General features: G+C 72.0%; 41 protein-coding genes and 1 tRNA gene. 30 read left to right on the top strand and 12 right to left on the bottom strand.

Annotated features, from left to right (window positions below):
- The coding region (locus B9S57_RS23325; protein WP_103514727.1) for an IS110 family transposase at window positions 1-1174 on the bottom strand (1174 nt) is incomplete at its 3' end.
- Window positions 1175-1416: 242 nt separating this feature from the next.
- Here B9S57_RS23325 and B9S57_RS23320 point away from each other — a divergent pair.
- The 4 genes from B9S57_RS23320 (at window position 1417) to B9S57_RS23305 (ending at window position 4025) form a co-directional block, all read left to right on the top strand.
- Complete coding sequence (locus tag B9S57_RS23320; RefSeq protein ID WP_103517553.1) at window positions 1417-1941, top strand: molybdenum cofactor biosynthesis protein B; 525 nt, start codon at window positions 1417-1419, stop codon at window positions 1939-1941.
- Window positions 1942-1958: 17 nt separating this feature from the next.
- Window positions 1959-2588: a GNAT family N-acetyltransferase gene (locus B9S57_RS23315; protein WP_103517552.1), complete on the top strand. Its 630-nt coding sequence runs from the start codon at window positions 1959-1961 to the stop codon at window positions 2586-2588.
- A 124-nt stretch (window positions 2589-2712) separates the two neighbouring features.
- Entirely contained in the window at window positions 2713-3864 is a 1152-nt protein-coding gene (glpR, locus tag B9S57_RS23310) for a gephyrin-like molybdotransferase receptor GlpR (RefSeq protein ID WP_103517551.1), read from the top strand.
- Between the two features lie 87 nt (window positions 3865-3951).
- Window positions 3952-4025: transfer RNA gene (locus B9S57_RS23305), tRNA-Ala, on the top strand.
- A 177-nt stretch (window positions 4026-4202) separates the two neighbouring features.
- Here B9S57_RS23305 and B9S57_RS23300 read toward each other — a convergent pair.
- The gene (locus B9S57_RS23300) at window positions 4203-5567 is read right to left on the bottom strand and encodes a BTAD domain-containing putative transcriptional regulator (RefSeq protein WP_103517550.1); all 1365 of its coding nucleotides are present in this window, start codon (window positions 5565-5567) and stop codon (window positions 4203-4205) included.
- A 145-nt stretch (window positions 5568-5712) separates the two neighbouring features.
- Here B9S57_RS23300 and B9S57_RS23295 point away from each other — a divergent pair, with 145 nt between their 5' ends.
- Both B9S57_RS23295 and B9S57_RS23290 read left to right on the top strand, forming a co-directional pair.
- Window positions 5713-6228 carry a hypothetical protein gene (locus B9S57_RS23295; protein WP_103517549.1) on the top strand — a complete coding sequence of 172 codons (516 nt, stop codon included), beginning with the start codon at window positions 5713-5715 and terminating at the stop codon, window positions 6226-6228.
- A gap of 542 nt (window positions 6229-6770) precedes the next feature.
- Complete coding sequence (locus B9S57_RS23290; protein WP_103517548.1) at window positions 6771-7760, top strand: MarR family transcriptional regulator; 990 nt, start codon at window positions 6771-6773, stop codon at window positions 7758-7760.
- Between the two features lie 10 nt (window positions 7761-7770).
- Here B9S57_RS23290 and B9S57_RS23285 read toward each other — a convergent pair whose 3' ends face one another.
- Window positions 7771-7959 (bottom strand): DUF397 domain-containing protein, encoded by a 189-nt coding sequence (locus B9S57_RS23285; protein ID WP_365911121.1) that lies wholly within the window; start codon window positions 7957-7959, stop codon window positions 7771-7773.
- Between the two features lie 43 nt (window positions 7960-8002).
- On the opposite strand from B9S57_RS23285, the gene B9S57_RS23280 reads away from it, so the two are divergent.
- From B9S57_RS23280 to B9S57_RS23270, 3 genes are all read left to right on the top strand, one after another.
- Window positions 8003-8182, top strand: a complete 180-nt coding sequence (locus B9S57_RS23280) for a hypothetical protein (protein WP_374935978.1) — start codon at window positions 8003-8005, stop codon at window positions 8180-8182.
- A gap of 105 nt (window positions 8183-8287) precedes the next feature.
- A complete protein-coding gene (locus B9S57_RS23275) occupies window positions 8288-9073 on the top strand; it encodes an SAM-dependent methyltransferase (RefSeq protein ID WP_103517546.1) in 786 nt (261 codons plus the stop codon).
- A gap of 186 nt (window positions 9074-9259) precedes the next feature.
- Window positions 9260-10033 (top strand): potassium channel family protein, encoded by a 774-nt coding sequence (locus B9S57_RS23270; RefSeq protein WP_103517555.1) that lies wholly within the window; start codon window positions 9260-9262, stop codon window positions 10031-10033.
- 25 nt (window positions 10034-10058) lie between these two features.
- On the opposite strand, the gene B9S57_RS23265 is transcribed toward B9S57_RS23270, so the two are convergent.
- Entirely contained in the window at window positions 10059-10538 is a 480-nt protein-coding gene (locus tag B9S57_RS23265) for a GNAT family N-acetyltransferase (protein WP_103517545.1), read from the bottom strand.
- Window positions 10539-10588: 50 nt separating this feature from the next.
- Here B9S57_RS23265 and B9S57_RS23260 point away from each other — a divergent pair, with 50 nt between their 5' ends.
- On the top strand, window positions 10589-11404 hold the full coding sequence (locus tag B9S57_RS23260; RefSeq protein ID WP_103517544.1) for an exodeoxyribonuclease III: 816 nt from the start codon (window positions 10589-10591) through the stop codon (window positions 11402-11404).
- Here B9S57_RS23260 and B9S57_RS23255 read toward each other — a convergent pair.
- A complete protein-coding gene (locus B9S57_RS23255; RefSeq protein ID WP_103517554.1) occupies window positions 11401-12036 on the bottom strand; it encodes a MerR family transcriptional regulator in 636 nt (211 codons plus the stop codon). The genes B9S57_RS23260 and B9S57_RS23255 overlap by 4 nt on opposite strands.
- Before the next feature lie 169 nt (window positions 12037-12205).
- Here B9S57_RS23255 and B9S57_RS23250 point away from each other — a divergent pair, with 169 nt between their 5' ends.
- The 4 genes from B9S57_RS23250 (at window position 12206) to B9S57_RS23235 (ending at window position 15901) form a co-directional block, all read left to right on the top strand.
- Entirely contained in the window at window positions 12206-13726 is a 1521-nt protein-coding gene (locus tag B9S57_RS23250) for an NAD(P)/FAD-dependent oxidoreductase (protein WP_103517543.1), read from the top strand.
- On the top strand, window positions 13723-14673 hold the full coding sequence (locus B9S57_RS23245; RefSeq protein ID WP_103517542.1) for an alpha/beta fold hydrolase: 951 nt from the start codon (window positions 13723-13725) through the stop codon (window positions 14671-14673). The genes B9S57_RS23250 and B9S57_RS23245 overlap by 4 nt, the downstream gene beginning before the upstream one ends.
- On the top strand, window positions 14670-15554 hold the full coding sequence (locus B9S57_RS23240) for an SDR family oxidoreductase (RefSeq protein WP_103517541.1): 885 nt from the start codon (window positions 14670-14672) through the stop codon (window positions 15552-15554). Before B9S57_RS23245 ends, B9S57_RS23240 begins: the two co-directional genes overlap by 4 nt.
- 86 nt (window positions 15555-15640) lie before the next feature.
- A complete protein-coding gene (locus tag B9S57_RS23235; RefSeq protein WP_103517540.1) occupies window positions 15641-15901 on the top strand; it encodes a hypothetical protein in 261 nt (86 codons plus the stop codon).
- A gap of 130 nt (window positions 15902-16031) precedes the next feature.
- Here B9S57_RS23235 and B9S57_RS23230 read toward each other — a convergent pair whose 3' ends face one another.
- The gene (locus B9S57_RS23230; RefSeq protein ID WP_103517539.1) at window positions 16032-19472 is read right to left on the bottom strand and encodes a S41 family peptidase; all 3441 of its coding nucleotides are present in this window, start codon (window positions 19470-19472) and stop codon (window positions 16032-16034) included.
- Window positions 19473-19648: 176 nt separating this feature from the next.
- Between B9S57_RS23230 and B9S57_RS23225 the strand changes: the two genes are divergently transcribed.
- On the top strand, window positions 19649-20221 hold the full coding sequence (locus B9S57_RS23225) for a TetR/AcrR family transcriptional regulator (protein ID WP_103517538.1): 573 nt from the start codon (window positions 19649-19651) through the stop codon (window positions 20219-20221).
- 129 nt (window positions 20222-20350) lie between these two features.
- The gene (locus tag B9S57_RS23220; protein ID WP_103517537.1) at window positions 20351-22570 is read left to right on the top strand and encodes an MMPL family transporter; all 2220 of its coding nucleotides are present in this window, start codon (window positions 20351-20353) and stop codon (window positions 22568-22570) included.
- 125 nt (window positions 22571-22695) lie between these two features.
- Here B9S57_RS23220 and B9S57_RS23215 read toward each other — a convergent pair whose 3' ends face one another.
- Window positions 22696-23064 (bottom strand): SsgA family sporulation/cell division regulator, encoded by a 369-nt coding sequence (locus tag B9S57_RS23215; RefSeq protein ID WP_103517536.1) that lies wholly within the window; start codon window positions 23062-23064, stop codon window positions 22696-22698.
- Between the two features lie 177 nt (window positions 23065-23241).
- On the opposite strand from B9S57_RS23215, the gene B9S57_RS23210 reads away from it, so the two are divergent.
- The 5 genes from B9S57_RS23210 (at window position 23242) to B9S57_RS23190 (ending at window position 27856) form a co-directional block, all read left to right on the top strand.
- The gene (locus B9S57_RS23210) at window positions 23242-24303 is read left to right on the top strand and encodes an energy-coupling factor ABC transporter permease (RefSeq protein ID WP_103517535.1); all 1062 of its coding nucleotides are present in this window, start codon (window positions 23242-23244) and stop codon (window positions 24301-24303) included.
- Window position 24304: 1 nt separating this feature from the next.
- Window positions 24305-25066: a cobalt ECF transporter T component CbiQ gene (gene cbiQ, locus B9S57_RS23205; protein WP_103517534.1), complete on the top strand. Its 762-nt coding sequence runs from the start codon at window positions 24305-24307 to the stop codon at window positions 25064-25066.
- The gene (locus B9S57_RS23200; RefSeq protein ID WP_103517533.1) at window positions 25063-25833 is read left to right on the top strand and encodes an ABC transporter ATP-binding protein; all 771 of its coding nucleotides are present in this window, start codon (window positions 25063-25065) and stop codon (window positions 25831-25833) included. Before cbiQ ends, B9S57_RS23200 begins: the two co-directional genes overlap by 4 nt.
- A gap of 77 nt (window positions 25834-25910) precedes the next feature.
- Window positions 25911-27071 carry a serine hydrolase domain-containing protein gene (locus B9S57_RS23195; RefSeq protein WP_103517532.1) on the top strand — a complete coding sequence of 387 codons (1161 nt, stop codon included), beginning with the start codon at window positions 25911-25913 and terminating at the stop codon, window positions 27069-27071.
- Complete coding sequence (locus tag B9S57_RS23190; RefSeq protein WP_103517531.1) at window positions 27068-27856, top strand: SDR family NAD(P)-dependent oxidoreductase; 789 nt, start codon at window positions 27068-27070, stop codon at window positions 27854-27856. The genes B9S57_RS23195 and B9S57_RS23190 overlap by 4 nt, the downstream gene beginning before the upstream one ends.
- A 79-nt stretch (window positions 27857-27935) precedes the next feature.
- Here B9S57_RS23190 and B9S57_RS23185 read toward each other — a convergent pair whose 3' ends face one another.
- The 4 genes from B9S57_RS23185 to B9S57_RS23170 form a co-directional block, all read right to left on the bottom strand.
- Window positions 27936-28787, bottom strand: a complete 852-nt coding sequence (locus tag B9S57_RS23185; RefSeq protein WP_103517530.1) for an EamA family transporter — start codon at window positions 28785-28787, stop codon at window positions 27936-27938.
- The gene (locus B9S57_RS23180; protein WP_103517529.1) at window positions 28784-29293 is read right to left on the bottom strand and encodes a YbaK/EbsC family protein; all 510 of its coding nucleotides are present in this window, start codon (window positions 29291-29293) and stop codon (window positions 28784-28786) included. The genes B9S57_RS23185 and B9S57_RS23180 overlap by 4 nt, the downstream gene beginning before the upstream one ends.
- A 149-nt stretch (window positions 29294-29442) precedes the next feature.
- Complete coding sequence (locus tag B9S57_RS23175) at window positions 29443-31077, bottom strand: penicillin-binding transpeptidase domain-containing protein (RefSeq protein WP_103517528.1); 1635 nt, start codon at window positions 31075-31077, stop codon at window positions 29443-29445.
- Window positions 31078-31309: 232 nt separating this feature from the next.
- A complete protein-coding gene (locus tag B9S57_RS23170; RefSeq protein WP_103517527.1) occupies window positions 31310-33076 on the bottom strand; it encodes a dolichyl-phosphate-mannose--protein mannosyltransferase in 1767 nt (588 codons plus the stop codon).
- Window positions 33077-33129: 53 nt separating this feature from the next.
- Between B9S57_RS23170 and rsmI the strand changes: the two genes are divergently transcribed.
- From rsmI to B9S57_RS23140, 6 genes are all read left to right on the top strand, one after another.
- Window positions 33130-34023, top strand: coding sequence for a 16S rRNA (cytidine(1402)-2'-O)-methyltransferase (rsmI, locus tag B9S57_RS23165; protein ID WP_103517526.1), 894 nt, complete (start codon window positions 33130-33132; stop codon window positions 34021-34023).
- A 172-nt stretch (window positions 34024-34195) separates the two neighbouring features.
- Window positions 34196-34573, top strand: coding sequence for a hypothetical protein (locus tag B9S57_RS23160; RefSeq protein ID WP_103517525.1), 378 nt, complete (start codon window positions 34196-34198; stop codon window positions 34571-34573).
- 51 nt (window positions 34574-34624) lie between these two features.
- Complete coding sequence (locus B9S57_RS23155; RefSeq protein ID WP_103517524.1) at window positions 34625-35491, top strand: TatD family hydrolase; 867 nt, start codon at window positions 34625-34627, stop codon at window positions 35489-35491.
- A 177-nt stretch (window positions 35492-35668) separates the two neighbouring features.
- Window positions 35669-36166, top strand: a complete 498-nt coding sequence (locus tag B9S57_RS36480) for a ubiquitin-like domain-containing protein (RefSeq protein WP_374935977.1) — start codon at window positions 35669-35671, stop codon at window positions 36164-36166.
- 9 nt (window positions 36167-36175) lie between these two features.
- Window positions 36176-37048 carry a 16S rRNA (adenine(1518)-N(6)/adenine(1519)-N(6))-dimethyltransferase RsmA gene (gene rsmA / locus B9S57_RS23145; RefSeq protein ID WP_103517523.1) on the top strand — a complete coding sequence of 291 codons (873 nt, stop codon included), beginning with the start codon at window positions 36176-36178 and terminating at the stop codon, window positions 37046-37048.
- Window positions 37045-37944, top strand: a complete 900-nt coding sequence (locus tag B9S57_RS23140; protein WP_103517522.1) for a 4-(cytidine 5'-diphospho)-2-C-methyl-D-erythritol kinase — start codon at window positions 37045-37047, stop codon at window positions 37942-37944. Before rsmA ends, B9S57_RS23140 begins: the two co-directional genes overlap by 4 nt.
- 62 nt (window positions 37945-38006) lie before the next feature.
- On the opposite strand, the gene B9S57_RS23135 is transcribed toward B9S57_RS23140, so the two are convergent.
- Window positions 38007-38651 (bottom strand): lipoprotein, encoded by a 645-nt coding sequence (locus tag B9S57_RS23135; RefSeq protein ID WP_103517521.1) that lies wholly within the window; start codon window positions 38649-38651, stop codon window positions 38007-38009.
- Between the two features lie 147 nt (window positions 38652-38798).
- Between B9S57_RS23135 and B9S57_RS23130 the strand changes: the two genes are divergently transcribed.
- The 3 genes from B9S57_RS23130 (at window position 38799) to B9S57_RS23120 (ending at window position 44850) form a co-directional block, all read left to right on the top strand.
- Window positions 38799-40616, top strand: coding sequence for an ABC-F family ATP-binding cassette domain-containing protein (locus B9S57_RS23130; RefSeq protein ID WP_103517520.1), 1818 nt, complete (start codon window positions 38799-38801; stop codon window positions 40614-40616).
- Between the two features lie 87 nt (window positions 40617-40703).
- Window positions 40704-42359: a PQQ-binding-like beta-propeller repeat protein gene (locus B9S57_RS23125; protein WP_103517519.1), complete on the top strand. Its 1656-nt coding sequence runs from the start codon at window positions 40704-40706 to the stop codon at window positions 42357-42359.
- 619 nt (window positions 42360-42978) lie between these two features.
- Window positions 42979-44850 carry a PQQ-binding-like beta-propeller repeat protein gene (locus tag B9S57_RS23120; protein ID WP_181011442.1) on the top strand — a complete coding sequence of 624 codons (1872 nt, stop codon included), beginning with the start codon at window positions 42979-42981 and terminating at the stop codon, window positions 44848-44850.
- Window positions 44851-45040 lie beyond the last annotated feature (190 nt).

Genomic DNA, 45040 nt, shown 5'->3' with positions numbered 1-45040 from the left:
CCTGGTGGATGGCGGGGTCGTAGCAGGTGCCGTCGCGCCAGCAGGCCCACATCACGCGAAGCCAGGCGCGGGCCAGGATGCGGATGGCGTGGGGGTGTCGTTTCTGGCGGGCTCGGGCGTCGTTGTAGATTTTCGCGGCCCAGTCGCTGCCGTGCCGGCTGTTGTCGGCGAAGGCGGTCAGGGCGACGCGGGCTCTGCGGTTGGTCGCGAAGCGGAAGGCGACGGTGCGGGACTTGCCCGACGCTCGGGTCACGGGGACGACCCCGGCCTCGGCGATGAGCTGCTCGCTGGTGCGGGCGCGTTCCAGGAGCGGGCCGATCTCACCGATGATCTGGCCGAGGCTGACCCTGCCGATGCGCGGCATCGTCGCGAACAGCGGCGCGTAGGTGTGGGTTTCGACCGCCTCGGCGATGGTCTTGTCCAGCGTGCGGATGGTCGTGCGGATGCCCTTCACCAGCTGGACCTGGACCTGGACCAGCTGCTCGACGACTGCCTCGCTGAGGCGGGAGGCCGCCTTCGGGGCCGTCCGCAGGCGTTCGATCAGGACACCTCCGGGCTTCCTGCCGGAGTAGCCGTGGCGCTTGCACCAGGCTTCGAGGCGTCCGGCGGTAAGCCTCGCGGCGGAGGCCGGGGTGGGGTAGCGCTCCAGGAAGGCCATGGCGATGTCGCTGTCGAGGTTGGCGAACACGGCCTTGCCTCCGGGCCAGTGCATGTCCAGCAGCGCGGCAAGCTGGTTGACCGCCGCGATGCGGGCCTCGACGTGGTCGGCGCGGGTCCGGGTGAGGGCCTGCAGATCGAGGGTGGCCTGCTCGGTGGGCTCCAGCCGGGGCAGCAAGTGGCCGTCGGTGCGCAGGTAGTCGGCGAGTTTCATGCTGTCGCCCGCGTCGGTCTTGGCCTTGCTGGCGCCCCAGCGCGGGCGCATGGCGTGGAAGGCGTTGGGATGCACGGGCACCACCGGGTGGCCGGCAACCAGCAGCCGGTCCACGGCCAGGCCGCGGCTGGTCTCGATCATCACGGGCAGATCCGCCGGGGCTCCGTGCTTCCCCAGCCGGGCCAGGGTCCTGGCGAATCCCTCTTCGGTGTGGGCGAACTCCCACCGGTCCACGCGTTTTCCGGCGTCGTCCATGACGGTGACGTCATGGGTCTCGGTCGCCCAGTCCCATCCGATGAACACGAAAGAAGTACTCCTGTGACGTCGACGGAGCACCTGCCCGGTGGTGGTGAGGTCGTCTGCCGGGAGCTCATTAATCGGCCCTCTGCGGGGCGTGTCCCTGAAGCCGATCAGACGGCCTCGGCCCGGCGGGGCTGGCGGAACTCATGCTGGCCGTCGAACGGCTCGCACTACTGGCCATGCACCCACCGGGACCGAGAGGTCACAACCCTACCGAAGAGGGCTGCAGAAGGGATGGTCCTCTAATGAGCACGCCCGGCAGCGAGACCGCGACCGGCGGATACCGGGCCCTCGTCGTGACCGCCTCCAATCGCGCTTCCGCCGGGGTGTACGCCGACAAGGGCGGCCCGCTGATCGCCGAGGCCCTCACCGGTCTCGGGTTCGCGGTCGAGGGCCCTCAGATCGTGCCCGACGGCGACCCGGTGGAAGCCGCCCTGCGGGCGGGCGTGGCAGCGGGCTACGACGTGATCGTGACCACCGGCGGCACGGGCATCTCGCCCACCGACGGCACCCCCGAGGCCACCCGCCGCGTCCTGGACCGGGAGATCCCGGGTATCGCCGAGGCGATCCGTGCCGAGGGCAGGGACAAGGTCCCCACCGCCGCGCTCTCCCGCGGCCTCGCGGGCACCGCGGCGGGCACTCTCCTCGTGAATCTGCCGGGCTCGACCGGCGGCGTACGCGACGGACTCGCGGTCCTGAGCAGGCTTCTGGTGCACGCCGTCGACCAGCTGCGCGGTGGAGACCACCCCCGACCGGGGAGCCCGAGCTGAACGTCCGGACCTGGCCGGTGATCCTGACCGACGGCGCCGTCACCCTCCGCCCGATAAAGCTGCGCGACCAGACCATGTGGCGCGAGGTCAACCGGCGTAACCGCGACTGGCTGCGCCCCTGGGAGGCGACCGTCCCGCCACCCGCGCCGGGTGGCGGAGCGGCCCGGCGCCCGACCTACCGTCAGATGATCCGGCACCTGCGCGCGGAGGCGAACGCCGGCCGGATGCTGCCCTTCGCCATCGAGTACGAGGGCCGCCTGGTCGGGCAGTTGACGGTGGCCGGCATCACCTGGGGGTCGATGTGCTCGGGCCATGTCGGCTACTGGGTCGACCAGAGCGTGGCGGGCCGCGGCGTGATGCCGACCGCCGTGGCGCTGGCCGCCGACCACTGTTTCCGCAACGTCGGTCTGCACCGGATCGAGGTGTGCATTCGGCCCGAGAACGGCCCCAGCCGAAGGGTCGTGGAGAAACTCGGATTCCGTGCGGAAGGGCTCCGCCCGCGTTATCTGCACATCGACGGTGCGTGGCGGGACCACCTGATCTTCGCGCTCACCGCCGAGGAGGTGCCCGACGGGCTGCTGCGACGTTGGCGCAGGGTGCGGCCGGGTACCCCGGGTACGTCGAGCACGTCCGGGGAAATGAAATAGGTGTTCGAATTTGATCGCTCCCCGGCGGTAATCCACCTCACTTTCGTCGACTGTTGACCCGAACAATCGCAACAAAAGTCCGTCGTATGAGCCGGATCGTGCGACACGCCGGGCCAATTGGCGGATGCTGCCGTGCAAACCCCTCTACGGTGTGAGAGTGAGCAGCAGCGGCCTCATCTACGCAGTCATCGTCGGGGCCTGGGCCGCCTACTTGGTGCCGATGTGGCTCCGCAGGCAGGACGAGCTCAATGAAGCCCGTCCGACGGAACGCTTCAGCACCGCCATCCGGCTGCTGTCCGGGCGGGCGGCCATGGAGCGCCGTTACGCCAAGGAGTTGCGGGAGCGGGATGCCGAGGAGGCGCCTGGCGACGTGGACCCGGATGCCGTCACGGACCGAATCGAGTCCGTCGACGTCCGGGCCTTTTCCGCGCCCCCGGACCATACGGAAGTGCGGTTGCGCGACCCCGCGCCCGCCCGTCCCGGCCAGGAGCACCCGCGCGAGCGGGAGGCCCCGGTCCGCCGGGAGCGTCGACGGCCCTCCGGGGCGGAGTCCGAGCGCGAGCGGCGGCAGCGGTCGCAGGTCCTGGCGCGCCGCCGGCGTACCACCACGGTCCTCTTCATGGCGTTCACGCTCGGCGCGGTCGTCGCGGCGGTCGGCGGGCTCAGCTTCCTGTGGGCGCCGGCCGTCCCGGCCGTGCTGCTGAGCACGTACATCGTGCATCTGCGCGCGCAGGAACGCCGGCGGTTCGTCTTCACCATGGACCGGCGCCGGGCCGAGGTGGCCGCGCAGCGGCTGCGCGAGAACCGGCCCCGCAGGCACCAGGCCGCCTCCTCGGCTCCCGCCGAGCCCGACGAGGAGCCCGAAGGGCCCGCGCCGGTGCCCACGGTCTCCCCGCAGGAGGCCGGCCGTCGCGCTCTCGTCGAGCAGACGGACCACGCGGAGTGGGTCGACCAGCAGCGCGAGCGCGGACCGGCCCAGGGCGACAGCTGGGAGCCGGTCCCGGTCCCGCTGCCGACCTACGTCACCGCCCCCGTCGCCCCCCGCGCCACGGGCGGGGTCGAGGTCGGCGACCCGGAGACCTGGAGCGCGGCCCGCTCCAGCCCCGCCGAGCCGACCCGCACGGGCACTCGCGACGCCCCGGACACGGCCGCACCCGACGCCGACCAGGCCCCGCGCCGCCGCGGGAACCCGCCCAGGCGCACCCGGGACCGCGGCCGGACGCCCCTCTTCGACCAGTACGACGACGAGGACCGGCCGCGCGCGGCCAACGAGTGAGACCGGCGGCGGACCCGACTCGGTGACCTGCCGGGATACGGATTTCCGAGCACCCCGATGAGGGTGCTAGAGTTTCACTCGTTGCAAGGGCCTGTGGCGCAGTCTGGTAGCGCACCTCGTTCGCATCGAGGGGGTCTGGGGTTCAAATCCCCACAGGTCCACCGCAGCTTAGAGCCCCTACCGGGGAGATTCGGTAGGGGCTCTTCGGCGTCGTACAGCAACGGAGTACAGAACTACTTCCGGTGTGGTGCGCTCGGCGCTCCCAGGCGCTCCCCGGGCAGAGCGGGCGGCGAACGAGCGACTGCAGTTGCGGGCGGACCGCGCGAACCGAGGGCGCCTCAGGCGGGGTCGACGGGCGCGCACCGGCTACCCGTCGGCTTTCTGCTGCCGCAAGTCGCCAGGCTGCACCATCTACGTCGCCCGCGCTGGTCGAGGAAGAGCCAGCCGCAGTCCTCGCTGGGGCACGTGCGGATCGTGAAACGTCGCGGATCCGCGAGCAGTTCCGAGGCGCTGCGGGCGGCAGCGCAGACGGGCAACCGCAGACCGGCGGCGCGGGACGGAAGCCAGCGCCCCAGGCCGTCCTCGCCGCGGGTGAACACGGAAACCCTGCCGGTGTCCTCCACGACACGGGCCACCGCCTTGAAGGCCCGAGCGTCGTCGGGATCGGTCAGGCAGGCGTACAGGTCTCCGCGGAATTCCCGGGCCTCGTCCAGGGCGGCGGCGGCCTTCTCGGGGTGCTGCCGCGCCTGTTCGAGCAGCCAGGAGACGAGGCGGTCGTCCGCCAGGTCCATATGGCCGGCCCACACGGCGAGCGTGGCGTAGCTGCGCAGCCACTCCGAGCCGGGTGGATGAGTGCCGCCCCAGCCCGCGTAGGTGTTGCAGAACTCCAGGGCCGGATGTCCACCGGCGTTCCACGGCAGCCACTCCTCTCCGACCCGCACCGCGTAGACGGGCGCGGGTGGCCGGTCCAGCCGGGGATCGCCCCGCAGGATGCGGTCGTGCAGCGTCCGTAGCTCGGCGCCCGGCTCGATGCCGAACTCGGTCACCAGCAATCGGCGCGTCCTGCGGTACAGCTGGAGGGCATCGGCCTGGCGTCCGCTCCGGTACAGCGCGGTCATCCGGCCGGTGACCAGTCGTTCCCGCTCCGGATGTTTCTGGGCCGGCACCGTCAGATCCGCCGCGACCTGCTCATGCCGTCCCATGGTGAGCTGAGACTCGGCCCACTGCTCCAGGGCGGACAGGCGCAGCTCCCCGATGTGGGCGCCGAGCCGGTCACGAAGCCGGTCGTCGGCCACATCGGCGAGCAGCGGGCCCCTCCACAGCCTGAGGGCCTGGTCGTAGAGGCGCACCCGCTCCGCAGGATCGCCCGTGGCTGCCGCCTGCTGGGCAAGGAGGACGAACTCCTGCACGTCGATCACATGCGGGCCGGGCTCGACGGCATAGCCGCCGTGCGTGGTGCCGATGTGCAGTCCGTGCGGCTTGAGGCCGACGCGCAGCCTGCCGACGTAGGTGTGGACGGTGCTGCGGGCCGAGGCCGGCGCATCGCCGTCCCACAGCAGGTCGATGAGGCGTGTGGTCGTCACGGCACGGCCCGCCTGCAGCAGCAGAATCGACAACAGGCACCGCTCCTGGCGGCGGCTGCCCACCAGCACCCGCTGTCCCTCGTGACAGGCGTGGAACGGACCGAGCAGCTGGAACTCCATGGTGCGGGGCAGCCTAGTCAGCGGACGCGCTTCCTGCCCGGGAGAACGGGGGAAAGCGGTGAGGATTTGGTCAGAGCCAGGGGCGAGGCTGGTATCGGGATCACCCGAACGCCCCTCCCGGACCAGTCTCACCAAGGAGAGACCCATGCGACGAACCGTGCTTGCCCTGCTGACTCTTGCCGCCGTGCTTGCGGGCGCGGTGCCTGCCGCCGCCGCGCCCGGAAGCACGACCAAGGGCTGGGAACCGGCTCCCTCCGCGCCATGGGACGTGGCCGCAGGTGTCCGGTGCGACTTCCCCGTCCACGGCGAGCCCGTTGTCGATGACGTGGTGCAGCGTGTACTGGACACCCACCCCGACGGCTCCGCGAAGCGGGTCGTGTACACGGGTGACCTGGTCGTGCGGGTCACCAACACCGGGACCGGCTCCTTCTACGACGCGGACGCGGGCGGCACGGCCGTCGTCGACTACCGCACCGACGGCTCCCAGCACTGGTCCGTGCTCGGCCCCGTGCTGGTCGGCGTCGGTGAGAGCGGTGGCAACCTGCCGCGCAGCCTGTACATCGTCGACGGCGGGTACACCTTGGACATCAGCTCCACCGGATACAAGACCGTGAACATGGTGTACGGGACGCAGGACGACCTCTGCGCGCGCATCGACTGACCACTCTGCGCCTTGTCCGGCCATGACGCCGGAAACATGCGTGAACGGCCCACCGGACACACGGCCTCGGACCTCGGGGACGGGATCGCCGACGGGGCCAAGAAGGTCGGCAGCGCCCGGATCACGGCGCTCCTGCCGGATCCGGGCGAACTCCGGCAGCCGGCAGGGCGGTCGGGCGCGGCTTGGCCTCCACCGCTGGACCGGGTCCGGCGCTCGGGTCTCGGGGGCCGAGCGCCGGGACCGGTGGTTCGCTCGTTCGGGGGATGCGCAGACCGCTCCCGCCCGGCGCTTGAGCTTCGGGATCCGGGCGCCGGGATCCGAGGTCCGGGATTCGAGCGGTGCTGTACATCCGGGTAAAAAAGGAAAGGTGGGGAGAACCCTCCCGCCCTCCCTGCCCCGTCACGGCCAGCAAGTATGACTAATCGTGACCAACTTGCGGCGCAGAGTCGTGGCTGCTTACGGTGCCCTCAACGAATCGACCCCGACGCGGTGTTAGAGCACCGGCCGGGGTCTCACCGCAAGATCAGAGATAGGCCGATCCCTTGGCTGCTCAGCACCCTAACTCCGTCCCGAGCGCGCCCGCATCCTCGCGGCCCTACCGCAAGGCCCGCAGCGGCTACGGCAAGCGGTCGGCGCCGGACCGGCGTCCCGCCGCGGCTGCCGACTTCGTCCTCCTTCCCGAGCGGGAACGCTACGTCGCCGGGTACGTCGACCATCTGCCCGACGGTGCCGCCATGGACATCAAGTCCCTCGCCAAGGACCTGCCCCTGTACGGCCAGATGGCCATCGGCTCCGCCCTGAGGGCGCTCGCCGTGGCCGGGCATCTGCGCCGGGTGCGCTGCCGCGTCGAAGGTCTCGGTCAGAGCCGCTGGGTGACCCTCACCTTCTGGTCCCGCACCGCCCGTGACAACGAGTGGTGGGCACTCCAACTCGCGGACGCGGAAGGCGAAGTGGCGGATACGGGGCCCGAGGAGCAGAGGGTGCCCGCCACCCCTGTCGTGCCGCGGCAGCGGACCCCCGAGTCATCCGCCCCCGACCCGGCTCCCGTCGACGCCCCGGAAGCCGAACCCGCCCCCGCCGGTCCGTCCCCCGCCTATCTGGCGCTCGCCCGGCTGGGCCGCCTGGAGCCGCGTCTCGCCCTCTCCGCCGCCGACTGTGCCGCCCTGGAGGGCCTGGCCGCCGCATGGTTCGCCCGAGGCGTGGACGCCGACTACCTCACCCGGGCCCTGGCGTCCGGGCTTCCCGAGCAGGTCGGGTCGCCCGTCGGTCTGGTCCGTCGGCGTCTCACCGACAAGATTCCGGCGCGGCTGCCGGACGCCGCCGCGCCGGGCGCGGCACCACCCGCACGCGTCCTCCTCGTCGAATGCGCCGAGTGCGGGCGCCCCGGGCCGGCCGGAGCCCTTCCCGACGGCCTCTGCCGCTCCTGCCGCCAGGCGCCTCCGGTCGACCCCGCCGCGACGGGCGAACCGCCCGCCGAGCGCGACATCGAGGCCCACATGCGCCTCCTGCGGGACAAGCTGCGGATGCCCTGAGCGGCTGGGCTCAGCCCTGCGCGGACATCCGTACGAACGCGGCCCACTGGCCGGGGCCGACCGAGAGGACCGGCCCGCCCGGCCGCTTGGAGTCGCGGACCCGGACGGCGGTGGGGGTGGTGGCCACCTCGACGCACTGCCCGCCGTCTCCGGCGCTGTGGCTGCTCTTGACCCACGTCGGGTCGTCGTCTCGCGACACTGCTCCTGTACTCATTGCTCTCCCAACAGCCTCGCGGTGGCCCGTGGCCACCTCCGGCCTGCCCGCCGACGAGGAGGCCGGGCGTGGGCTGTTGCTGGTCGGCGCGCTGGCCGAGGAGTGGGGTGTCCTGCCGCGGGACGGGGCGCCGGACAAGACCGTATGGGCGGAGATCGAGGGACCGGCGTGTGAACGCGCTGCTCCGGTCCGGGCGACCAGCCGGTAACCTGGGCCTTCCTCGCTCACCCGCCTTGCTGGTGACCGCTGTTGAGGGGGTGCGCGGGCCAGGCGCGGGGTGCGCCTGTTCGTGGTTCCGTATGGAGGGCGTCCTGTGACAGCCGGTATACCCAGCTCCCGTATCGACACCAGCAAGCCGCACCCGGCGCGGGTCTACGACTGGCTGCTCGGCGGGAAGGACAACTACCCGGTCGATCAGGAGGTCGCGGAGAAGCTGCCCGCCGAGGCACGGGCCAACGCGGCGCGGAACCGGGCGTTCATGCACCGGGCCTCCGCCTGGCTCGCGGGGCAGGGCGTCGATCAGTTCCTGGACATCGGCACCGGCATTCCCACCGCGCCGAATCTCCACCAGATCGTCCAGGCGGTGACTCCGGGCGCCAGGGTCGTCTACGCGGACAACGACCCCATCGTCCTGCGGCACGCGGAAGCGCTGCTCGTGAGCCGTCCCGAGGGGGCGACCGACTACATCCACGCGGATGTGCGGCAGCCGGACGCGATCCTCGAGAGCGCGGCGGAGCTGCTGGACTTCGGCAGGCCGGTCGCGCTGTCCCTCATCGCGCTGATGCACTTCCTGCCCGACGAGCAGGACCCGTACGGGATCACCCGCACCCTGGTCGAGGCGCTCCCGTCGGGGAGCCATCTGGTCCTCTCGCACGGGACCGCCGACCAGCACCCGGAGCTGAGGCGGGAGACGGAGTCGGCCTACAGGAAGGGCGCGATCTCTCTGCGGATGCGTACCCGCGCGGAGGTCGAGCCCTTCTTCGAGGGGCTGGAGCTCGTCGCGCCGGGGCTCGTGACGGCGCCCGAGTGGTACCGCGAGGAGCCGGCACCGGTGTACGAGCGGAGCGGCTTCTACGTGGGCGTGGCGCGGGTGCCGTAGGGCGGGAGCCCTGGAAGGGGCGCGGGTCAGGGGTGATGCCGTGCCCGGGAGGCACCGGGGGAGCCTGTTCCCCGGGCGCATCCGGTACGCCTGCTCCGGCCCACCCGCTCGGAGGGGGCCCGCTGGGTCCCGGCCGGCCAGGGGCGGGGGGCGTTTCCTCCGGTGGTGGTCTCCTACGATGCCTGGATGAAGCCTCGAACCCCGCTGAGCCGATGGGAACGGCGCATGCGGACCCCTCTTCTCGTGCTGGCCGTCTTCTTCGCCGTCGCCTATGCCGCGCCCGTCCTCACCCCGGACGCACCGGCCTGGGTGCCCGCGACGTGCCAGGTGGTCGAGTGGGGCGTATGGGCGGCCTTCGCCGCCGACTACGCGGTCCGCCTGGTGCTGGCCCCCGGCAAGTGGGTGTTCGTCCGGAGCCATCCGCTGGACCTGCTGGCCGTCGTCCTGCCGCTGGTCCAGCCGCTGCGCCTGCTGCGGCTGGTGTCCACACTGCTGCTGGTGGGCCGACGGGCCAGGCACGCGCCGCAGATCACGATGACCCTCTACGTCGCCGGCTCCGTCGTCGGACTGATGATGTTCGGTTCGCTCGCGGTGCTCCAGGTGGAGCGGGCCGCACCGAGCGGCAACATCCGCACGCTGGGAGACGCGGTGTGGTGGTCCTTCACCACCATGACGACGGTGGGGTACGGGGACCTGGCACCCACCACCGGGCTCGGCCGGCTGCTCGCGGTGGGGCTGATGATCTCCGGCATCGCGCTGCTCGGTGTCGTGACGGCGAACATCGCGGCCTGGTTCATCTCGCGATTCGAGCGGGACGACGCCGAGGAACGCAAGCAGACGGCCCTCCTGGAGGCGCTCACGGTGGAAGTCGCGGCGCTGCGGGCCGAGGTGGCCCACCTCACGGTCGCGTCGGGCCCCGAGGAACCGAAGGTGCCGGCCCCGTCCTCCGCCACGCCGTAGACGCCGGTCAGCCGGCTCCGGAAGGTCAGCCCAGCGGCTTGGCCATGCAGATGCTGCTGTCGTACGTCCGGTAGTGGCCGAACTTCTCGCAGGGCGTGTAGCCGCTCGACGTGTAGAGCGCGATCGCCTCGGGCTGCTGGTCGCCGGTCTCCAGGACCATGCGCGTGCGGCCGGCGGCGCGGGCGTCGGCCTCCAGTGCGGCGAGGAGACGGCGGGCGAGGCCCCGGCCCCGGCCTTCGGCGACGACGAACATCCGCTTGATCTCGGCGTCGCCGTCGGAGTAGCCCTCCTCGTTCTTCTCCTGGCTGCGCCAGCCGCCGGTGGCCACCGGGCGGTCCTGCTCGTCGTAGGCGAGCAGATACAGGCCACGGGGCGGGTCGAACATCGTGGCGTCCAGGGGTGTGACATCGCCCCCATCGCCGTAGCGCTCGGCGTATTCGAGCTGCACCAGGTCGTTGAGCTTGACGGCATCGGCGTGGTCGAAGGGCCGGGAGCGGATATTCATGCGACATATGGTACAGGTATGCACCATGAGCGTGTAGGTACTGTACCGGGATGCTGACTGTTACCACCGTGAACGTGAACGGGCTCCGTGCCGCCGCGAAGAAGGGCTTCGTCGAGTGGCTGGGGCAGACCGAGGCCGATGTGATCTGCCTCCAGGAAGTCCGCGCCGAGGTGCGGCAACTCCCGGAAGAGCTGCGTGAGCCCGAGGGCTGGCACGTCGTGTACGCGCCGGCCGCGGCCAAGGGGCGTGCGGGTGTGGCCGTCTACACGCGGCGCGCGCCCGAGCGCGTCCAGATCGGCTTCGGCGGGTTCGAGGTCCCGGGGAGTGAGGAATTCGACACCTCCGGGCGGTACGCCGAGGTCGACCTGCCGGGCGTGACGGTCGCCAGCCTCTATCTGCCCTCAGGTGAGGTCGGCACCGAGAGGCAGGAGGAGAAGGAGCGCTTCATGGCGGCCTTCCTCCCCTACCTCCAGGGGCTGAGGGCGCGTGCCGCCGCCGCGGGGCGCGAGGTCGTCGTGTGCGGCGACTGGAACATCGCCCACCAGGAGGCCGACCTCAAGAACTGGAAGGCCAACAAGAAGAACTCCGGCTTCCTCCCGGAGGAGCGCGAGTGGCTGACCCGGGTGTTCGACGAGGCGGCGTACGTCGATGTGGTCCGGTCCGTGCATCCGGAGGAGGAGGGCCCCTACTCCTGGTGGTCCTACCGCGGGCGCGCCTTCGACAACGACGCCGGCTGGCGCATCGACTACCAGGTGGCGACCCCCGGTCTCGCCGCGCGCACCGTGAAGGCCTGGGTGGAGCGTGCCGCCACCCACGGAGAGCGGTGGAGCGACCACGCGCCGGTGACGGCGACGTACGAGCGCTAGTCGCTGTCCGCGGCCCTGTCCTCCCGCAGCCGCCGGTCCAGGGCCATCGACAGCTCCGCGTCCACCACCGCCTGTGCGAGCGTGCGCAGTTGGTCCGGCTCGGTCTGCGCGGTGTGGGTGCGCAGGACGCGTACGAAGAGGTCGGCGAGGGCGTCCGCGTGGGCGCGGACCTCGCGGCCGGAGGTGAGCACGGCGTCGAGGGGGACCCCTGCCCGCACCAGTTCGGACGAGGCGTCCAGGAGGCGGCGGCTGATGTGGACGATCTCGTCGCCGTCGATGCCGAGGTAGCCCAGCTCCATGGATGCGGCGAGGTTCTCCGCCGTGGCCTGGTCCTGGAAGTAGTCGGCGAGCTGCTCGGGGGTGAGCCGGACCGGGGTCTCCTCGGTCGGTTCGCCCAGGCCGAGCACCTCGGCGACGTCGCGGCCGCTGTCGAAGGTCGAGGCGAGGTCGGCGATGCCGTTGAGGGTGTGGCCCCGTTCCAGCAGGCCCGTGATCGTGCGCAGCCGGGCCAGGTGGTGGTCGTCGTACCAGGCGATGCGGCCCTCGCGGCGGGGTGGCTGGATGAGGCCGCGTTCCCGGTAGAAGCGCAGGGTGCGCACGGTGATGCCGGCCTCCTTGGCCAGCTCCTCCATGCGGTACTCACGGTGCTCGCGTCCTTCAGCCACACCCGCACCCTATGTTGTACCGCCGGTAACTTTCCTCGTCCCGACCCCTACCCATCGGTACGGAGCTGCTCTACCCTCCCAACCATGCCAGTGATTGCTGGCAGAGTCCGTTCAGGTACCGCGGGGAGGCGGCAGCATGGCCCAGCACGAGCACGTACGAGTGGCGGTGATCGGATCCGGATTCGGGGGTCTCGGAGCCGCGGTCCGGCTCCGCCGTGAAGGCATCACCGACTTCGTGGTCCTGGAGCGCGCCAGTGCGGTCGGCGGCACCTGGCGGGACAACAGCTACCCGGGCTGCGCCTGCGACGTACCGTCCCACCTGTACTCGTTCTCGTTCGCGCCCAACCCCGACTGGCCGCGCACCTTCTCCGGGCAGCAGCACATACGCGCCTACCTGGAGCATGTCGCCGACACCTTCGGGCTGCGCCCGCACATCAGGCTCGACCACGAAGTCACGGTCATGCGCTGGGACAACGACGCGCTGCACTGGGTGATCGAGGCGGCCGACGGCTCCACGCTCACCGCCGACGCCGTCGTCTCCGCCACCGGCCCGCTCTCCGACCCGAAGCTGCCCGACATCCCCGGGCTCGCCGCCTTCCCCGGCAAGGTCTTCCACTCCGCGCAGTGGGACCACGACTACGACCTGACCGGCAAGCGTGTCGCCGTGATCGGCACCGGCGCCTCCGCGATCCAGATCGTCCCGGAGATCCAGCCCAAGGCCGGCCGGCTCACCCTCTTCCAGCGCACCCCGCCCTGGGTGATGCCGCGTATGGACCGCGCCATCAGCGGCGCCGAGAAGTGGCTGCACCGCGCGCTCCCCTTCACGGCCACCGCGCGCCGCGGACTCCTGTGGGGCATCCGGGAGCTGCAGGTCGGTGCCTTCACCAAGCACCCCAACCAGCTCGGGCTCGTCGAGTCGATAGCCAAGTCCAACATGGCGCGGGCCATCAAGGACCCCGCGCTGCGGGCCAAGCTGACCCCCTCGTACCGCATCGGATGCAAGCGCATCCTGCTCTCCAACGCCTACTACCCGGCGCTCGCCCAGCCGAATGTCGACGTGGTCGACTCGGGCCTGTCCGAGGTGCGGGGCTCCACCCTGGTCGGCTCGGACGGCACGGAGACCGAGGCCGACGTGATCATCCTCGGCACCGGCTTCCACGTGACGGACATGCCGATCGCCGAACGGGTCGTCGGCGCCGACGGCATCACGCTCGCCGAGTCCTGGAAGGACGAGATGCAGGCGCTGCGGGGCGCGACCGCGGCCGGCTTCCCCAACTGGATGACGATCATCGGGCCCAACACCGGCCTCGGGAACTCCTCCATGATCCTCATGATCGAGTCCCAGCTGAACTACATGGCCGACTACATGCGCCAGCTGGACGTCCTGGGCGGGCGGGCGGCGCTCGACGCGCGGCCCGCCGCCGTCGGCGCGTGGAACCGGCGGGTCCAGGAGCGCATGAAGCGGACCGTCTGGAACACCGGCGGCTGCACCAGCTGGTACCTCGACGCCAACGGGCGCAACACCACGGTCTGGCCGGGCACGACGGCCGAGTTCCGGCGCGCCACCCGCTCGGTCGACCTCGGTGAGTACGACGTCCTCCGTCCCCCCGTCACCCACTCCGCGGCGCAGGCCGTGACCGAGGAGGCCGCACGATGAGCCGACCGACGCAGAAGGCGGACACCCCGCCCGTGCCCGTACGTGAACTGAGTGTCGTCTCCGCCGACGGCGCGCGCGTCCACGTCGAACTGCACGGCCCCGAGGGTGCCCCCGCCGTGGTCCTGTCGCACGGCTGGACCTGCAACACCCGTTTCTGGGACGCCCAGGTGCGTGACCTGGCGGTGGACCACCGGGTCGTCGTCTACGACCAGCGGGGACACGGCGGCTCTCCCGCGGCGGGCCCCGGCGGATACAGCACCCGGGCGCTGGCCGACGATCTCGAAGCGGTCCTGAAGGTCACGCTGGAGCCGGGACGGAAAGCGGTGCTCGGCGGGCACTCCATGGGCGGGATGACGATCATGGCGGCCGCCGGACGCGACGCGGTCCGGGAGCACGGGGCGGCCGTGCTGCTGTGCAGCACCGGCAGCTCGCGCCTGACGGCCGAGTCGCTGGTGATCCCGCTGAGGGCCGGCGCCCTCCGCACACGGATGACCGCCGCGGTCCTCGGCGCGCGTGCCCCGCTCGGACCGGTCAACGCGGTGTCCAGGTCGATCCTCAAGTACGCCACGATGGGCCGCGGTTCGGCCCCGGAACGGGTGGAGGCCTGTGCCAGGATCGTCCACGCGTGTCCTCGCGGGGCGCGTGTCGCCTGGGGGCACGTGCTCGCGGAGCTCGACCTGGAGGCGCGCGTGCGGGAGCTGAGGCTGCCCACCGCGGTGATCGCCGGCACGGAGGACCGCCTGACGCCGCCCCTGCACGCGAGGGCCGTCGAAGCGGCGCTGCCGCACAGCCTCGGGCTCACCGAACTGGAGGGCATGGGGCACATGACACCGGTGGAGGCGCCCGAAGCGGTCACGGCGAAGCTCCGCGAACTGGTGGTCACGTACGTCACTGTGGAAGGTGCGGGCAGCACGGCGGCAGCCGTGAGCGAGGAGGAGGTCGCATGAGCGGCAGGCGGAGTCTCGAAGGGCAGGTCGTCGTCGTCACCGGCGCGGCACGGGGAGTGGGTGAGCTGCTGGCGCGCAAGCTGTCGGCGCGCGGCGCCACGCTGGCGCTGGTCGGCCTGGAGCCGGACGAGCTGAAGAAGGTCTCGGAGCGGCTGCACGGCGAGAGCGACCACTGGTACGCGGACGTCACCGACCACGTGGCGATGGGCCGGATCGCCCAGGAGGTGAAGCAGCGCTTCGGGAAGATCGACATCGTCGTCGCCAACGCGGGCGTCGCCACCGGCGGTCCGCTCGTGGACTCCGACCCGGAGGCATGGCGACGGGTCGTCGAGGTCAACCTGATAGGCGGGGCGGTGACCGCGCGGGCGTTCCTGCCGGTGCTCATCGAGAGCCGCGGCTACTTCCTCCAGATAGCGTCCCTGGCCGCGATCACCCCGGCGCCGATGATGAGCGCGTACTGCGCGTCCAAGTCGGGCGTGGAGGCGTTCGCGCACTGCCTGCGCGGCGAGGTCGGCCACCGGGGCGTGAAGGTCGGCGTCGGCTATCTGTCCTGGACCGACACGGACATGGTGCGCGGCGCCGACGAGGACGATGTCATGCGGGAGTTGCGGCAGCGGCTGCCGTGGCCGACGAACCGCACCTACCCCCTGGGCCCGGCGGTCGACCGGATCGTGGCCGGGATCGAACGGCGTTCCGCGCACGTGTACGCGCAGTGGTGGCTGCGGGGGATGCAGTCGATCCGGGGGTACCTGCCGATGGTGATCGGGACCGTCGGGCAGCGTGAGATGAAGCGGTTCGGGACCCGTCTCGACGGTGTGGGCAAGGGGCTGGTGGGCGCCGGCGGTGAGGCGGACCGGGAGGCGCGTACACAGCGTCATTGATCGAAATGCGATGAATGTCCGGGTGTGTAAGTCTGAGCGAGGCCCCACCGGGGCCAACCCCACGCACCCACATAGGAGTGAACAGCATGGGCATCGCAGACCAGTTCAAGGACAAGGCGCAGGAGCTTGCCGACCAGGCCAAGCAGGCGAAGGCCGGCGGCAAGCAGGGCGAGGCGCGCGAGCGTTCCGCCGACCCCCAGCGTCGGCCCGCGGGCCAGGGCCAGGCTCAGGGCCAGGGCCAGGGCCAGGGCCAGGGCCGTCGGCCCGAGGCGCGGGACCGTGCGCAGGGTGGCCAGGACCGCCCGCAGGGCGGCCAGGACCGTCCGCGTGAGCGTTCCGAGCGCTGACGGCTGACGCCTCTGAGCGTCTGCGGTTGGTTGGTTGGGGCGTACCCGGGTTCCCGGGTACGCCCCAACTCGTGCGCTCGGCGTCCCGCGGAGCGTGCGGGGCCCGGGGCTCTGCCCCGGGCCCCGCACCTCAAGACCTCGGGGGCAGTGGGGGCCTGCGGAGGTTCGGGGCCGTGGCGTAGGTGGGGGGCGTGGAGGCCGGGTGGGCGCCCAGGAGGTCCAGGGCGACCCTGACGGCGTCGTCCAGGACCGCGTGACGGCCCTCCGCCCAGTCCAGCGGGGTGCGCAGCGCCTCCAGGTCGGGTTCGACGCCGTGGTTCTCGACGGACCAGCCGTACGTGTCGAACCAGGCCGCGTTCATCGGCACCGTGATCACCGTGCCGTCGCCCAGCCGGTGCCGGCCGGTCATGCCGACCACTCCGCCCCAGGTGCGCTGGCCGACCACCGGCCCCAGCTTCAGCAGCCGGAACGCCGCCGTGATCATGTCCCCGTCGGAGGACGTCGCCTCGTCGGCGAGGGCCACGACCGGCCCCCGGGGCGCGTTGGAGGCGTACGAGACCGCCTGGGCGTTGCGGGTCAGGTCCCAGCCGAGGATCGTGCGGGTGAGCTTCTCGACGACCAGCTCGCTGATGTGGCCGCCCGCGTTCCCCCGCACGTCCACGATCAGCGCCGGGCGCGACACCTCGAGCCGCAGGTCGCGGTTGAACTGCGCCCAGCCGGAACCGCCCATGTCGGGGATGTGCAGATACCCGCACTTGCCGTGGCTCAACTCGCGTACGACCTCGCGGCGTTTGGCGACCCAGTCCTGGTAGCGCAGCGGCCGTTCGTCGACCAGGGGGACGATCGCGATACGGCGCGAGCGGCCACCGCACTCGCCCCCGGCCGGGCGGAACGTCAGGTCCACCGTGGTGCCGCCCGCCGCCGTCAGCAGCGGGTACGGTCCCGCCACCGGGTCGACCGGGCGGCCGTCGACGTGCGTGAGGACGGCCCCCTCCCGGATCCCCGTACCGGCGAGCGGTGAACGCGCCTTGGAGTCGGAGGAGTCGCCGGGCAGGATGCGCTGCACCGTCCAGTCGCCGTCGCGGCACACGAGGTTGGCGCCGAGCAGCCCGATCGCCCGCTGGTAGTGCGGGGGGCCCTCGTTGCGGCGGGCGGGCGCCACGTACGCGTGGGACGTGCCGAGCTCGCCGAGGACCTCGCGCAGCAGGTCCGCGAACTCGTCGGGGGAGGCGACCCGTTCGAGCAGGGGGCGGTACTGCTCCAGCACGCCGTCCCAGTCGATGCCGCACATGTCCGGTTCCCAGAAGTAGGACCGGACGATGCGGCCCGCCTCGCCGTAAGCCTGGCGCCACTCGGCCGCCGGGTCGACGTCGTGCAGGATGCGGCGCAGGTCGAGGAAGACCGTCGTGTCGTTGTCGCCCGGCTCGTTGGACGGCACGGCGCGCAGGTCGCCGTCGTCCATGACGACCAGCCGGGTCGCGTCCCCGCTGACCGCGAACCAGTCGAGGTGGCCGACGAGTTCGGTCTTGCGGGCCTTGGCGATGTTGAAGTGCTCCAGGGTGGGGCGGCCCGACATGTCCGCCGGGTTCGCGAACGTCTCGCCCAGCGCGCCGGAGATCGGCCAGCGCAGCCAGACCAGGCCACCGCCGCTGACCGGCTGGAGCGCCGAGTACTTGGACGCGGAGACCGGGAACGGTGTCACCCGGCTCTCCAGTCCCTCGAACTCCACCATGACCGTCGGCCCCTCGACCGGGGCCTCGGGGATGTCCACCGGGTCCAGGCCGCCCGCCGCGGGCCTGCCGTCCGGGAGCAGGGCGAAGGGGGAGGGGGTGGCCGAGGAGAGGGGGACCAGGTAGGGGCGGCAGCCCAGCGGGAAGGAGAGGTCACCGGTGTGGACGTCGTAGACGGGGTCGAAGCCGCGCCAGGAGAGGAAGGCGAGATAGCGGCCGTCGCCGGTGAAGACGGGGTTCTCGTCCTCGAATCGGCCGTTGGTGACATCCACCGTCACCGGGGCGTCGGGGCCGGTGATCCGGGCGAGCTTGATCTGCCGCAGCGACCGGCCGACGCCGGGATGCGACCAGGTGAGCCAGTGGCCGTCCGGGGAGAAGGCCAGATCGCGGACGGGGCCGTTCACGGAGCGGATGAGCTCGGTGACCCCGTCCCCGGTCGCCCCCGGAGCGGTGAGGATGCCCGGCGGGGCGAGGGTCCTGGGCGGGGCGACGCCCTCGGGAGGTTCCGGCGGGACGGCGGTGCCCGCCCCGTCCGTTTCCGGGGCGTCCCCGCCCGGGGGCGTGCCCAGGACCGCGTCCAGGTCCGCGGGCTCCTCCCCGGTGTCCAGCAGGAGGAGCCTGCCGTCGTTCGACGCGATGGCCAGCCGCTCGCCCTCCGGGTCGGAGACCAGCTCGTGGACCCGGCCCAGCCGGCCGGTGGCCAGCCGGCGGGGCGGTCGGTCGCCGCTGGCGCGGGGGAGGTAGGCGATCTCGACCGCGTCCTCGCCCTCGGCGTCCGTGACGTAGGCGACCTGGCCGCTGCTGCCCAGCATCTCCGGCAGCCGGACCCGCACCCCCGGGGTGTCCGAGATCGTGCGGGCGGGGCCGTCGCGGTGGGTCAGCCAGTACAGGCTGCCGCGTACGGAGACGGCGCTCGCCCGGCCCGTCTCGTCCACGGCGAGCGAGTCGACATGGCTGGACGCCGGCACCTGGTACGTGCGCCGTCCGGTCCGCGGCCCCCCGAGCCGTACCTCCAGCTTGCGGGGCACGGCGTCCGGTGACTCCAGGTCCTCGACCAGCCACAGCTCGCCGGCGCACTGGTAGATCACCCTGGTGCCGTCGCTCGAGGCGTGCCGGGCGTAGAACGCGTCGTGGTCCGTGTGCCGGCGCAGGTCGGTGCCGTCCGCCAGGCAGGAGTACAGGTTTCCGACGCCCTCGTGGTCGGAGAGGAAGGCGATCCGGCGCCCGACGAACATCGGCGCGTCCAGTTGCCCGTCGACGTCCGGCAGCAGCCGCTCGCCGTGGAGCCACAGCCGGCCCGTCGCCCCGCCCCGGTAGCGCTTCCAGGCGGCCGGTTCGTGCGGCGGCCTCCCGGTGAGCAGCAGGGTGCGCCGTGTGCCGTCGACGTCGGCGACCGCGATGTCGGAGACGGGACCCCAGGGGAGCCTGCCGCCGGGGCCGCCGTCGGTGGGGACGCTGTAGGCCCAGGAGAAGTACGAGAACGGCTGGTTGTGCGAGGACACGGCGAGGATCTGGGAGGAGTCGCCCGGGTCGGGGCTCCAGCCGCAGACCCGGGCGTCGGTCGACCCCCAGTAGGTGAGTCTGCGGGCGGGCCCGCCGCCGACGGGGACGAGGTGGATCTCCGGATCGAGCGTGCGCCAGGACGTGTAGGCGATACGGCTGCCGTCGGGCGAGAAACGCGGATGACCGACCCTGGTCCGGTCGACGGTCAGCCGCCACGCCCGGCCGGGGAGCTGCCCCGCCGGGGCGAGCGGGGCGACCCAGAGATCGTCCTCCGCCGTGAAGCAGAGCAAGTCCTCGTGGAGGTGCGGGAAGCGGAGATACGCGACGTCGTCACTCACCCTCCAATGCTTTCCGCGGTGCGGGTCCCCGGCAACTTGTGGTGCGGGACACAAGCGAAACAGTTTCGTTTCGCTGGGCGAGGGGAGTACTCTCAAGGTGTACGAAACAGTTTCGTTCCGTTAGTTGATCTTCGACTGGCGTACGATCCAGCGGGCGCAAGGGAGAGGGGGTCGACATGGCACGCAGCAGACTCACGCCGGAACGCGAGAGCGAGCTGTACGAGGCCGTGCTCGATCTGCTCGGCGAGGTCGGCTACGAAGCCCTGACCATGGACGCCGTTGCCGCCCGCACCCGTTCCAGCAAGGCCACCCTCTACCGCCAGTGGGGGAGCAAGGCCGAGCTGGTCGTCAAGGCGCTCCGGAACGACAAGCCGGTGCACCTCGCCGATGTCGACACCGGTTCGCTCCGCGGTGACTTCCTCGCCGTGATGTCGCGCACCGACGACTGTCAGATGGAGCGGAACTCCGCGCTGATGCGGGGTCTGAGCCATGCCGTCCACACCAACCCCGACCTCTTCCAGGCGCTGCGGGAACTGCTGATCGAGCCGGAGATGACCGGCCTCGGGACGCTGCTCCAGCGCGCCGTGGACCGAGGGGAAGTGCGCCCGGACAATCCGGCGCTCTCCTATGTACCGCACATGATGATCGGCGCCTTCGCCGCTCGCGAGCTGGTCGAGGACCGGCCCGTCGACCAGGCGTTCCTCACCGACTACGCGGAAGCCGTGGTGTTCCCCGCCCTCGGCGTCTGACGTCCCCAGTCCTTCCGTGATTCCGTACGACCTGTCTCCCCGACGCTCCACCTGACACGCCGCTCTCGTCGTCGGGCTGGTTCCTCACGCCCTCTTCCACTCAACGACCTGACCGGGAGTACCCCCTCCGTGGCTACATTCCTGTACAAACTCGGACGGCTCGCCTTCCGGCGACGCATTTCTGTCGCCCTGATGTGGGTGGCGCTGCTGGCCCTGGCCGTCGTCGGCGCCTCCTCCGCGGCCACCGCCACCTCCAGCTCCTTCTCGATCCCCGGCACGGAGGCCCAGAAGGCCTTCGACCTGCTGGAGGAACGTTTCCCTGGAGGCAGCGCCGACGGCGCGACCGCCCGGGTCGTCTTCAAGGCCCCCGAGGGGGAGAAGGTCACCGGCGCGGCCAACAAGGCCGAGATCCAGGGGATCGTCGGTGACCTGAAGTCCGGCTCGGACCAGATCGCCTCGGTCGCCGACCCGTACAAGGCGAACGCCGTCAGCAAGGACGGCTCGACCGCCTACATCTCCGTCTCCTACAAGGTCAGCTCCATGGAGCTGACCGACCCGACGCGTGAGGCCCTTCAGGACGTGGGCCACGACGCGCAGGACAGCGGGATGAAGGTGGAGATCGGCGGTGACGCGCTCCAGGTGATGCCGGAGACGGGGGCCACCGAGATCATCGGTGTCGCCATCGCCGCCGTCGTGCTGGTCATCACCTTCGGCTCGCTGATCGCCGCGGGGCTGCCGCTGCTGACCGCCCTCATCGGGGTCGGCATCGGGGTCTCCACGATCACCGCGCTGGCCAACGTCCTGGACCTCGGCTCCACCACCTCCACGCTCGCGATGATGATCGGCCTCGCGGTCGGCATCGACTACGCGCTCTTCATCGTGTCCCGCTACCGCGCCGAACTGGCCGAGGGCCGGGAGCGCGAGGAAGCCGCCGGACGGGCCGTCGGAACGGCGGGCTCCGCAGTGGTCTTCGCCGGGCTGACCGTGGTCATCGCGCTGGTCGGACTCGCCGTCGTCAACATCCCGATGCTGTCGAAGATGGGCTTCGCCGCCGCGGGCACCGTCGCCATCGCCGTCCTCATCGCGCTCACCCTCGTCCCGGCACTCCTGGGCTTCGCGGGCAAGCAGGTCATGGGGCGCAAGGCGCGCAAGGCCGCCGAGGCGGAGAACAAGCCCGACGCGAAGCCGAACATGGGCACCCGCTGGGCGCGGTTCGTGCTGCGCCGCCCGGTGTGGGTGCTGCTGGTGGGCGTCGTCGGCCTCGGCGCGATCGCCGTACCGGCCGCCTCGCTGGAGATGGGCCTCCCGGACGACGGCGCCCAGCCGAAGTCGACCACGCAGCGCCAGGCGTACGACATGCTCTCCGACGGCTTCGGCCCCGGGTTCAACGGTCCGCTGCTGGTCGTCGTCGACACCAAGGACAGCTCCGACGGCAAGGCCGCGGTGAGCAGGGTCTCCGACGACATCGAGGGCACCAGCGGTGTCGCGGCCGTCACCCCGGCCACCTTCGACAAGGCCGGCGACACGGCGACCATCACGGTCATCCCCAAGGACCGGCCGAGCTCCGTCGAGACGGAGAACGTCGTCCACGCCATCCGTGACTCGGGTGGAGACGTCAAGAGCGAGACGGGTGCCGAGGTGCTGGTCACCGGCGCCACGGCGATGAACATCGACTTCTCGCAGAAGATGAACGACGCGCTGCTGCCCTACCTGGCGCTCGTCGTCGGCCTGGCGTTCCTGCTGCTGATGGTGGTCTTCCGCTCCATCCTCGTCCCGCTGAAGGCGGCCCTCGGCTTCCTGCTCTCGGTGGTCGCGGCCCTCGGCGCGGTCGTCGCGGTCTTCCAGTGGGGCTGGCTCGGCTCGCTCTTCGGGGTCGAGCAGACCGGTCCGATCATGAGCATGATGCCGATCTTCATGGTCGGCGTGGTCTTCGGTCTCGCGATGGACTACGAGGTCTTCCTGGTCACGCGGATGCGTGAGGCCTACGTCCACGGGGAGAGCCCCGGTCAGGCGATCGTCACCGGCTTCAAGCACGGTGCACGGGTGGTCACGGCCGCCGCGGTGATCATGATGGCCGTCTTCTCCGGTTTCATCGGCTCCTCGGAGCAGATGATCAAGATGATCGGCTTCTCGCTGGCCATCGCCGTCTTCTTCGACGCGTTCGTGGTCCGCATGGCCATCGTGCCCGCCGTGCTCGCCCTGCTGGGCAAGCGGGCCTGGTGGCTGCCGCGCTGGCTGGACCGTGTGCTGCCCAACGTGGACGTGGAGGGCGAGGGCCTGCGCAAGGGCGCCTCCGACTCCGACGGCCCGGCCGAGGGCGGCGGCGAGCGGGAGCTGGTCCGCGTCTGACCCACCTGGACCCCGGGGCCCGCGCCTGAGCGGAGTGCGGCCCCGGAGCGCCGGTTACCTGTGGGGACGGGGGACCGGGGCGACGAAGAGCCCCCGTGCACGCGGCACGGGGGCTCTTGCCGTGGTCAGGCGGGGGTGGCCGGGGCGGTGGCGGCCGGCGGGCGCTTCGCCGTCTTCGGGCGGGTCCGCGACAGGAAGCGGATCACCGGGGCGATGTCGAACTGGAAGACGGCGACGCCGTCCGGCGAGTGCAGCTCCAGGACCAGCTGGGCCCGGCCGCACGGCCATATCCGTATGTCGCCGCGGGTGACGGGGGAGCGCAGTCCGCGTTCCAGGAGGTCGAGGCCGAAGGCCCAGTCGACGCCTCCGGGCAGCCGGACGTGGACGGTCCTCGGCTCCTCGGGGTCACAGCGCAGTTCGACAGGGACCAGCCGGGGGTCGGGGCCGTCGGTGATGAGCCGGGCTCGGGCGTGCTCTTGGATCACGAGGGACATGGCCGGCTCCTCCTGTGTGAAAATCTCTCCCCCTAATGTCCCATATTTTCCCATTTGGGCATGTCGGGGGGTGGGGTAGTTGGCGTCCCTGCGCTCTTGCGAACTGTTTGCAACAGGGCACTATCATTGAGCGGTTCCCGACCCCGCCCTGAGTAACGCCGAAAGCGGAGCCACTCCATGCATGTACCCGACGGTTTCATCAACGCACCCGTCTCCGCCGTCGCGGGTGTCGTCGCCGCAGGCGCGGTCGCCGTCAGCCTCCGCGGCGCCCGGCGTGAACTGGACGAACGCACGGCGCCGCTCGCGGGGCTCGTCGCCGCCTTCATCTTCGCCGTGCAGATGCTGAACTTCCCGGTCGCCGCCGGCACCAGCGGGCACCTCCTGGGCGGGGCCCTGGCGGCGATCCTGGTCGGGCCCTTCACCGGGGTGCTCTGCATAGCCGTCGTCCTGCTGATGCAGGGAATCCTCTTCGCCGACGGCGGCCTCACCGCGCTCGGCGTGAACATCACGGTGATGGGCGTCGTCACCGTCCTCGTCGCCTACGGCCTCTTCCGCGGACTGACCCGGGTGCTGCCCCGCACCCGCCGCTCGACGACCGCCGCCGCCTTCGTGGCCGCCCTGGTCTCCGTGCCGGCCGCCGCCGCCGTGTTCACCCTGATCTACGCCGTCGGCGGGACCACCGACGTACCCATCGGCAAGGTCCTCACCGCGATGGTCGGCGTCCACGTCCTGATCGGCATCGGGGAGGCGGCGATCACCGCGCTGACCGTCGGCGCCGTGATCGCGGTACGTCCCGACCTGGTGCACGGGGCGCGCGGACTCGCCGCGCCGCTCAAGCTCCGCGTCGACGGTGAACTCATCGATGCCCCTGCCGCCCCGGCCCCCGCCTCGCCCGCCCCGGCCGCCACCCGCTCCACGCGCACGGTGTGGGCCACCGGACTGGTCGCCGCCCTCGTCCTCGCGGGCTTCGTCTCCTTCTACGCCTCCGCGAACCCCGACGGCCTGGAGAAGGTCGCCGCCGACAAGGGCATCGACGAGAAGGTCCAGGAACACGGTGCGGCCGACTCCCCGCTCGCCGACTACGGCGTCAAGGACATCGGCAACGCCCGCGTCTCCGGCGGCCTCGCCGGAGTCATCGGCGTCGGCGTCACCGTCGCCGTCGGCAGCGGGGTGTTCTGGGCGGTCCGCAAGCGCCGGGCGCCGGAGGCACCCACCGCCCGCACGACCGAGTCCGTCTGACATGGGCGCCGGCCACGCGCACACGCTCTACCGGCACGGGCACACGCCCGTCCACGCCCTGCCCCCGCACTGCAAGCTGGCCGCCGTCCTCTGCTTCGTCGTGGTCGTGGTCTCCACCCCGCGCGAGGTCGTCTGGGCCTTCGCGCTCTACGCGGCGCTGCTCGCCGCCGTCGCCGCGGTGGCCCGGCTCTCGCCCGGTCTCCTGCTGAAGCGGCTGGTCATCGAGGTGCCGTTCGTCGCGTTCGCGCTGCTCATGCCGTTCGTGGTGCCCGGCGAGCAGACCGAACTGCTCGGCGTCTCCGTCAGCGTCCCCGGCCTCTGGGGCGCCTGGAACGTCCTCGCCAAGGGCACCCTCGGCGTCGCCGCCTCGGTGATCCTTGCCTCCACCACCGAGCTGCGGTCCCTGCTGCTCGGCCTCCAGCGGCTCAGGCTGCCCCCGCTGCTCGTCCAGATCGCCTCCTTCATGATCCGGTACGGCGACGTCATCACCGACGAACTGCGCCGGATGTCGATCGCCCGCCGCTCCCGCGGTTTCGAGGCCAGAGGCGTCCGCCAGTGGGGTGTCCTCGCCAAGACGGCGGGCGCCCTGTTCATCCGGTCCTACGAACGCGGCGAGCGCGTCCACCTCGCGATGGTCAGCCGCGGTTACACGGGGACCATGCCGGTGATCGACGAGGTGACCGCCTCGCGCACCGAGTGGGCGCACGCGGCGGCACTCCCCGTGCTGGCCCTCGTCGTGTGTCTGCTGGGATGGACCCTATGAGCCAGTCCACCGCCCCCGCCCCGTCCCTCGAGGTCAGCGGCCTCGCCTACGCCTACCCCGACGGTCACCAGGCCCTCTTCGGCGTCGACCTGACCGTGGCCCGCGGTGAACGCGTCGCCCTCCTCGGCCCCAACGGCGCGGGCAAGACCACGCTCGTCCTCCACCTCAACGGCATCCTCGACGCGGGCGCCGGCACCGTCCGGGTCGCCGGGCTGCCCGTGGAGAAGCGGAATCTCGCCGAGATCCGCCGCCGGGTCGGCATCGTCTTCCAGGACCCCGACGACCAGCTCTTCATGCCGACCGTCCGCGAGGACGTCGCCTTCGGGCCCGCAGCGGCCGGACTGCGCGGCCCGGAGCTGGAGGACCGCGTCCTCACCGCGCTCCGCCGGGTCGGCATGGAGGAGTACGCGGCACGGCCCCCGCACCACCTCTCCTTCGGCCAGCGCCGACGGGTCGCCGTCGCCACCGTCCTCGCCATGGAGCCGGAGATCCTCGTCCTGGACGAGCCCTCCTCCAACCTGGACCCGGCCTCCCGCCGCGAACTCGCCGACATCCTGCGCTCCCTGGACGTCACCGTCCTGATGGTCACCCACGACCTGCCGTACGCCCTCGAACTCTGCCCGCGCGCCGTCATCCTCAGCGACGGGGTGATCGCCGCCGACGACCGCACACAGGACCTGCTCTGCGACGACGCCCTCATGCGCCGGCACCGGCTGGAGCTGCCCTTCGGCTTCGACCCGCGTTCCGTGTCCGTTCCGCGACCGTGAACAGATGGTGACCCGCCACCCGTTCGACCTGCGGCGCGATGCACCATGGGGGGATGAGCGGGAGCGCGGGAGCAGGCGTGGATGTACGGGGCACGGTGGCGCCGGGGTTCGAGGCGGTACGGGACGCCTTCGTCGGTAACTTCGAGCAGCGCGGGGAACGGGGAGCGGCCGTCGCCCTCTACCGCCACGGTCGCAAGGTCGTCGACCTGTGGTCCGGCACGAGGGACGTCGACGGGGCCGAACCCTGGGCCGTGGACACCGTGCAGGTCGTGCGTTCGGCCGGGAAGGGGGTCGCCGCGGCCGTCCCCCTCCTGTTGCACCAGCGCGGACAGGTGGACCTGGACGCCCCGGTCGGCACGTACTGGCCGGAGTTCAAGGCGAACGGCAAGGAGCGCGTCCTCGTACGCCACCTGCTCGCCCACCGTGCGGGGCTGGCCGCCCTCGACACGACACTGACGCCCGCGGAGGCGGTGGACCACTTCTCCGGGCCGGAGGCCGTCGCCGCCCAACGGCCCGAGTGGGAGCCCGGGACCGACCACGGCTACCACGCCCAGACCTACAGCTGGCTCATCGGCGAGCTGGTCCGCAGGGCCACCGGGCGCACCATCGGCCGCTGGATAGCCGAGGAGATCGCACGCCCCCTCGGCCTGGACTTCTGGTTCGGGCTCCCGGAGGACGAGGCCCACCGCATCGGGCGCATCGGACCGGTCGAACCCCCGCAGGCCCAGGGCGGCGCGACCCTGCGGGTGCGGCCCAAGCGGTCCGTCGTCGAGGCCTACGCCGACCCGGGCTCCCTCACCCGCCGCGCCTTCGGGGCGATCGACCCCTTCCCCGACGAGAACGACCCCGCCTACCGTGCGGCCGAACTCCCCGCGTCCAACGGGGTCGCCACCGCGCGCGGACTCGCCCGCTGCTACGCGGCGATGATCGGCGAGGTCGACGGCCAGCGGCTGTTCGCCCCCGCCACCCTCACCCTGGCCCGGACCGAGGAGTCCGCGGGACCGGACCGGGTCCTGGTCGTCAACACCCGTTTCGGCCTCGGCTACATGCTCCACGGCCCCGCCGCGCCGCTGCTGGGGCCCGGGTCCTTCGGGCACCCCGGCCGGGGCGGCTCGCTGGGCTTCGCCGACCCCGAATCGGGCATCGCGCTCGGCTACGTGACGAACGGTCTGCAGAAGGGAGTTACCGCCGACCCCCGTGCCCAGGCCCTGGTCAGGGCAGTACGTTCGGCGCTATGACTCTTCCTCGCTTCCACGGGTACGCAGCGCTCCTCACCGGAGCCGGACGCGGCATCGGGGCGGCCACCGCCCGCCGTCTCGCCGCCGAGGGCGCGGCCGTCCTGGTCACCGACCTGGACGCCGCGCGGGCCGAAGACACGGCGACCGCGATACGCGAGGCGGGCGGCACCGCCGAACCGCTGGCCTGCGACGTGGGCGACCGGGCGGCGGTCGAGGCGGCGGTGGCGCACGCCGTCACCGCCTTCGGGCGCCTCGACGTCCTCGTCAACAACGCCTACGCCGACCACCAGGACGCCCCGCTCTTCGAGGACGAGGCCGACGAACAGTGGGCCCGCGGCCTCGACATCACGCTCACCGGCGCCTACCGCTGCTCCCGCGCCGCCCTGCCGCACCTGGTGGCCTCCGGTCGGGGCGCCATCGTCAACATCGGCTCGGTCAACGGCGAGCAGGACTTCGGCGGCCACGCCTACAGCGCCGCCAAGGCGGGCCTGGCCAGCCTCACCCGTACGCTCGCCGGCCACGCCGGGCCGCGCGGGGTCCGCGTCAACCTCATCGCCCCCGGCACGATCCGCACGGACGCCTGGACGGGCCGCGACGCCGAACTGGAGCGTGCGAGCGCCCTCTACCCGCTCGGCCGCGTCGGCGAACCCGACGACATCGCGTCCGCCGTCGCCTTCCTCGCCTCCCGCGAAGCGGCCTGGATCACCGGCACCACCCTGCGGGTCGACGGCGGCATCCTGGCGGTCAACACGGGCTTCCGCGCGGCGATGACGGGGAACGCCTGAACCCGCGTTCGCGGCAGGACGCCGGATCGCCAGGTGCCCTGGCGATCCGGCGGCGGTGACGTCCACGCCCGAGTGCCGCTCAGCTCGTGTGCAGCATCAGCCCGATGCCCACCACCATCAGACCGGCGGCCGCGATTCGTGGCGCCCCGAAACGCTCCTTGAAGAACACCGCGCCGATCGCGGCGCCGACGATGATCGAGGACTCGCGCAGGGCGGCGATCGGGGCGAGCGGGGCCTTCGTCTGGGCCCACAGGACGAGACCGTACGCGGTGACCGACAGCGCGGCGCCGAGGAGGCCCCGCGCGGCGAACGGGGCGAGCTGGGGGATCAGTTCGCCCCGGCGCCGCCAGAACGCGTACGTGGGGATGGCGATCCCCTCGAAGATCATCAGCCAGGCGACGTAGCCGAGCGGGGTTCCGGAGGCGCGCACCCCGGCCCCGTCGACCGTGGTGTACCCGGCGATGGCCAGCCCCGTGGCGAGGGCCGCCAGGATCGCCGGCCAGTGGGGGCGCTCGCCGGAGCCGCGGATGCCCCACAGGGCCAGCCCGACGAGCCCCGCCGAGGCCACGGCGACGCCCGCCGTCGCCCAGGCGTCCGGGCGCTCGCCGAGGAAGACGGCGGCCAGGACCGTCACGACGAGCGGAGCCGTCCCGCGGGCGATCGGATACATCTGGCCGAAGTCGCCCAGGGTGAACGACCGCATCAGCAGCACCATGTACGCCACGTGCAGGGCCGCCGAGACGAGCAGGTAGGGCCAGGCGCCCGCGGCCGGGAGCGGGGCGAAGCAGGCCAGCAGGAGCCCGATCAGCACCCCGCCGCCGGAGATGAGGGTGAAGGACAGCAGCTGGTCGCGTATGGCGTGGGCGATCGCGTTCCAGCCGGCGTGCGTGAACGCGGCGGCCAGGACGGCCGCCGCCACCAGTGGGGTCACGCGTTCCGCTCGCGTACGTCCACGAGGGTGCCGCCCGCGAGGTCGACGAGGGTGGCGGGATCGAGCCGGAAGACGGCGTGCGGGTGGCCGGCCGCCGCCCACACCACCGGGTGGGAGAGCAGCCCGCGGTCGGCCAGCACCCGGGTCTTCGTGCGGTGGCCGAAGGGCGGCACGCCGCCGATCGCGTATCCGGTGGTCTCCCTGACGAGGTCGGCCCGCGCCCGCTCGACCTTCCCGGCGCCCAGCTCGCCCCGCACGAGCTCCAGGTCCACCCGCGACGCACCGTCCATCAGGACCAGGACCGGCACGCCGTCCGCCTCGAAGATCAGGGACTTGACGATCTGGCTGAGCTCGCAGCCGATCGCCGCGGCGGCCTCGACCGCGGTGCGGGTGGCGTCGGGGAAGCGGCGTACCTCGACGTCGAGACCCAGCTCCCGCAGGGCTTCGGCGAACCGGGGGTGGGCATCGGACGGGGCCGTGGCCGGGGTGGCGTCGGAAGTGCTCATGCCCCGCACGCTACTGAACCGGGCCGGGCGCGCACCACATCGATGAGGCTGTCGCCGCGCGACGGCGACGGGGGCGGGACGACGGCGGGAAGCAGGCCGGGCCGGAGGCGTGATCCGCCTCCGGCCCGGCCCGCTGTGGTCGTGCGTGTTCAGGACCCGGCGCGCAGCACCGCCGCCACCACCGGGCCGGCCGCATCGCCGCCGTGGCCGCCGGACTGGACGACCGCCGCTGCCGCGAGGTCGTCGCTGAAGCCGGTGAACCAGCTGTTGGACGTGCCCTGCCCGTCGACCTCGGCCGATCCGGTCTTGGCGCCCTTGTCGCCGCCGACCGAGGCCATGGCGGCCTTGCCGGTGCCCCAGGAGGCGGTGGCCCGCATCATGTCGTTCAGCTGCCGGGTGACGTTCGGCGACAGCGAGCGCGAGGCGGTGGCGAGCGGGCGGTCGTCCAGGGACTGCGGGACGATCACGGGCTGACGGAACGTCCCGTTGCGGGCGGTCGCCGTGATGGACGCGATGTTGAGCGCGTTCATCTGCACGGTGCCCTGGCCTATGTACTGGGCCGCGGCCACGCCGCCGCTCTCCTCGGGCACGCTGCCGTCCCAGGAGACCACGCCGGTCTTCCAGTCCAGGCCGATCCCGAAGACGTCACGCGCCTCCTTGGCGAGGGCGGCGTCGTCGTGCACGTCGTCGATCTTCTTGATGAAGGCCGTGTTGCAGGAACGGGCGAAGCTCGTGGTGAACGTGTCCGAGTCCGGCAGCGAGAAGTAGTCCAGGTTGTGGAAGGTGTTCCCCTGGTACATGACGTCCTTGGGGCACTCGATCGGGCTGGTCGCCGAGGTGATGCCCTTCTCGATGAGCATCGCGGCCGTCATGATCTTCAGGGTGGAGCCGGGCGCCTGCTGGCCCTGCATCGCCGCGTTGAAGCCGGTCGCCGGGTTGTTGGCCACGGCGCGGATCGATCCGGTGGACGGCCGCACGGCGACCACCGACGCTCCGCTGAACTGCTTGACCGCCTTCTCGGCGGCCGCCTGCGCGTCCGCGTCGAGCGTGGTTTGGAGCTTGCCGGGCTTCCCCTTGGCGAGCGTCAGCAGCGTGGTGTCCGGCAGCTGTTCGTCCGCGGGCTCGATCCAGGTCTCGATCCCGGGAGAGCCGCCGGTGGTGTCGCCGTACTTCTTACGCAGGCTGTCCAGGATCGGCCCGAGCGACGGGTACGTCTCCTTGTCCAGCACCTTGCCGTTGTGGTCGACGGCCTCGATCGCCGCCGTCGAGGACTCGCCGGTCCTCAGCGTGGCGCCCTCGGTCAGCTCCGGATGGATCACCGTGGGCTCCCAGTCGACGAGCGCCTTCCCGGTCGTCAGCCCCCGCACGACGGCGAGTTCCGAGGAGTACGACCAGGGCTTGGTCTTCCCCTCGTAGGACACCGTCGCCTTCACCGTGTAGGGCACCTTCGTGCCGACGGCGGGCCCCGGTGTGATCACGGCCTCGGTGACGTGCGCGTCGTCGGCGTACCCGGCCAGTACCGGCTCGGCGACGGACTCGTTGTTCGTGAGCCCTGCGGCGGCCTGCGCGTCACCGGACGCCCACGCCGCGAGGAAGCCCTTGGCGGTCTCCTCGATCTCCTCCTTGCCCGGCGGCCCGGTCTTCACCTCGGACGACGCGGCGGCCGTCTCGGTGTCCCCGCCCCCGTCACCACCCAGCACCACGTCGTACACGCCGTACCCGAGCCCTCCGGCCACCAGTACGAACACTCCGCCGACGATCGCGACCTTCGCTCCACTGCGCATCTGCGCTGTCCCCCTCCCCAGGAGTTCTCTTGAACGTGTTCAAGAGACGCTTCCCTGGGCACCCTACGGGACAACAGGGGTCTCTGAGGAGGTTGTTACCGGACCGCGACGCACCCTGGATAGCGCTTTCTCGCCAACCCGCGCCCAGGCCCGGACGTACCGCGCAGGACGCTCTCCGCCCCGGCCGCCGATGGGGGCACCCTCAGGACGCGCCCCATCGTGCCTCTCCCCGCTACACCCACGTGTCCAGCCACATCCGGTCGCGCCAGGACGTGTCCGGGATCGACGTGCCCGTGTAGAGCGGCCAGAAGTAGATGAAGTTCCAGACGATCAGCAGCACCAGCACCCCTGCCGCGATCGCGCCCAGGGTGCGTCTCCGGTCGCCCGTGGGATCGGCCTTCTCCAGGCCCAGGCGGTGTCTGGTGCCCGTGCCGGCCGCCGGGCCCAGGAGGGCGCCGATCGTCATCGTGACCGCCAGGCAGAGGAACGGCACGAAGACGACCGCGTAGAAGAGGAAGATCGTCCGCTCCTGGTAGAAGAACCAGGGCACCCAGCCCGCCGCCACCCCGCACGCGATCGCGCCCGCCCGCCAGTCGCGGCGGAAGAACCAGCGCCACAGCACGTACAGGAGGGCCACGCACGCCGCCCACCAGAGCAGCGGGGTACCCAGCGCCAGGACCTCGCGGGCGCACTTGCGCGTCTCGGAGGTGAGGCAGCCCGTCTGCTCCTCGTAGAAGTACGAGACGGGCCGGCCCAGGACGATCCAGCTCCACGGATTGGACTGGTAGGTGTGCCCGGAGGTCAGGCCGACGTGGAACTCGTAGACCTGGTACTCGTAGTGCCACAGGCTGCGCAGCCAGTCAGGGAGCCAGGTCCAGCTGCCGCCCTTGCCCTGGGTGGCCGCCCAGTTGCGGTAGTAGCCCTTGTCCGTGACGATCCAGCCGGTCCACGAGACGAGGTACGTGCCGAGGGCGACCGGCACCGTGGAGACGAACGCGGGCAGCAGGTCCCGCAGCAGCACCGCACGGTAGGGCTGCACGGCGCCCGCCGTCCGCCGCGCGCCGACGTCCCAGACCACCGCCATCACGCCGAACGCGGCCAGGATGTAGAGCCCGTTCCACTTCGTGGCGAAGGCAAGACCGAGCATCAGCCCGGCCGCGATCCGCCACGGGCGCCACCCGAGGCGGAGCGTTTCCGCGAGGTGCGCGTCCGGGCGCAGGAGCCCCTCCTCGTCGACCGGCAGCGCCGCGGCCAGCTTGCGGCGGGCCCAGTCGCGGTCGATGAGGAAGCAGCCGAACGCCGCCAGCACGAAGAACATCAGCACCAGGTCGAGCAGCGCCGTGCGGCTCATCACGAAGTGCAGCCCGTCCACGGCCAGCAGAGTGCCCGCGAGGCAGCCCAGGAAGGTCGAGCGGAACAGCCGGCGGCCGATGCGGCACAGCATCAGGACCGAGAGGGTGCCGAGGAGCGCCACCATGAAGCGCCAGCCGAACGGGGTGAAGCCGAAGAGCTGCTCACCGATCCCGATGATCCACTTGCCGACCGGCGGATGGACGACGTAACCCGGGTCGACCGGGATGTCCACCGAGGAGGGGTCGCTGAGGATCTGCTTGTCGATGTCCTTCGGCCAGGAACCCTCGTAGCCCTGGTTGATCAGCGCCCAGGCGTCCTTGGCGTAGTACGTCTCGTCGAATATCACCGCCTTCGGGCTGCCGAGGTTCCAGAAGCGCAGCACCCCGGCCACCAGGGCGACCAGCAGGGGCCCGCCCCAGGCGGACCAGCGCACCAGGCGCCCGGCGAGCGCCGGCGGCACCGCGACCACGTTCCAGAACTGGCGGCCGGGGCGGCTGTAGGGCGGGACCAGACGCTCGCGCAGCCCCGTCTCCGGCCGTGGGGAATGGCCGAAGCGGCGCAGCCGCCGCTGCCAGGAAGGCTGCTGGTCGCCGGGGCCGTCCCCGGCGTCATTGCCCTGCTGGGCCTCGGGCGCAGTACTCGTCACCGCGCCATCGTAGGGAACGCATCTGTGCGAGTGGTGCCGCCCGTGCTGGGAGGATGGCCGATGTGACTGGAACGACTGGAACGCTCGTACTCGCAGGGACCCCCATCGGTGACGTCGCGGACGCCCCGCCACGGCTCGCCGCCGAGCTGGAGACGGCCGACGTCGTGGCCGCCGAGGACACCCGGCGGCTGCGCCGGCTCACCCAGGCCCTGGGCATCCACACGACAGGGCGTGTCGTGTCCTACTTCGAGGGCAACGAGTCGGCGCGTACGCCCGAACTCGTCGAGGCGCTGGCCGGCGGTGCGCGCGTCCTGCTCGTCACCGACGCGGGGATGCCGTCCGTCTCCGACCCCGGCTACCGGCTCGTCGCCGCCGCCGTGGAGCAGGACATCAAGGTGACCGCCGTGCCCGGCCCCTCCGCCGTGCTGACCGCGCTCGCGCTGTCCGCCCTGCCCGTGGACCGCTTCTGCTTCGAGGGCTTCCTGCCGCGCAAGGCGGGCGAGCGCCTCGGAAAGCTGCGCGAGGTCGCCGGCGAACGCCGCACCATGGTCTTCTTCGAGGCCCCGCACCGGCTGGACGACACCCTCGCCGCGATGGCCGAGGTCTTCGGGGCCGACCGCAGGGCCGCCGTGTGCCGGGAGCTGACCAAGACGTACGAAGAGGTGAAGCGCGGCCCGCTGGGCGACCTGGCCCTCTGGGCGGCCGAGGGCGTGCGCGGCGAGATCACCGTCGTCGTCGAGGGCGCCACGGAGTCCGGCGAGGAACTGGACGCCGAGGAGCTGGTGCGCAGGGTGCAGGTGCGCGAGGAGGCGGGGGAGCGGCGCAAGGAGGCGATCGCGGCGGTCGCCGCCGAGGCCGGGCTGCCCAAGCGCGAGGTGTTCGATGCGGTGGTCGCGGCAAAGAACGCGGCTCGGACCGGCCAGGATCAGGGCAAAGGACTAGCCTGAAACGTAAAGCGCAAGCCGCGTACCGGGCCCTTTGCCCACGGATCGGCCAAAACCGTTCCAACACTCGGCAGACCTGGTGCGCCGCCCCCGGGTGAAGGCGTCCACTTGAGGTGGCACGCATCATCCGGAGTGCTTGTCCGGAGTGCTTGTCCATCGGACAAGAGGAGCAGGCATGAGTGAGATCGCAGCAACCACCGTGCACGAGGCGTACGCCTTCGCCTGTATGCGGTGCGGACACGGCTGGGAACAGGCCTACGAGATAGAGCACCACGTCGACGGCTCGGGCAACGCCTTCGTCGTGTACAAGGCGGACGGAGAGCGGGTCCCCTCACCGTTGTCCACCCCGACCTGCACCAACTGTGGCGGCCATGTGGTCCGGATCATGCGCGCCGGCCGGGTCTCCACCGTCCAGCGGCTGCTCCAGCCCCAAAAGACCGCACCTCCGGAGGCCGGGGCGGACAGGATCGCCGCCACCGCCGTGCCGTCCTCCGGGACCGCCACGCACCACTGGCAGCTGTCCGATCTGCTGCGCCCCTTCCACCGTCGGTGAGCCCGCCCACCGGCGGTGAGCGAGGGCCCGTGCCCTCGTAGAGTCGGGGGCATGAGCCGTACCGACGCCCCGCCGCTCCCCGAACCCCTCCGGGTTCCGGTCGCCGATTCACACACCCATCTGGACATGCAGGACGGAACCGTCGAGGAGGGCCTGGCCCGCGCCGCGGCGGTCAACGTGACCGCCGTCGTCCAGGTGGGCTGCGACGTGAAGGGCTCGCACTGGGCCGCCGAGACCGCGGCCGCCCACCCGTCCGTGCACGCCGCCGTGGCCCTGCACCCCAACGAGGCGCCCCGCATCGTGCACGGGGACCCCGAGGGCACGGCCCGCCAGGGGGCCCGCGAGCCCGGCGGGAAGGCGGCGCTCGACGAGGCGCTCGCCGAGATCGACGCGCTCGCCGCCCTCCCCCACGTACGCGCCGTCGGCGAGACCGGCCTCGACTTCTTCCGTACGGGCCCCGAGGGCATCGCCTCCCAGGAGGAGTCCTTCCGCGCTCACATCGAGATCGCCAAGCGCCACGGCAAGGCCCTGGTCATCCATGACCGCGAGGCCCACGAGGACGTGCTGCGCGTCCTCGCCGACGCGGGCGCGCCGGAGCGGACCGTCTTCCACTGCTACTCCGGGGACGCCGAGATGGCCCGGATCTGCGCGGCGGCCGGATACTTCATGTCCTTCGCCGGCAACGTGACCTTCAAGAACGCGCAGCCGCTGCGCGACGCGCTGGCCGTCGCCCCCGCCGAGCTGGTGCTCGTCGAGACCGACGCCCCCTTCCTCACCCCCGCCCCGTACCGCGGACGGCCCAACGCCCCCTACCTCGTTCCGGTCACGCTCCGCGCGATGGCCGAGGTGAGGGGCGTCGACGAGGACAGCCTCGCCGCCACCGTCTACGACAACACCGCGCGGGCGTTCGACTTCTGACGCTCCGGGCCGGCCCAGGTCGACACGTCAGGTAATCGTACGACTTTGGACGGTGATGGAACCTCGGCTACCGTGCCCGCGCATAGGGGTCGGCAGCCGGAGTTCCTGGAGCGTCGTGGGCCATTCGCAGGGCAGTCACCGCGCACCGCGCGGCGGTGGGCGTACGGGGCGGCGCCGGTGCGGGTCCCCGCCCCGGCGCCGCCCCGCTCCCTCCACGAGGAGCGGACGATCGTCGCCGGCTCCTGGCACGGCCTGCTCCCGGTCCACGACCCGACCGTGCTGGACACCCCGCTGGTGCCCCCGCCGGCGGCCGTGCGGAAGCAGCCCACCGGGCACCGGGCGGTCCGGCGGCACCGGAGCGCGCCCGAGGGGCTGCGGCGGCTCGTCCCCCGCGCGCTGGTCCTCGCCGTCCTGGCCGGCGGCACCGCCGCCTTCCTCGCCCAGGACAAGGCCGTCCGCGTCAGCGTCGACGGGACGTCGCGCACCCTGCACACCTTCGCCGACGACGTCGGTGAGCTGCTCGACGCGGAGGGCGTCACGGTCGGCACCGGCGACACCGTCGCCCCCGCCCCCGCCACCGGGCTGGACGACGGCGACCAGGTCACCGTCCACCGGGAGACACGCGGGTCCGGGCCCGGGCCGGGCGGCGGCCCCCGGGCCCCGTGGCGGCCGTAGGCTTAACGGGTGAGCACCACAGAGCCCGACGCCCTTCTGGGCCCCGCAGACATCCGCGAGCTGGCCGCAGCGCTGGGCGTACGCCCCACCAAGCAGCGCGGCCAGAACTTCGTCATCGACGCCAACACGGTCCGCAGGATCGTACGCACCGCCGAGGTGCGGCCCGACGACGTGGTGGTCGAGGTGGGCCCCGGTCTGGGGTCGCTGACCCTGGCCCTGCTGGAGGCGGCCGACCGGGTCGTCGCCGTGGAGATCGACGACGTGCTCGCGGGCGCCCTGCCGGCCACGGTCGCCGCCCGGCTGCCCGGACGCGCGGACCGCTTCGCCCTGGTCCACTCGGACGCGATGCTGGTCACGGAGCTGCCCGGCCCGGCGCCCACCGCGCTCGTCGCCAACCTGCCCTACAACGTCGCCGTGCCGGTCCTGCTCACCATGCTGGAGCGCTTCCCCACCATCGAGCGGACGCTCGTGATGGTCCAGGCCGAGGTCGCCGACCGGCTGGCCGCCCGCCCCGGCAACAAGGTCTACGGCGTGCCCTCGGTCAAGGCCAACTGGTACGCCGACGTCAAGCGCGCCGGGTCGATCGGCCGCACCGTCTTCTGGCCCGCGCCCAACGTCGACTCGGGGCTGGTGTCCCTGGTGCGGCGCGCCGAACCGGTCCCGACCACCGCGAGCCGGGCCGAGGTGTTCGCCGTCGTGGACGCCGCCTTCGCCCAGCGCCGCAAGACGCTCCGCGCCGCCCTGGCCGGCTGGGCGGGTTCCGCACCGGCCGCCGAGGCGGCCCTGACCGCCGCGGGGATCTCCCCGCAGGCGCGGGGCGAGGCCCTGACCGTCGAGGAGTTCGCCGCCATCGCCGAGAACAAGCCGGAGCCCTCCGCATGACCCGCAGCGTCACCGTCCGCGTCCCCGCCAAGGTCAACGCGCAGCTCGCGGTGGGCGCCCCCCGGCCCGACGGCTTCCACGACCTGGCCAACGTCTTCCTCGCCGTCGGCCTGTACGACGAGGTCACCGTCACCCCCGCCGAGGCGCTGCGCGTCACCTGCTCCGGACCGGACGCCGGCCAGGTCCCGCTGGACGCCACCAACCTCGCGGCCCGCGCCGCGATCGCCCTGGCAGCCCAGCGCGGCATCGCCCCCGACGTCCACATCCACATCGCCAAGGACATCCCCGTCGCCGGCGGCATGGCGGGCGGCAGCGCCGACGGCGCCGCCGCGCTGCTGGCCTGCGACGCCCTGTGGGCCACCGGGGCGAGCCAGGAGGAACTCCTTAAGATCTGCGCCGAGCTGGGCAGCGACGTGCCCTTCAGCCTCATCGGCGGGGCGGCGCTCGGTGTCGGACGCGGCGAGCAGCTCACCCCGATCGAGGTCGGCGGAACCTTCCACTGGGTCTTCGCCGTCGCCGACGGCGGGCTCTCCACCCCGGCCGTGTACGGCGAGTTCGACCGGCTCACCGCCGGCACCGACGTACCCGAGCCGTCCGCGTCGCCCGCGCTCCTGACCGCCCTGCGCAAGGGGGACACCACCGCGCTCGCGGGCGCCCTGTCCAACGACCTCCAGGCCGCCGCACTCTCCCTGCGCCCCTCGCTGGCCGGCACCCTCGCGGCGGGCACCGCCGCCGGAGCCCTGGCCGCCCTCGTCTCGGGATCCGGGCCGACGACGGCGTTCCTCGCCGCCGACGCGGAGTCGGCGCGCACGGTGGCCGCCGCCCTGCTGGCGTCGGGCACGTGCCGCAGCGCGCGGGTGGCGGTATCGCCGGCACCGGGGGCCACCGTCGTCTGACGGCGGGCACCCGGGCGGAATCCGCCTGTGGCGCGGCACGCAGTCGCGGGCGGAGCGGCGTCTCAGCCGAGCTTCAGCGTGTCCTTCGCCAGTTCGTACGCCGGGAGCATCTCCTCGTGCTCCTGCGAGTCCAGTCCGCCCAGGTGCACCACGACCGGGCCCTTCGGGGTGGAGACCGCGAAGGCCCGCTCCGTCTTCGGCTCGTCCAGCAGCTCGCCGCTCACCGTGTAGACGACCTCGGCGGCGGGCACCGCGCCCGCCTCGGCCTCCTCGTACGCGGCCTTCGACGCGTTCGGGTCGCCGGCCACGAAGTCCTCCAGCGCCGCGCGCGGGGGCGTGTCCGGACCCTTGCCCTGCCAGACCCGGAGGTAGCCGATGTTCCCGGCCGGCTTGGCGTCGATCTCGCAGACCATCGTGGCCGAGCCCTGCTCGCCCAGCGCGGCGAGGTCGGAAGCCGGCTCCACCGTGACCGCCTGCGGCTTCCAGCCCGCCGCCAGGTCGAAGGTCACCGGGAGCTCGCACGCCGACCCGGCGGCGCCGAGCGTGCCGCCCTTCGCCGGGGCCGCGCTCCCGGCCGACTTCGCGGGGGCGCTGTCCCCGTTCTTCCCCGTGTCCGCCGCCGTGTCGCCCCCGGACGACGAACAGCCGGCCAGCACGGCCGCCGTCAGGACCGCCGGAACCAGTGTCCGTATCGCGCCACGCATCATGAAGTCCCCACCCCAGAGATGTTCCGAACCGCTCCGACCTGGGGTTACTCCCCATGATCGATCGCCGCACGCTATCGCACCCCGCGCGGCGACTACTCTGGGACGTCGAGCGGTCCCCGACGCAGGGATCCCCTAGGCAGGAGTGAAATGGCCGTCAATCTGGTCAATGTCGAGCAGGTCAGCAAGGTGTACGGCACCCGTGCCCTGCTCGACGGCGTATCCCTCGGGGTGTCCGAGGGCGACCGGATCGGCGTCGTCGGCCGGAACGGCGACGGCAAGACGACGCTCATCCGGATGCTCGCCAAGCTGGAGGAGGCGGACACCGGCCGCGTCACCCACAACGGCGGGCTGCGCCTCGGTGTCCTGACCCAGCACGACTCGCTGGACCCGACGGCCACCATCCGGCACGAGGTGATCGGCGACCTCGAGGACCACGAGTGGGCGGGCAGCGCCAAGATCCGTGACGTCCTGACCGGGCTCTTCGGCGGCCTCGCCCTCCCCGGCTTCGAGCACGGCCTGGACACCGTCATCGCCCCGCTCTCCGGCGGCGAGCGGCGCCGGATCGCGCTGGCCAAGCTGCTCATCGGCGAGCCCGACCTGATCGTCCTCGACGAGCCGACCAACCACCTCGACGTCGAGGGCATCTCCTGGCTGGCCGGCCATCTGCGGGCCCGGCGCTCCGCGCTCGTCTGCGTCACCCACGACCGGTGGTTCCTCGACCAGGTCTGCACCAGCATGTGGGACGTCCAGCGCGGTGCCGTCCACGAGTACGAGGGCGGCTACAGCGACTACGTGTTCGCGCGGGCCGAGCGGGAGCGGATCGCCGCCACCGAGGAGTCCAAGCGGCAGAACCTGATGCGCAAGGAGCTGGCCTGGCTGCGTCGGGGTGCCCCCGCCCGTACGTCCAAGCCGCGCTACCGCATCGAGGCCGCCAACGAGCTGATCGCCGATGTGCCGCCCCCGCGCGACACCAGCGAGCTGATGAAGTTCGCCAACGCCCGCCTCGGCAAGACCGTCTTCGACCTGGAGGACGTGACCGTCCAGGCCGGGCCCAAGACCCTGCTCACCCACCTCACCTGGCAGCTCGGCCCGGGTGACCGCATCGGCCTGGTCGGCGTCAACGGAGCCGGCAAGACCTCGCTGCTGCGGGCCCTCGCCGAGGCGTCCCGCAGCCAGGGCGACGTGCAGCCCGCCGAGGGGAAGGTCGTCGTCGGCAAGACGGTGAAGCTCGCCTACCTCTCCCAGGAGGTCGCCGAGCTCAACCCGAACCTGCGCGTCCTCGAAGCGGTCCAGCAGGTGCGCGACCGCGTCGACCTCGGCAAGGGCCGGGAGATGACCGCAGGTCAGCTCTGCGAGCAGTTCGGCTTCGTCAAGGAGAAGCAGTGGACCCCGGTCGGGGACCTCTCCGGTGGTGAGCGGCGCCGGCTGCAGATCCTGCGTCTGCTGATGGACGAGCCCAACGTCCTCTTCCTCGACGAGCCCACCAACGACCTGGACATCGAGACGCTGACCCAGCTGGAGGACCTCCTCGACGGCTGGCCCGGGTCGATGATCGTGATCTCCCACGACCGGTTCTTCATCGAGCGCACCACCGACAAGGTGATGGCGCTCCTCGGCGACCGGGCGCTGCGGATGCTCCCGCGCGGCATCGACGAGTACATCGAGCGCAGGCAGCGCATGGAGGAGACGGCCACACCCGCCTCCGCCGCGGCGGCCTCCGCGCCCAAGGCAGCGCCGGCCGAGACCGTCTCGCCGCAGGCGGCGCGTGCCGCGAAGAAGGAACTGCAGAAGGTCGAGCGGCAGCTCGACAAGATGTCGACCAGGGAGACCACGCTGCACGCGCAGATCGCCGACAACGCCACCGACTTCGCGAAGGTCGCCGAGCTCGACGCCGAGCTGCGTGAACTGGTCGCGGAGCGGGACGTGCTGGAGATGCGCTGGCTGGAACTGGCCGAGGACGCCTGAGAGAGGGGGCGGAGCGGGTGATAGAAAAGAGGACCGCTCCGCCTGGATGACCGTGCGGATCAATGTCCGCACGAGGGGGATCCGCCGATGACCCAGCCGCCCGGCCAGCAACCGCCGCAGGGAGGCTTCGGGGCACCGTACGACCCTCCGCCGGGGCCCGCGTACGGATACCCGCCCCAGCAACCGGGCACGGCTCCCGGACCGTATGCCCAGCAGCCCGGTCCGTACGGGCAGCCGCCGCAGGGCGGTTACGGATTCCCGTCGCAGCCGCAGCCGGTCGCGGCGCCCCAGGGGCCGGGCGGCGGTGGCCGCTTCAAGGGCAGGACCGGCATGGTCGTCGGCGCCGTGCTCGCCCTGGCCCTGATCGTCGGCGGGGGCGTCTGGTTCGCCCTGGGCGATGACGACGCGAAGAAGCCCGCGGCCGGAGGGACGTCCGGCCCCTCGACCGCACCGGAGCAGGGCGACGGCACGAGCCACGCCGCGAGTGACGTGGAGCTTGCCGGGCAGCTCGACGCCCGCCGCGAACCGGGCGAGGCCAAGGTCCGGTGGTTGCAGAGCCTGGGCACCGACCTCCCCGGCCGGGCCATGGGCGTGTACGGCCCCTGGGAGGCCGGGGACGTCGTCGCCAAGGCCATGTACCGGACGGTGTCGGGCTACTCGACGGCCGACGGCACGGAGCGGTGGAGCCTGCGGATGCCCGAGGACATCTGCGCGGCGCCCACTCGCCCGACCACGGACGGCAGGATCGTGGTCGCGGTCGAGGCGGCGGACTCCGACACCGGTGCGGACTGCTCCGTCCTGCAGATGATCGACCTGCGCACGGGGAAGCCGGGCTGGAGGAAGACCCTGGAGAAGGCCGCCGTCACGGACACCGAGAGGCGGGTCGTCATGGCGGCGAACGGCGACACGGTGACGTACTCGCGCCCCGGCCACGTCCACACCTACCGGGTGGGCGACGGGCAGGAGCTGTTCGGCGCGCAGCCCCGCGACTGCCGGTCCTACGCCTTCCTCAGCGGTGCCCGGACGATCGCCGCGGCGGACTGCCCGGGCGGTAACCAGATCCAGGAGTTCGACCCCGCGTCCGGGAAGAAGCAGTGGACGTACGCACTCGAGAAGGACTGGTTCATCGACCAGGTCTACTCCGTCAGCCCCCTGGTCGTCTCGGTGCAGAAGGGCGACACCTGGCGGGTCCTGGCCCTGCGGGACAACGGCACCCTGCGGTCGCGCATCGAGCTCGGCACCCGGGACGTCGATCTCGGCTTCGCCGACTACGAGGTGAGGTGCGGGGGATACCTGGTGGTGACCCGCAACAGGGACGACTGCGCGGGGGTGGCGGCGGACGACGACACGTTCTACGTGTCGACCAAGCGGAAGCACGTCGAGTTCGACGTGGACAACCGGATCGTCGCCTTCGACCTGAACACAGGCGAGCAGAAGTGGACGGCCGACGCCCCCCTGGGGCGGAGGATGGAACCGCTGCGCACGGAGGGCGGGAAGCTGCTGCTCTACGTGGCGGCCACCAGGACGCAGGGAGGCGCGATCGCCACGCTCGGTCCCACCGGCGGGACCCCGCGGACCGTGCTGACCCATCCGGCGTCGACGGCCACGATCGAGGCGGGCATGACCGCGGCCGAGGTCCTCTACGAGGACGGCCGTTCGCTCCTCACCCTGCCGCTGGTCGGCATGGAGGAGGACGACGAGGCCGAGGCGGACATGAAGACCATGATCGCCTTCGGGGAGTGAACGGGCCGGCGGACGGACCGCCACGCGGCCGGTGCCACGGAGAGCTTCGCCCGGGCGTGTGCGCGAACCGGGCGCCGGACCGCGAGAGCGGTGGGAGAGGAGTGCGGGATCCGTCCGCCGGGGCGTACACGCGGCCCCGCTGAGGAATCCGGCATCAGCGGTCGACACCCGAGAGCTCGCTCCACGAGCCGAAGGGCGTCTGGCAGGGCAGCCGTTCCTCCCCTCTTCCGTGGCGGGTCGGCGAGGAGGGGGAGGCGACAGCCGTCCTGGGCCCCGGTGAACAGGCGCCGGTCTGCGGGGATTCTGCGAAATGGGCACGTTTCGCATCGAGTTGAAGCGCTGTCGGAAACCGGTGCACGCGCGGCGCCCGGCGGTGCGTAACGACGGCATCACGGCCCGGTTCTCCCTTGGGAACAGGGGGTGGACCGAACCGGTGCCGGGTGTGGTGCGGGTGGTACAAAGAAGCCCCGCTCGACTGTCGTAACGCCGCGGAAGCCATGCCCGATTCGCTCCTTTCCGGGGGGAATTCAGAGATTTCTTGTACCTGATCCTCTGAGCCCAGCGGAATCGCGGGGGAGACCGGAACGGGCACCGGAACCGCACGAAGGGGGACGTGCTGATGACCCAGCCGCCCAGCCAGCAACCGCCGCAGGGGGGCTTCGGGGCTCCGCAGGAACCGCAGGGCACTCCTCAGCCGCCGTCCCAGCCGCCGTCACCACCTGCGGCGCCGCCGCAGACGCCGCCCGGGCCCCCGCAGACGCCGCCCCCGGCGACGCCGCCCCCCGCGCAGCCCGGTTACGGCTACCCGCAGGCGCCCGGAGCGCAGCCCGGCTACGGCTACCCGCAGGCGCCCGGGCAGGCGCCCGGGCAGGCCGACCCCGGCCCGTACGCCCAGCAGCCCGGTCCCTACGGCGCCCCGTCCGGTCCGTACGCCCAGCAGCAGGGCCCGTACGGTCAGCAGCCCGGCCCCTACGGCCAGCAGCCCGGATACGGCTACCCGCAGCAGCAGTACCCCGGCGCGCCCGCGCCCGGCGGCACCGGTGGCGGCCCCTTCAAGGGCAAGCCCGCCGTCATCATCGGTGCGGCGCTCGCCGCGCTCCTCGTCATCGGCGGAGGCGTCTTCCTCGCGGTGGGCGGCGGTGACGACGACGAGAAGAAGCCCGTCTCCAAGTCCAGCAGCGGCGCCGTGGACCCCAGCACCTCGCCCAGCGTCGACCAGGGCGACGGCAAGGGCGACGGCCGCGAGGCCAACGACGACCTGAACGCCGGTCGCAAGGAGGGCGAGGCGAAGGTCCTCTGGCTGACGACGAACGACGTCGACCTGCCGCGCAACGGCGCGGACGTGTACGGCCCGTGGATCGTGGGGGACACGATCGTCAAGGGCATGTACCGCTCGGTCGTCGGTTATTCGGTGGCCGACGGCAAGGAGAAGTGGAAGCTTCCGCTCTCCACCGACCTGTGCGCGGCACCAGGGGCGGCCACTGCCGACGGCAAGATCGTCATCGGTGTGAAGAACGGCACCACGGACAAGTCCACCTGCGCCGATCTGCAGATGGTCGACCTCAACACCGGCAAGGCCGGCTGGAAGAAGTCGATCAAGAAGAACGGCAACTTCGACCTGCTGTCCGACATCAATATCGCGATCAGCGGTGACACCGTGGCTGTCGGCCGCACGAGCAACTCCAACGGCTACCGGGTCAGCGACGGCAAGGAGCTGTTCGGCACCCCGTCGAGCGGCTGCAAGCCGTTCTCCTTCGCCGGCGGTCCCAAGCTGATCGCCGCGGCAGCCTGCCGCACCGAGTACGGGGAAGCCCCGCAGAACCAGATCCAGGAGATCGACCCGGCCACCGGGAAGGCCAAGTGGACGTACCAGCCCAAGGTCGGCTGGGAGGTCGACAAGGTCTACTCGGTGAGCCCTCTCGTCGTCTCGCTGACCCACAGGGAGGACAAGAAGTGGGGCGTCCTCGCGCTCAAGGAGGACGGAAAGCTCCGCTCCCAGCTGGTCAGTGACAAGGGGGAGAAGCTCTCCGTCGACTGCGCCGGCCTCGTGAACTTCGGTCGAAACCTGGAAGACTGCATGGGCGTGGCCGCCGACGCCGACACCTTCTACATGATGACCGAGGACGACACCAGCGGCAGCGCCCGCACCAACAAGGTCGTCGCCTTCGACCTGAACACCGGCAAGACCAAGTGGAAGTCCGCGGCCCCCGCCGAGCGCACCATGAAGCCGCTGCGCATGGAGGGCGGCAACGTCCTGGTCTACCTGGAGCCCTCGTACGACAAGGGCGGTGCGATCGCGACGATCGCGCCGACCGGAGGCGCGCCCAAGGTGCTGCTGCAGCACCTGGACTCGACGACCGGGATCGAGAACTTCTTCTCGTCCAAGGTCGTCTACGCGGGCGGCCGTTCCTTCATCGTCAGCGACCGCGTCAGCGCGAGCAACGACGAGGAAGAGCTGGAACAGACGACCATGATGGCCTTCGGCAAGTGACGGCCGACGACGGCAGCAGCCCCTTCTTCTCAGACTCCGCAGAGGTACGTACGCCATGACCCAGCCGCCCCAGCCGCCCAACGACCCGCCCCAGGGCGGGTTCGGTGCCCCGCAGGACCCGCCGCCCGGCGGATTCGGCGCGCCCACGCCGCCGCCCGGGCAGCCCGGCATGCCCCCGCAGGGGTACGGC

It is taken from the genome of Streptomyces sp. SM10 (assembly GCF_002910915.1).
Classification (GTDB): Bacteria; Actinomycetota; Actinomycetes; order Streptomycetales; family Streptomycetaceae; genus Streptomyces.
The sequence above is the reverse complement of the archived record's forward strand: the minus strand, read 5'-3'. Positions and strand labels throughout refer to the sequence as shown.

Bases quoted from the DNA above. Each gene is read 5' to 3' on its own strand.
- B9S57_RS23135 (WP_103517521.1), bottom strand. From the start codon at position 38,651: ATGATGCGTGGCGCGATACGGACACTGGTTCCGGCGGTCCTGACGGCG.
- B9S57_RS23175 (WP_103517528.1), bottom strand. From the start codon at position 31,077: ATGCGCAGTGGAGCGAAGGTCGCGATCGTCGGCGGAGTGTTCGTACTG.
- B9S57_RS23210 (WP_103517535.1), top strand. From the start codon at position 23,242: ATGCATGTACCCGACGGTTTCATCAACGCACCCGTCTCCGCCGTCGCG.
- B9S57_RS23235 (WP_103517540.1), top strand. From the start codon at position 15,641: ATGGGCATCGCAGACCAGTTCAAGGACAAGGCGCAGGAGCTTGCCGAC.
- B9S57_RS23140 (WP_103517522.1), top strand. From the start codon at position 37,045: ATGACCCGCAGCGTCACCGTCCGCGTCCCCGCCAAGGTCAACGCGCAG.
- B9S57_RS23160 (WP_103517525.1), top strand. From the start codon at position 34,196: ATGAGTGAGATCGCAGCAACCACCGTGCACGAGGCGTACGCCTTCGCC.
- B9S57_RS23130 (WP_103517520.1), top strand. From the start codon at position 38,799: ATGGCCGTCAATCTGGTCAATGTCGAGCAGGTCAGCAAGGTGTACGGC.
- B9S57_RS23300 (WP_103517550.1), bottom strand. From the start codon at position 5,567: ATGGAGTTCCAGCTGCTCGGTCCGTTCCACGCCTGTCACGAGGGACAG.
- B9S57_RS23200 (WP_103517533.1), top strand. From the start codon at position 25,063: ATGAGCCAGTCCACCGCCCCCGCCCCGTCCCTCGAGGTCAGCGGCCTC.
- B9S57_RS23125 (WP_103517519.1), top strand. From the start codon at position 40,704: ATGACCCAGCCGCCCGGCCAGCAACCGCCGCAGGGAGGCTTCGGGGCA.
- glpR (WP_103517551.1), top strand. From the start codon at position 2,713: ATGCTGCCGTGCAAACCCCTCTACGGTGTGAGAGTGAGCAGCAGCGGC.
- B9S57_RS23155 (WP_103517524.1), top strand. From the start codon at position 34,625: ATGAGCCGTACCGACGCCCCGCCGCTCCCCGAACCCCTCCGGGTTCCG.
- B9S57_RS23120 (WP_181011442.1), top strand. From the start codon at position 42,979: ATGACCCAGCCGCCCAGCCAGCAACCGCCGCAGGGGGGCTTCGGGGCT.
- B9S57_RS23255 (WP_103517554.1), bottom strand. From the start codon at position 12,036: ATGGAGGAGCTGGCCAAGGAGGCCGGCATCACCGTGCGCACCCTGCGC.
- B9S57_RS23215 (WP_103517536.1), bottom strand. From the start codon at position 23,064: ATGTCCCTCGTGATCCAAGAGCACGCCCGAGCCCGGCTCATCACCGAC.
- B9S57_RS23245 (WP_103517542.1), top strand. From the start codon at position 13,723: ATGAGCCGACCGACGCAGAAGGCGGACACCCCGCCCGTGCCCGTACGT.
- B9S57_RS23295 (WP_103517549.1), top strand. From the start codon at position 5,713: ATGCGACGAACCGTGCTTGCCCTGCTGACTCTTGCCGCCGTGCTTGCG.
- B9S57_RS23320 (WP_103517553.1), top strand. From the start codon at position 1,417: ATGAGCACGCCCGGCAGCGAGACCGCGACCGGCGGATACCGGGCCCTC.
- B9S57_RS23260 (WP_103517544.1), top strand. From the start codon at position 10,589: ATGCTGACTGTTACCACCGTGAACGTGAACGGGCTCCGTGCCGCCGCG.
- B9S57_RS23180 (WP_103517529.1), bottom strand. From the start codon at position 29,293: ATGAGCACTTCCGACGCCACCCCGGCCACGGCCCCGTCCGATGCCCAC.
- B9S57_RS23270 (WP_103517555.1), top strand. From the start codon at position 9,260: ATGAAGCCTCGAACCCCGCTGAGCCGATGGGAACGGCGCATGCGGACC.
- B9S57_RS23225 (WP_103517538.1), top strand. From the start codon at position 19,649: ATGGCACGCAGCAGACTCACGCCGGAACGCGAGAGCGAGCTGTACGAG.
- B9S57_RS23240 (WP_103517541.1), top strand. From the start codon at position 14,670: ATGAGCGGCAGGCGGAGTCTCGAAGGGCAGGTCGTCGTCGTCACCGGC.
- cbiQ (WP_103517534.1), top strand. From the start codon at position 24,305: ATGGGCGCCGGCCACGCGCACACGCTCTACCGGCACGGGCACACGCCC.
- B9S57_RS23265 (WP_103517545.1), bottom strand. From the start codon at position 10,538: ATGAATATCCGCTCCCGGCCCTTCGACCACGCCGATGCCGTCAAGCTC.
- rsmI (WP_103517526.1), top strand. From the start codon at position 33,130: ATGGCCGATGTGACTGGAACGACTGGAACGCTCGTACTCGCAGGGACC.
- B9S57_RS23190 (WP_103517531.1), top strand. From the start codon at position 27,068: ATGACTCTTCCTCGCTTCCACGGGTACGCAGCGCTCCTCACCGGAGCC.
- B9S57_RS23250 (WP_103517543.1), top strand. From the start codon at position 12,206: ATGGCCCAGCACGAGCACGTACGAGTGGCGGTGATCGGATCCGGATTC.